The organism is Paraburkholderia sp. SSBN10T (assembly GCF_056619545.1).
Window position 1 is genome coordinate 1 of sequence record NZ_JBWQQI010000002.1, and the last position, 56,711, is coordinate 56,711.

Sequence of the window (56,711 nt, forward strand, 5' to 3'; positions counted from 1 at the left end):
TCCCAGGCTGGATGCGCCTGCCGCAGTTCGACGACCTGCTGCTCGACTGGCGGTGTCGTGCGCGCCGGACTCTGCCGGGGGCGACGCGAGTGATCCGTCAGCGCCGTCGTTCCGCCCTGCGCGTGGCGCGCGAGCCACTTGTAGCCGGTCTTCGGGCTGATGCCGAAGCGCCGGCACAGTTCACGACGGTTGGCGCCTTCCTGCGAGGCCAGGTGAACGAATTCCAGACGAAGGCTCATGGTGTCTCTCGGGTTCCAGGGCATAACCGGCTCCAGGCGATTCACTCGCCCGAAGTGTTACCCATGTCCCCGCACACCTGTTACCCATGTCTCCGGTCCATACACCGCCGCAAAGAAAAGTAGGTGCCGCCCCGCACAGGGGCAACACTAATAGACCACTAAGAAAGCAAGGAAAGGCCAACACCATAAGCAAACCAACAAACAGCAAGCCGCCGGAGGCAAAACCCCAAGCAGTCAAACCAAAAACCACCAAAACAAGCGCCGCAGGCAAAAAACCACCCCTAAGACCCAGATTTCTTCCCTATACCCCTCATGACTTTGCCGCCGCCATCTCCGCCCATTTCCCCCGATCTGAGAAGAACAGCCAAAACCATCCCCGAACAGCGCCGATCTACAAACGCAACAACAAAAAACACCCAAAACGAGGGTAGTGCATCAACGAAAAGAAAGCGCTAATCTCAACCCCTCCGCCGCAAGGCAACCACCCCCCAAGGCCCCGCGCAGCGCAAAAAAACGCCATGCGCAGCATAAAAAAAAGGCCCAGCGCCCAGCATCACACCGCGTAGCGAAACAGAAAGCCGGAGTAGTTTTGGACACACGATCGACCAACGACTGGGTCACCCGCAGCCTCAATGCCGTCTGGCATCCCTGCACCCAGATGAAACACCACGAGCGCCTGCCGCTCATCCCCATCGCGCGCGGCGCCGGCCCCTGGCTCTATGATCGCGATGGGCATCGCTATCTCGACGCCATCAGCTCCTGGTGGGTCAACCTGTTCGGGCACGCCAATCCGCGCATCAACGCCGCCCTCAAGGATCAGCTCGATACGCTGGAGCACGCCATGCTCGCCGGCTGCACCCACGAGCCCGTCGTCGAACTCGCCGAACGTCTCGCCGCGCTCACCCAGCACACTCTCGGTCACGCGTTCTTCGCCTCCGATGGCGCATCCGCCGTCGAAATCGCCCTGAAAATGAGCTTCCACTGCTGGCGCAATCGCGGTTTCGTCGACAAGCAGGAATTCGTCTGCATTGCCAACAGTTATCACGGCGAGACCATCGGCGCCCTCGCCGTCACCGACGTCGCCCTGTTCAAGGACGCCTACGATCCGCTGATCCGCCACGCCCATGTCGTCGCTTCGCCCGATGCGCGTGGCGCGCAACCCGGCGAAAGCGCTGCCGACGTGGCGCGCCGCGCGCTCGAAGACGTGCGCGCGCTCTTCGAGGCGCGCAGCACGAAGATCGCCGCGCTGATCGTCGAGCCGCTCGTGCAATGCGCCGCCGGCATGGCCATGCACGACCCGTCGTACGTCGCCGGTCTGCGGGCACTGTGCGATCAATATGGCGTGCATCTGATCGCCGACGAAATCGCCGTCGGCTGCGGTCGCACCGGCACCTTTTTCGCCTGCGAACAGGCCGGCATCTGGCCGGACTTCATTTGTCTGTCGAAAGGCATCAGCGGTGGCTATCTGCCGCTGTCCATCGTGCTCTCGCGCGATGAAATCTTCGCCGCGTTCTACGACGACGACACCGCCCGCGGCTTCCTGCATTCGCATTCGTACACCGGCAACCCGCTCGCCTGCCGGGCGGCGCTCGCCACGCTCGATCTGTTCGCCAGCGACAACGTGCTCGCCACCAACGCGAAAAAATCCGCCACGCTGCGTGCGGCGCTCGCGCCGCTTGCCGAACATCCGCGAGTGCGCAATCTGCGTCAGTGCGGCACGATCTTCGCGTTCGATGCCGCGCTCGACGATGTTCAGCAAGCCAAAACGTTCTCGCGCCGCTTCTTCGAAAACGCCTTGAAGCGCGAGCTGCTGCTGCGCCCGATTTCGACTACCGTGTATCTGATGCCGCCGTACATCCTCGATGACGACGAGCTCGCTCTGCTCGCCGCGCGTACCCATGAAACCTTCGAAGCCACACTCGCGGAGGCCGCATGATGCCGTTGCTCGAAACGCTCGCACAGGGTCTCGCCGAGCTCGACGCGCACGGCCTGCGACGGCGCCGGCGCATCGCGGATACGCCGTGTGCCGCGCACATGACGGTCGACGGCCGCGAGACGATCGGCTTCGCCAGCAACGACTATCTCGGCCTCGCCGCACACCCGCTGCTGGTCGCGGCGATCGCCGAAGGAGCGAGGCGTTATGGAGCAGGCAGCGGCGGCTCGCATCTGCTGGGCGGTCACTCGCGCGCCCATGCACAGCTCGAAGACGATCTGGCGGAATTCGTCGGAGGCTTCGTCGATGCACCGCGTGCGCTGTACTTCAGCACCGGCTACATGGCGAACCTTGCGACGCTCACCGCACTCGCCGGTCGCGGCGCGACGCTCTTTTCCGATGCGCTCAATCACGCCTCGTTGATCGACGGCGCACGGCTTTCGCGCGCCGACGTGAAGGTTTATCCGCACGCCGATGCCGAAGCCTTGAGCGCGATGCTCGAAGCGTCGGACTCCGCCGTCAAGCTGATCGTCACCGACACCGTGTTCAGCATGGACGGCGACATCGCGCCGCTGCCGCGTCTGCTCGAACTGGCGGAGCGGCATGGCGCGTGGCTGGTGGTCGACGACGCCCATGGCTTCGGCGTGCTCGGCCCGCAAGGCCGTGGCGCGATCGCCCACGAGGCGCTGCGCTCGCCGCATCTGATTTCGATCGGCACGCTCGGCAAGGCAGCCGGTGTATCGGGCGCTTTCGTGGTGGCCCATGAAACCGTGATCGAATGGCTCGTGCAGCGCGCCCGTCCGTATATCTTCACCACGGCTTCGGTGCCGGCGGCGGCGCATGCGGTCTCGGCCAGCCTGCGCATCATCGGCGGCGAGGAAGGCAATGCGCGGCGCGCGCATCTGCGGGAACTGATCGAACGCACCCGCGCCATGCTCAAGGCCACGCCGTGGCTGCCGGTCGATTCGCACACCGCGGTCCAGCCGCTCATCATCGGCGCAAACGACGCCACGCTCGAGATCGCCGCCACGCTCGAGCGCGCCGGCCTGTGGGTGCCTGCGATCCGTCCGCCCACCGTGCCGGTCGGTACGTCGCGGCTGCGCATCTCGCTCTCGGCTGCGCATTCGCACGCGGATCTCGACCGCCTCGAAGCGGGCTTGCAGCAACTCGGCGGAGCGGCCGCATGAGTACGCCGCTCTCCCTCTTCGTCACCGGCACCGATACGGAAATCGGCAAGACGCTGGTCTCGGCAGCGCTGCTGCGCGGCTTCACGCGCGCAGGGTTGCGTGCCGGTGCGATGAAGCCGATCGCCGCCGGCGCCTTCGAAGTGGATGGCGTGTGGCACAACGAGGACGCGGACCAACTGGATGCCGCAGCCAGCGTGCTGCTGCCGCCTGCGCTGCGCACGCCATATCTGCTGAAAGCACCGGCCGCGCCGCATATCGTCGCTGCACAAGAGAACGTCGTGCTCGATATCGCCCGCATCGTCGATTGCCACGCGCAGGCGCTGCAGCTTGCGGACATGGTGGTCGTCGAAGGCGTAGGCGGCTTTCGCGTGCCGCTCACCGCTACCCAGGACACCGCCGATCTTGCAGTCGCGCTGAACCTGCCGGTCGTGCTCGTGGTCGGCATGCGGCTCGGCTGCATCAGCCATGCGTTGCTCACCGCCGAAGCCATCGCGACACGCGGCCTGCATCTGGCGGGCTGGGTCGCGAACCGTGTCGATCCCGACATGGGCTTCGCCGACGAAAACATCGCGGCGATCCGCGAGCGGCTCGAGCGCCAGTATCACGCACCGCTCGTCGGTATCGTTCCGCATCTGAACCCGCTCTCCGCCGACGCAGCGGCCGACTATCTCGACACTCAATTGCTATTGCAGACGCTGCGTACTGCGCGGCGCTGAACCCTTTTCATCTCCATCCATGAGGATTGACGATATGACCCAACTGAACCTCGACCGCCCGCAAACCGATTCGACCGTTGCCAACGCCAACGCAGCCACGGCAGCGGCTCCGACCGCACGCTTTCGCGTCGCCGACATCGTTGCGCTCTACGAACTGCCGTTCAACGATCTGATGTTCCGCGCGCAGCAAGTGCACCGCGAGCATTTCGACGCGAACACCGTGCAACTGTCGACGCTGCTGTCCATCAAGACCGGCGGCTGCGAGGAAGACTGTGCGTACTGTCCGCAGTCGGTGCACCACGATACGGGCCTCCAGGCCGACAAGCTGATGCCGGTCGACGAGGTGCTCGCCGCCGCACGCGTGGCCAAGGACAACGGCGCGACGCGCTTCTGCATGGGCGCGGCATGGCGCAATCCGAAGGACCGCCATCTCGAACCGATCAAGGACATGATCCGCGGCGTGAAGGCGATGGGCCTCGAAACCTGCGTGACGCTCGGCATGCTGGAGACGCACCAGGCGCAAGGGCTGCGCGAGGCGGGCCTCGACTACTACAACCACAACCTCGATACCTCGCCGGAGTTCTACGGCCAGATCATCTCGACGCGCACCTACCAGGATCGCCTCGACACGCTCGAACGCGTGCGCGACGCCGGCATCAACGTGTGCTGCGGCGGCATTGTCGGTCTGGGCGAATCGCGCCGCGAACGCGCCGGCCTGATCGCGCAGCTCGCCAACATGGATCCGTATCCGGAGTCGGTGCCGATCAACAATCTGGTGCAGGTCGAAGGCACGCCGCTCACCGGCACCGAAGCGCTCGATCCGTTCGAATTCGTGCGCACGATCGCCATTGCCCGTATCACGATGCCGCGTGCGATGGTGCGGCTGTCCGCCGGCCGCGAGCAGATGGACGAAGCGCTGCAGGCGATGTGCTTCCTCGCCGGCGCGAATTCGATCTTCTACGGCGACCAGTTGCTGACCACCAGCAACCCGCAGGCCGAAGCGGACCGCAAGCTGCTCGAACGGCTCGGCATCCGCGCGGAAGCGGCGCAACAGATGCCGCTCGACAAGAGCGGTTGCGAGCATGGCTGCGATGGGCATGCCGCGGCGAACTAAGCGGATGTGATACGCGAGTGTCGTCCACAACGTGTGTGTAGCTTCCGGCTTATAACCACACGTAAGCGCTGAAAACATAAAAGGGCTGCCTCATCGAGGCAGCCCTTTTGCATGCTGTGTACCTAAAAACTAAAAACGCGCACCAGGAGAACAGCGATCGAATGCCACGCCTCACACCCAGGCGTGACCGATCTCCTCCACCACCTCTTCCTCACGAAAGCGCAGCGGCGCCGCGCAATGCACCAGCGTATCGACGAAGTACTTCGCGCGCGGCCACGGCCCGAACCCTGCCGCCGTGTTGATATGCCCTGCGTCGCCGAGATTCACGAACGCGCTGCCGAAGCGCTGCGCCAGCTCGCGCGCCCCGGCGAGCGGCATCCACGGGTCGGTCTCACTGCCGATCAGGATGGATGGCACGCCAAGACGGCGCGCCTCGAAGGGGCCGGCGAAGGCGAATTTCGCGGGACTGGCCGGCGCCACGAACAGCACGCCCACCACGTCGCCGACATACGAGGCCTGCTGCAGCGCATAGGCCGTCGCCAGACAGCCGAAGCTGTGCGCCGCCAGCACGAACGGACCGCGCTCGCGCGCAAGCAACTCACGCACCTTGCGCGCCCAGCCCGCCACGTCCGGTGCATCCCAGTCAGCCTGTTCGACGCGCAACGAGCGGGCGAACTGCCGTTCGAGCCAAGTCTGCCAATGCGCCCCTTCGCTGCCGTGCAGGCCCGGTACCGTCACGAGCCGCGGCGGCCATGTCGATTTGCTGCATGAAAGCATGATTCTCCTCGCTGCCGGAATCCGAGAGCCTATTGTGGAGCGCCCGCCCGCCGCGGCGAACCAACTTTTAGTGATTTGCTTATTGGAGGCCTGCGTACGGGATCGGGCGCGATGGCCGTCGAAAAAGTAGAATGAATCCTGTCCATAAAACGGAAGAGGCTCTCATGTCGCAAGTGTCGTCTGCCACGGCTCGCGCAACCCGCGCATCCTGCGAAGCGAGGCCGGTACCGCGCGCATGAAAGTCATTCTCTACACGCCGCAGAACGAGGCCGCCGCCTGGCTGGACGATTTCTCCCGCGCGTTGCCCGAGGCCGAGCTGCGCGCATGGCAACCGGACGATACCGCCCCCGCCGACTTCGCCATCGTCTGGCGGCCGCCGCGCGAGATGCTGGCCGGCCGCAGGGGTTTGCGCGCGATCTTCAATCTCGGCGCCGGCGTCGATGCGATTCTTGCGCTCGAGCGCGCCCATCCCGGCACGCTGCCGCGCGAAGCCCAGCTCATCCGGCTCGAAGACACCGGTATGGCGCGGCAGATGGCCGAATATGTGACGCACGCGGTGCTGCGCTATCTGCGCCGCTTCGACGAATACGAAACCTTGCAGGCGCAGCGGCGCTGGCAGGTACTCGAGCCGCATCCGCACAGTACGTTCACGGTCGGCGTGCTGGGACTCGGTGTGCTCGGCACGCACGTCGCGCGCACGCTGGCCGGGTTCGGCCTGCCGGTGCGCGGCTATAGCCGCAGCCCGCGGCAAATCGAAGGCGTGACCACCTATGCGGGCGAGGCGCACTTCGAGGCATTTCTCAGCGGCGTGAAGGTACTGGTGAACCTGCTGCCGCACACGCCGGACACGCACGACGTACTGAACCGGCGGACCTTCTCGAAGCTCGCGCAGGGTGCGTATCTGATCAACGTCGCGCGCGGCGCCCATCTGGTGGAGCAGGATCTGCTGGACGCGCTCGCGCAAGGTCAGATCGCCGCCGCGACGCTCGATGTGTTCCACAAGGAACCGCTGCCGGCCGATCATCCGTTCTGGCAGGAGCCTCGCATCACGATCACCCCGCACAGTTCGGCTCAGACCTTACGCGAGGAGAGCGTGCCGCAGGTCGCGCGCAAGATCATGGCGCTGATGCGCGGCGAGCCGGTGAGCGGCGTGGTCGATCTCGAACGTGGATATTGAATTGATACAGCGCCGCCTGGTGCGAGCGCAACTAGGAGACACATCATGGCCTTGCCCCAAGCCGTCAAGATCGTCGAAGTCGGTCCACGCGACGGACTGCAGAACGAAAAAGACTTCGTCCCGACCGCCGTCAAGATCGAACTGATCAACCGCCTGTCGGCAGCGGGATTTCGCAACGTCGAATCCGCCTCGTTCGTCTCGCCGAAGTGGGTGCCGCAGATGGCCGACGGCGCCGAAGTCATGGCCGGCATCGAACGCCGCGCCGGAACGATCTATTCCGTGCTGACGCCGAATCTGCGCGGCTTCGAAGGCGCGCTCGCGGCGCACGCCGACGAAATCGTGATCTTCGGCGCGGCCAGCGAAGCGTTTTCGCAGCGCAACATCAACTGCAGCATCGCGGAGAGCATTGCGCGCTTCGAACCCGTGGCGCAGGCTGCCAAGGAACATGGCGTGCGGATTCGCGGCAGCGTCTCGTGCGCGCTTGGCTGTCCATATCAAGGCGAGGTGCCGGTAGCGTCGGTGGTGGATGTGGTCGAGCGCTTCGCCGCGCTCGGCTGCGACGAGATCGATATCGCCGACACCATCGGCGTCGGTACGCCCAAACGCACGCGTGAAGTGTTCGCTGCCGTCACTCAGGTGTACCCGCGCGAGCAACTGTCGGGGCACTTCCACGACACCTACGGCCAGGCGCTCGCCAACATCTATGCCGCGCTGCTCGAAGGCATCGAGATTTTTCACGCATCGGTGGCGGGCCTCGGCGGCTGCCCGTATGCGAAGGGCGCCACCGGCAATGTCGCCACCGAAGACGTGTTGTACCTGATGAACGGCCTCGGTATCGAGACCGGCGTCGATCTCGCCCAGGTCGTGGCGATCGGCGATTTCATCTCGAGCTCGATCGGCAAGCCGAACGCCTCGCGCGCAGGCAAGGCCTTGCTCGCGAAAGCACGCAGCGAACAAGGCTCGTGCGTCTAACCTCTCATTCAATGGAAAGCGCTTTATGACGGACAACGCTCCTCCCCACGCCGACGATCTCAGCGCGCTGCCGGATTCGGCACGGCGCGTCGCCTTGCTGCTGCGCGAGCGTGGCCACGCCGGGCAGATCGTGATGCTGCCGGAAACCGGCAAGACCTCGGCCGAAGCCGCCGCCGGCCTCGGCTGCGAAGTCGCGCAGATTGCCAAATCGATCCTGTTTCGCCGCCGCGAAGACGACGCGCCGGTGCTGGTGGTGGCAAGCGGCGCGAACCGCGTCGATGAACAGAAGGTCGCCGCCCAGGTCGGGGAGATTGCCCGCGCCGACGCCAAATTCGTGCGCGAGAAGACCGGCTATGCGATCGGCGGCGTCTGCCCGATCGGTCACGCCGCGCCGCCCGTCACGCTGATCGATGCGGATCTGCTCGCGCTCGACAGCCTGTGGGCCGCCGCCGGTCATCCGCATGCGGTCTTCAATCTGTCGCCGCAGGAGCTGGTCGCGCTGACCGGTGCGCCGGTGGCCGACGTCGCGCTGCGAGAAACCGCATGACGGCCGAGACCGTGGAACAGAACGAGGTCGTCGCGCCGGTGCCGTCGCCGTGCATCAACGTGTGCCGGATGGACAAGGCGAGCGGCTGGTGCGAAGGGTGTTTGCGTACGATCGACGAGATTCGCGGCTGGTCGTCTTACGACGACGCGACCAAACGCGCGGTCTGGGACACGCTCGATGCTCGCCACGCGCAGTGGCTGGCGCAAAACCGCCAGGCACCGCAATGAAGACGGCGCCGCGCGTCGTGACGATCGGGGAGAGCTTCAGCAGTACGCTCACGCTGTCCCCGGAAGCGGTCAAATCGTTCGCGACGCTCGTCAACGATCTGAACCCGCTGCATCACGACGACGCTTATGCCGGGCAAAGCCGCTTCGGCGGCCTGATCGCTTCCGGCACGCAGCCGACTGCGCATTTCATGGCGCTGCTGGCGACGCACTTTTCGCAGTACGCACAGCCGCTCGGCCTCGAGTTCGATATCAAGCTGAAGAAGGCGGTTCGCGCGCGGGATACGCTGACGATGCGCTGGCGCGTGAGCGATGCGTGGTGGAAGCCGAGCCTGGATGGCGATCTCACGCAACTCGACGGCGCCGTGCTGAACCAGCATGGCGAGACGGTGCTGCTGGGCGCCGCGACGATCCTTGTGATGGCGAAGCCGGCTCGTGAGTCGGTCCATCAGTTGGCTCATGAACCGGCTCATCGGTCACCTCAAGAATCCGCGCCTGTCTCCGCGCCTATGTCCGACCGATCCGCTCAGGAGTCCGGCGAATCATGAGCCTGCCCGAGTCGATCCAGGTGTTTGAGCGCGGCTGGCTGTCATCCAACAACGTGCTGCTGGTCGACGACGCCTGCGCCGCGCTTGTCGATACCGGCTACGCGACCCACGCGCCGCAAACCCTGGCGCTGTTGCAGGCGGCACTCGGCGAACGGCCGCTCGATCTGATCGTCAACACCCACCTGCACTCCGACCACTGCGGCGGCAACGCGCTGCTGCAGACGGCCTGGCCGTGCCGCACCGCCATTCCCGCCTCGGAAGCCGAAGCCGTGCGTCGCTGGGACGAAGCGCGCCTGACCTTTCGCGCCACCGGGCAGACCTGCGAACGGTTCACCTTCACCGAAACGATCGCACCGGGTGCGCACCTCACGCTCGGCGCACTGGACTGGGAGGTGCTCGGCGCACCGGGTCACGACCCACATTCACTGATGCTCTATTGCGCGCAAGAGCGCGTGCTGATCAGTGCGGATGCGCTGTGGGAAAACGGCTTCGGCGTGATCTTTCCGGAACTGGAAGGCGAAAGCGGTTTCGCTGAAGAACAGGCGGTGCTGGAAGCGATCGCGAAGCTCGACGTGCGCATGGTGATCCCCGGTCACGGCGCGCCGTTTACGAACGTTGCGCAGGCCCTGGAGCGGGCGTTTTCACGTGTCGCGTGGTTGCGTGCCGATCCGGCGCGCAACGCGAAGAATGCGCTGAAAGTGCTGATCGTGTTCAAGCTGCTGGACGTGCGGGCCATGACCTTTGACGCGCTGGTGCAGATGCTCGATAGCGCAACGGCGATGCACGCGGCGGCCGCGATGCTCAAGCCGCGCGACGCATGGCCGGCGCTCTTGCAAGGATTGATCGAAGAGCTGGCGGCGAACGGCGGCCCGTTGACGGTGGAAGGCACGCGGATCGTGGCGCGCGGTGCGTGAGCGCCGAGGCTTCAAAGACGTCAGCACATCCGCCGAAAGCAGCCGCGCAAAAAAGAAAGCCGCTCGCCATGAATGGCGAGCGGCGGAATTCGGTCGACGTGATCATCGTCTGTTGAAATCATACCCGTGCAGGATTTCTGACCGCATCGGTGATTTCCCTACAAAAGCTTGACACATTGATGTCAGCGCAGCGACTCAGATCGACGCTCAGGTCGACGAATAACGGCGTTGCGGCACGAGGCGCCAGCCGAGATTGGCGCCCGCGGCAGCCAGCAGAATCAGCACGGCGCCGAATATCTGCACCCAGGCCAGCTTCTGGCCGAACGCGACACGGTCGACCACGATCGCGACAACCGGATAGATGAACGACAACGCGCCGGTCATCGCCGTCGGCAGTTTCTGGATCGCGCCGTACAGCAGCACATACATGATGCCGGTGTTCACGACGCCGAGCGTCACGAGTTCCAGCCAATGTGCGCCGGTGGTGGGCAACGCATCGAAGCGCACGAACGGCGCGAGCATCAGCACGCCGAGACCAACCTGAATCAACGCGATCAGATGCGGCGGCGTGCCTTTCAGATGCTTGGTGATAATTGACGACACGGCATACATGGCGGCAGCACCAACCGCATAGGCAATCCCTTCGAGGTATTGCCCCGGCACCGCAAGCACGGCAGGCTCGACCCGCACGACAAACACGAGGCCCACGAACGCCACCAGCAACCACACTACCGTCGAAGCGGTGACGCGTTCGCGGAACACCAGTGCACCGAGCGCGACCAGCATGAACGGCTGCGTGTTGTAGACGGCGGTGGCCATCGAAATCGACGCACGCGAATACGCTGCAAACAGCAGCACCCAGTTGACGACGATCGCCACGCCGCCGAACGCCGCGAGTCCCAGCATGCGCCAGGAGAACAGATTGCGGCGCAACAGCCCCAATGCGGCGCAGACCAGCGTCAAGGTCGCGCCGCCGAACACACAGCGGAAAAACACCACATTGAACGCGCTCTGCTGCGACGATACGACCAGCCAGCCGATTGTCCCCGACATCAGCATTGCGACGGTCATCTCGGCGGCGCCGCGGCCGGTAGCGTCCTCGCGCATTGCATGGGTTCCCATCTTCAGTCTCCCGGATCGATCACTGTATGGAGGCAGTCTATTCAATCCGGATGACCGAATATATGGCTAAAATTAGGCAATCCAATTTCGCAACCTAATAATCGAAGGTGGGTATGGCAAAGCGCCTTACACCGGCTAGCCCTCCTGCGGCGCTCGACAACACGGACCGTGCCCTGCTGGCAGCGCTTGCCGACGATGCACGCCAGCCGGTCAGCGAACTGGCGCGTCTGGTGGGTTTGTCCGCGCCCAGCACCGCCGAGCGTCTGCGCCGGCTCGAGACACAAGGCGTGATCGAGCGCTTTACGGTGCAGATCGATCAGCGCGCACTCGGCTACACGCTGCAGGCGATCGTGCGCGTGAAACCGCTGCCCGGACAGTTGCACCTCGTGGAAGAGGTGATCAGACGCATCCCGGAGTTCGTCGAATGCGACAAGGTGACGGGCGACGATTGCTTTATCTGTCGTCTATACCTGCATTCGATCGAGCAGCTCGACGAAATCCTGTCGAAGGTGACGGAGCGCGCGGAAACCAGCACCGCCATCGTCAAGTCGACGCCGGTTGCGCGCAGGCTGCCGCCGCTAGGCTGAGCGCGTCCCGGGTCCGGCCGGCTGCATCTACTGCTCCACGGCTTCGAAGAAGGACAGCATCTCCGCAACCAGTTCCGCGGGCAATTCTTCCGGTATGTAGTGTCCGCACGGCAATGCCCGTCCGCTGACATCGCGCGCCACGCGGCGCCATTCGGCGAGCGGTTCGAAGCACTTCCCGATCACGCCCTCCTCGCCCCACAGCACACGCAGCGGACAGCCGATCTTGTGGCCGCGCTCGATATCGGCGCGATCGTGTTCCAGATCGATCGTCGCCGATGCGCGATAGTCCTCGCACATCGCGTGCACGGCGCCCGGTTGCCGCAACGCGCTGCGATAAGCGTCGAGCGCCTCCGGTGCGAACGGCGCCAGCCCGGCGTGACGGCTGCCCATCACGCGCTCGACATAGACGTCCGGGTTCGCGCCGATCAGCGTCTCCGGCAACGGCTCCGGCTGGATCAGGAAGAACCAGTGGAAATACAGCGTGGCGAAGGTGCGGTCGGTGGCTTCGTACATCGCAAGCGTCGGCGCAATGTCGAGCAGCATCAGACGCTCGACGGCATCCGGATGATCGAGCGCCATGCGGTGCGCCACCCGCGCGCCGCGGTCGTGAGCGCAGACCAGAAAACGTTCGTAGCCGAAGTGACGCATCAGCGCCACCTGATCGGCCGCCATCGCGCGTTTCGAATAGGCCGCGTGAGTGGCGTCGCTCGCCGGTTTGGCGGAAGCGCCGTAGCCGCGCAGATCGGTAGCGATGACGGTGAAATGCTCGGCAAGCTGCGCCGCGCATCGAAGCCAGATCAGATGCGTCTGCGGATGGCCGTGCAGCAGCAACAGGGGCGGCCCTGCCCCGCCCTTGACCCCGTATATGTCGACCTCGCCCGCGGCGATCCTGAACGGCGTGAAATCCTCGAAGGACATGGCGCGTCTCTTGTCGTTGTTCGTCAACGCATTGTAGGAGCGCTGTGTGTCCACACGGAGTGGGATAGGCCACGTAAGCGTAGAAGCTGAACACTCCTTCCAACCGTGCCTGTCCCACACGCGCTGCACGCGAACGGTCGTTCGCCTATAATCGAACGACCGTTCTTAAATTTGACCGCACTGGCGGACAAAGCAGGCGCAGCGGAGGCCCCGGTGACGGCTGGCTACCGGGGGCATCACGCTGCGGCTTGTCCCGCTACACTTCACATACGCCGGGCGTGCCACGCGCACCGGTCCGCTTTACAGGAGACTTGCACCATGGCATTGCCCGCCGTCCTGCAGCACCTTGCGCTGCCCGTTGTCGCCTCGCCGATGTTCATCGTCAGCTACCCCGAGCTGGTGCTGGCCCAATGCAAGGCCGGTATCGTCGGCTCGTTCCCCGCGCTCAATGCACGGCCGGCCGAGCTGCTCGACGAATGGCTCACGCAGATCCAGGCGTCGCTCGCCGAGCACAAGGCCGCCCATCCTGACGCGGTGATCGGTCCCATCGCCGTCAACCAGATCGTTCACCAGTCGAATGCGCGGCTCGAACACGACGTGCGGGTCTGCGTCGAACACAAGGTGCCGATTTTCATCACCAGCCTGCGCGCGCCGGCCAAGGAGATCGTCGACGCGGTGCATAGTTACGGCGGCATCGTGCTGCACGACGTGATCAACATCCGTCATGCGCAAAAGGCCCTGGAAGCGGGCGTCGACGGCCTGATCCTGGTGGCCGCGGGCGCCGGCGGCCATGCCGGCACGACCTCGCCGTTCGCGCTGGTCGGCGAAGTGCGGCGGATTTTCGACGGCCCGATCATCCTCTCCGGCGCCATCGCCAACGGCGGCTCGATTCTCGCTGCGCAAGCGATGGGCGCGGACCTCGCCTACATGGGCACGCGTTTTATCGCGACCCAGGAAGCGCATGCGGTGGAAAGCTACAAGCACGCGATCATCAACTCGAGCGCGTCGGACATCATCTACACGAACCTGTTCACCGGCGTGCACGGCAACTACATTCGCGAGAGCATCGTCAACGCCGGACTCGATCCGGACGCGCTGCCGGAATCGGACAAGACCGCGATGAATTTCGCCAGCGACAAGGCGAAGGCGTGGAAAGACATCTGGGGCGCGGGCCAGGGCGTGGGCTTGATGGACGACGTGCCGAGCGTCGCCGAGCTGGTCGAGCGCCTGAAGCAGGAATACAACGACGCCAAGGCGCGGCTCGCGATCGCCCGCTGATTCGCTGCTTGTCGCGGTTTATCGCTGTTCTCCGGCGCTCACATGTTGCGCCGGTACTGCCCGCCCACCTCGAATAGCGCGTGCGTGATCTGCCCGAGCGAGCAGACCCGCACCGCGTCCATCAACACCGCGAACACGTTCTCGTCGTCGATCACGGCGTGCTGCAGCCGCGCGAGCGCGGCCGGCGCGGCCTCGCGATGGCGCGCCTGGAAATCGCGCAGTCGTTTGAGCTGGCTCTGCTTTTCGTCCTCGGTCGAACGGGCAAGCACGAGCGGTTGCGGCGCCTCATGCGGATGCGGGCTCAGAAACGTATTCACGCCGACAATCGGATACGAGCCGTCGTGCTTGCGATGCTCATAGAGCATCGACTCGTCCTGAATCCGCCCGCGCTGATAACCCGTTTCCATCGCCCCGAGCACGCCGCCGCGCTCGGTGAGCCGTTCGAACTCCGCCAGCACAGCGGCCTCCACGAGGTCCGTCAGCTCCTCGACGATAAAACTGCCCTGATTCGGATTCTGATTTTTCGCGAGGCCCCACTCGCGATTGATGATGAGCTGAATCGCCACCGCGCGGCGCACCGAGTCTTCGGTGGGCGTGGTAATCGCTTCGTCGAACGCGTTGGTATGCAGCGAGTTGCAGTTGTCGTAGATCGCAATCAGCGCCTGCAGCGTCGTGCGGATATCGTTGAAGTCGATTTCCTGCGCGTGCAGGCTGCGCCCCGACGTCTGCACGTGATACTTGAGCTTCTGGCTGCGCCCGTTGGCGCCATAACGCTCGCGCATGGCGACGGCCCAGATGCGCCGCGCGACCCGGCCGAGCACCGTGTACTCGGGGTCCATCCCGTTCGAAAAGAAGAACGACAGGTTCGGCGCAAAATCGTCAATCGACATGCCGCGCGCCAGATACGCTTCGACATAGGTGAAGCCGTTCGCGAGCGTGTAGGCGAGCTGGGAAATCGGATTCGCGCCCGCTTCGGCAATGTGATAGCCGGAGATCGACACCGAATAGAAATTGCGCACGTCGTGTTCGACGAAGTACGCCTGAATGTCGCCCATCACCTTGAGGCTGAATTCGGTCGAGAAGATGCAGGTGTTCTGCCCCTGGTCCTCCTTGAGAATGTCCGCCTGGACCGTGCCGCGCACGTTTTCCAGCGCGTAACGGCGGGCTTCGTCGAGATCGGCTTCGCTCGGTATGCGGCTCTCCTGGCTCAGGCGTTCGGTGAGCTGCGCGATCTGCTGATCGATCGCGACGTTGAAAAACATCGCGAGGATGGTCGGCGCCGGACCGTTGATCGTCATCGAGACCGAGGTTTGCGGCGCGCACAGATCGAAGCCGTCATAAAGCGCTTTCATGTCGTCGAGCGTCGCCACGGAGACGCCGGAATTGCCGACCTTGCCGTAGATATCCGGGCGCTCGTGCGGCTCTTCGCCGTATAGCGTGACCGAGTCGAAGGCAGTGGACAGGCGCTTGGCGGGCATGCCTTCGGAGAGCAGCTTGAAGCGCCGGTTGGTGCGAAACGGGTCGCCTTCGCCGGCAAACATCCGCGTCGGGTCTTCGTTCTCGCGGCGGAATGGAAACACGCCCGCGGTAAACGGAAAATAGCCAGGCAGGTTCTCGAGCATCAGCCAGCGAAGAATTTCGCCGTGGTCGACGAACTTCGGCAAAGCGACCTTGCGAACCGCCGAGCCGGACAGGGTCGTGACCGTGAGCGAGGTGCGCAGTTCACGCTCGCGGATCCGTACGACGTGCTCGTCGCCGGAGTACGCCGCGACGGTCTGCGGCCATTGTTCGAGCAGGGCTTGCTCGCGCTCGCCGAGTTGCGCGGTGCGCGCGGCGATCAAGGGATCGAGTTCGGCTGCGTGCGGCACTGCCGCTTCGCTCAGCATGCGGCGCGCTTCGCTCAATTGCCAGCGCTCGCGCGCCACGCGTGCCTGCTCTGCGGCACGCTTGCGGTACGCGAGGACGGTTTGCGCGACGTCCGCCAGATAGCGCACGCGCGCCGGTGGCACGATCGCATTGCGGCCCGTCGAATGACGGATGCCGTCGAGCCGCGGCAAAGCCCCGCCGCCGTCGGCGTCGGGCAAGCCATGCTCGCGCAGCGCCTCGGCGAGCCGTTGATACAGCGCCGTGACGCCGTCGTCGTTAAAGCGCGAAGCGATCGTGCCGAACACCGGCATCGCCTCGGGTGCGGCATTGAAGCTAGCGCGATTGCGCTGCACCTGCTTCGCGACATCGCGCAAGGCATCGGCGGCGCCTTTGCGGTCGAACTGGTTGATGGCGACGAAATCGGCAAAGTCGAGCATGTCGATCTTTTCGAGTTGGCTCGCCGCGCCGAACTCGGGCGTCATCACGTAGAGCGAGGCGTCGGCGTACGGCACGATCGCCGCATCGCCCTGGCCGATGCCCGAAGTCTCGACCACGATCAGATCGAAGCCCGCCGCCTTGCAGGCGGCGAGGGCGGCGGGCAGCGCGTCGGAAATCTCGTGCCCAGCGCTGCGCGTGGCCATCGAACGCATGAACACGCGCGGTCCATTGCCCCAGTCGCCGATCGCATTCATGCGGATCCGGTCGCCCAGCAAGGCGCCGCCCGATTTACGGCGCGACGGATCGATGGCGAGCACGGCGATGGTCAATGCATCGCCGTAGTCGAGCCGCACGCGGCGGATCAGTTCGTCGGTCAGCGACGACTTGCCGGCGCCGCCCGTTCCGGTGACGCCGAGCACGGGAACCTGCGCGGTCTGCGCCCGCTCGGTGAGTCTGTCCTGCACGATCGGATCCGCGCGTCCCGTCTCAAGTGCGGTGATCAGTTGCGCGAGTTGGCGGAACGTCTGGCTGGTGAGTTCGGCGTTGCGCGCGCGGCGCCGCGCGCCCGGAGCCTCGGCGCCGGAGGCTTGAAGCGCGTCCAGCAGAGCGTCGAGGCGCGCCGGCTCGAACTCCGTGTGCGCCTCCGCTCGCGCCGCTTCGGCACAGCGCGCCATCATGTCGTCGATCATGCCTTGCAAGCCGAGCCGCTGGCCGTCCTGCGGCGAATAGATGCGGGTCACGCCGTATTGTTCGAGTTCGGCGATTTCCGCCGGCACAATCACGCCGCCCCCGCCGCCGAACACCTTGATGCGCTCGCCGCCGCGCTTGCGCAGCAGATCGATCAGATAGCGGAAGTACTCGACATGGCCGCCCTGGTAACTCGACACAGCGACGCCGTCCGCATCTTCCTGCAAGGCAGCCGTGGCGACCTCTTCGACGGAGCGGTTGTGGCCGAGGTGGATTACCTCTACGCCGCTGGCCTGCAGGATGCGGCGCATGATGTTGATCGAGGCGTCGTGGCCGTCGAACAGCGCGGCGGCCGTCACGAAGCGCAGACGCCGCAATGGCTGCGGCTCGTGCCGAGAATGATGCCCGGCAACGCGTTGCGGCGCGGAAAGATCCGTCATGTCTCCCCCAGATCGTGACTCGTATCGGGTGTTCTCTCCAGAATATAACGAAATGATGGGAAGGGCCTGCGGGACGAAGATTGGACAACCGGGCCCGCACCCGGTCGCAGCTCACGCGCCCGGGCGGGCGCTCACGCGTCGACAGCGGCAAACGCGGGCGCGTCAGTTCACGGCCAACGCCTTGATCTGCTCCAGCGACGGCCACAGCGTCTCGTCGGCAAAACGGGCCGCAAGAAAATCGACGAACGAGCGCACCTTCGCCGATAGATGGCGCCGGCTTGCGTACACGAGGTGAATCGGCAACTCGCGCGGCGGCGACTGCGTGACCAGCAGCGGCAGCAAACGGCCGGTGGCAAGGTCGTCGCCGATCACTTCGGTGCCGAGCATGGCGATCCCGGCGCCTTGCAGCACGAGAACCCGCTGCGCTTCAAGCTGATTGACGATCAGATTGCCGGAGAGCCGCACGCGCGCCCCACCGTCGCCGCCCGCGGAAGCAAACTCCGGCGTCGATACGCCCGCGTACTGCAGATAGTTGTGGCGCGCCAGGTCGGCGAGCCGCTTCGGCGCGCCATGCCGGCGCAAATAGTCGGGTGAGGCGCACAGCACGAGGTGCGCGGTGGCGATCTGGCGCGCGATCAGCGAGGACGACCGCAAGCCGTGCGGCGAGGCGCGGATTGCGACGTCGAAACCCTCGTCGATCAGTTCGACAACACGGTCCGACAAGGTCATGTCCACCGTGACCTGCGGATACTGCGCGGCATAGTCGGCCACCGCGCTCATGACATGACTGAGGCCGAATGCCGAGAGCGACGAGACCCGCAGCCGCCCCTGCGGCACGACGCTGGCCGCGCCCACCGCCTGTTCAGCCTCGTCGAGCTCGGCCAGCACCTGGCTCAGCCGCTCGTAATACTCGCGTCCGGCTTCGGTGGGCGCGACGCGCCGCGTAGTCCGGTTCAGCAGACGCGCACCGAGTTGCTGCTCCAGATGCATCACGTGCTTGCTGGCCATCGCCGCGGACATCTCCATGCGCTCGGCCGCGCCGACGAAGCTCCCCACTTCGACGACGTGACGAAACACTTTCATGCTGACGAGGGTATCCATGGCAATCGCTCGCGGGAGGAATCAATCGGCGTCATTTTGCCGTCTTTATCAAAGCAGCGTCAGCAAAGTAGCCGCGATGAGGCGGGCCGAAGCCTCCAAAAGCGACAAACCCCGCCTTCTTTCGAAGGCGGGGTTTGCACAGCGCCACGCTTGGTTGCCGGAGCCGCTCTCAAGGAAACACCGGGCCGCCCCAAGTTTCCCGCCCCGAAGGGAGTCCCCTTGGGGGATTGGGGGATTGCCCCTCGGGGGGCCTGACGCGCAAGCGGCAGGTCTGGGGGCGCTCAGAACTTCGTGCGGATACCCACGCCGTAGGTGTCGCCCGAGGTCTGGCTGGTGAAGTGGTCGTACATATAGGCCGCGTAGACATCGGTGCGCTTGGACAGCGGATAGTCGTAGCCGATCGCCGCCGTCTGGCGCGTCTGGTCCAGACCGCTGCCGTCGCGCGAGTAAGCAAACGAGGCCATGATCGAGCCCGGGCCGGCCGGAACCGTGACGCCACCCTGTGCGGTGTTCACATGCCAACTGCCGGTGTCCTGCGCGTTGTACGTGTACATGTACTGGCCGAAGAACTTGACGTATTTCAGGTCGTAGGACACGCCCAGTTGCGCGACGCTCTGGCTCTTCATGTTCGTCAGCCCGACGCTCTGCGCGAGGCTCGTCAGGTCGCCCGGGGTGTCGTTGAAGTTGACATACTGATAGACGCCGGTTGCCGCGAACGCGCCGTGGAAGTACAGGAACTGGGCGCTCCACTTCTTCGCGCCGTTCTGACCCGCCGTGTTGCCGAGGGCGTACATCACGTTGCCGCTCAGGCCGTTGAAGCTCGGCGTCGAATACTGCACCGCGTTGTTCCAGCCCGAATCGCCGGCCACGCCCTGATCGGTGTTGTAGGTCGGGAACGTGCCGAGGCCGAGGTACGTATGCCAGACCATCGGCGAGAACTGGTACGAGTCGATAAACGGGTTGAACAGAATCGTCGACACGAATAGCGGCGTCGTCAGGCGTCCGGCCGTGACCGTGCCGTACGGCGATTCGATACCGACATAAGCGTTACGCGAGAACATCGTGTCGCCGGTGAAACGGCCGTACTGGCCGTTCTGCGCCAGGAAGAAGCCTTCGAGCGCGAAGATCGCCTTGTAGCCGCCGCCCAGATCCTCCGCCCCCTTCAAACCCCAGTAGGAGGTGGACATACCGCCGCCCGACACTTCCGCTGCGCTCTTGCCGTCCGGGAATTTCTGCGCGCCGACCCATTCGTCGACCTGGCCATAGAGCTGCACGCTCGATTGTGCGAAGGCCGAAGATGCGCCAGCCAGCAGACCGGCGACCACGCTGGCCTTGAGAGTCGTGCCAAGTGCACGGCGGAAGTTTGAATTCATGGGTTCTCCTGTCTTTGTCAAAAAGGGGTATGGCTGTGTGGCGGGGGCCGGCGCCAACGGTTTCTTGTTCGTCCGTTAGATCACCGAGCTAATCTGGGCGGGACCATCTTTGCGGACCATTTTTATGGACAAAAATATGGGTTGTTATTGCCGGTATAGCTGTCTGATTAGTTTTGCCGGTTATCGGACTGATAATGCCCACTGGACGCTAACGGTCGCCGCCGCGCGGCAACCGGGGCAACGCCCCGGAAGGCCCGCCAGGATTACAGCGCAAAGACGGATAACGGTTCAGGCGCGGCGCGGATGACGCGCGGGGTCGGGAATCGAGCCATTGGACGGAGCGGAGCCGGACCAGGCGTCGTGTTGTGACAAAAGTGTGGCGTGCATACGTCACTTATTGAGGCGAGGCACGACGATGCCGTGCCAGGCGAGCGTCGGCTGACCGGTTCAAACCCGTCGAAGCTGGGAAAGCGTGTGGAAGGCAGGGGAAGACTGAAGGGATCGGCTCGGGGGACGGAGAGCCTGCCGTTGCAACAGCCGCAGTTCGCAGTTAGTTGCGGTAAGGCGAAGGGCCCTGCGGCCGGCCCATGTACTCGGGCGGGCGCGGCACTTGCCGAGAGGGGGCGGCCCGCTCCTCGTTGTAGCGGGCGACGTCCGCACGGATCGAGCCGGCGCGGACCACCGTCTCATCCTCCGGAGGACGCGGCACCGAGTGCGTCTCGGCGCTGACGGGCGTGATCGCCCCGGCGTACTGGAAGCCGCCGCGCGTGTCGCCCCGGTTCTCCGCCCGGTAACCTCCGGCGCCGGCTATCCGCTGCTGCGCGTTAAAACCGCCGCGCGGGCCTCCCGTGCCGTTCGCCATACGCAGATTGCGTTGTGCAGGTGCCCCTCGTTCAGCGCGCGCACCGTAGGCATGCGCATTGCGCCCCTCGTGCTGGAAGCCGGAGTGTGCGAAGCCGCCGCCGGAGCCGCCGCCATGCGGGGCCTCCGCCGCCTTCGCATAGACGAGCGAGCAGAGCGCAGCGAAAGCTGCGCCCATGACCCACCGCCTCGTTTTCACCCACCCTGCGTCCACCATGACTCACCTGCCCGAAGACCCGCCTGAAGCCCGCCGTTCGAGCTGCGGCGAAGCTTGTTCCGGGATTCGCTCTGCCGCCGCGGTCGATCCGCAACGGGCGTATCCCATTGGCCTTTGAGACGTAATTTATGGGGCACTCCGAGGGGTGTCGAGGCAAAAAGTGTTAGGCCCCGCACTGCGATGTAACACCATGTTACTGCGACGTTTTTTCGCGACAAACGGCTTGCGCGCGGGCGCCGTTAGGGCTTGTTGATCGATGCGTTGAAGGCGTGCAGAGGCCCGTCGGAAGCCTATTCCACCGAATCGTTTTCAGGATGCGAAAACGGCCCAAAGGAAGTGCGCCTTCGCCGCGAGAAAAGCTTCTCGAAGCGAGCGAACAAAGATCGAACCGTGGACTTCGCTCGACAATACTGGTGTCTATGCCGAATGGTTCATCAAGGGGGCGCCACGGTTCACTCAGGGCACTCGCAGAACTAGAAATGCGCGGAATTCATCAATCAATTTGGCAAATGAATTTGATTTTTCAATCGCTTTCCTTTACTAATGGATCCTTCCCCTACAGCAAACGCCCCGTGCCGGCGCGCACGCGTCTCTGTATTTCCGCATCACCCGTATTGAGATTTCCGAAATGGCTCGCCCGAAACTGCTTCCCGATAACTTCACGTTGTGCCTCGTCAGCACGGTGGTTCTTGCCAGCCTGCTGCCCGTGCACGGGCAGGCCGCGGTCGGCTTCAACTGGCTGACCAACTTCGCGGTGGGCCTGCTGTTTTTCCTGCACGGCGCCAAACTATCCCGCGAAGCGATCGTGGCGGGCGCGACGCACTGGCGTTTGCATGCGCTCGTCCTGCTGAGTACGTTTGCGCTGTTTCCACTGCTCGGGCTCGCGCTCAAACCGCTGCTTTCGCCCCTTGTTACGCCTGCGCTCTATGCCGGCATCCTCTTCCTCTGTACGCTGCCATCGACGGTCCAGTCGTCCATCGCGTTCACTTCGATTGCCAAAGGCAATGTGCCTGCTGCGGTGTGCAGCGCATCGGCTTCGAGCCTGCTCGGCATCTTCATCACGCCGGCCCTCGTCAGCCTCGTGGTCACCAACCAGACGGCCGGCAGCGGCTCCGCCTGGCATACGGTGTGGAATATCGTGCTGCAACTGCTGGTGCCGTTCGTGGCCGGACAGTTGCTGCGGCCGCTGATCGGCAGATGGCTCGAGCGCAACCGCGGCGTGCTGAAGTTCGTCGATCAGGGCTCGATCCTGCTGGTGGTGTACGGCGCCTTCAGCGAAGCCGTCAACGAAGGCCTTTGGCGCCACACCTCGCTGGGTGCCCTGGGCGGCCTGGTGCTCATCAACGTCGTGTTGCTCGCGCTCGCGCTGAGCGTCACGATGTTCGCGAGCAAGCGTCTCGGCTTTAATCGTGCGGACCAGATCACCATCATCTTCTGCGGTTCGAAGAAGAGTCTCGCCGCCGGCGTGCCGATGGCGAAGGTCATCTTTGCGTCCCACGCGGTGGGCGCCGTGGTGCTGCCGCTGATGCTGTTCCACCAGATCCAGTTGATGGTGTGCGCCGCGCTTGCGCAGCGCTGGGGCGCGCGCGATACCAGTGGTGAAAGCCATGCAGCCACCACTGACAGCACGGCCGCTGCGGTGGCGCGCCGCTAAAGCGCGGTGCGAGTCGAACAAGAGATTCATAAAGCGCCCTCCCTGAGCCTGTCTGAACAAAGCCGCCCTCGCGCGGCTTTTTCGTTATTTCACGCCGAAACGCGCGTGCCGTCGCCCTGTCCTGATGGCATAGGCCAAATTACACGTGCGTCGGCTCACCACTGCAGCGCTATTCCGGCGCATCTCACGGCACCTCGCAGACGCACCATCCAGGTGCATTACGTCACTAAAGATTCACTTAATTTATCGGCCACGCCGCCGATAAGCATGCGGTCCACCGCTTTGGCCTACTGCCATGCCATTCCTCTCGCGCCCTCGATCCGCTGCATCCAGCATCGAGGATCTGATCGCCCGGCGTGATCTGTCCGCTGTATTCCAGCCCATCGTGGAATTCGACGACGGCGCGATTCTTGGCTACGAGGGGCTGATTCGCGGACCGGCCGGCTCGGCGCTCGAAAGCCCGTTCGCCCTGTTCGCGCAGGCCAGCGCCGAGGGCCGCGTGCTCGAGCTGGAGCGGGCTGCCGCGCTCACCTGTATCGAAGCGTTCGCGCGGCTGGCATGCGAGGGCAAGCTGTTCCTGAATTTCAGCGCGGGCGCGCTGCGCCAGCTCGCCGAAGCCCGCGACGACACGCTCGCGCTGCTGCGCCAGGCCGGCGTCGACCCGGAGCGCATCGTCATCGAGCTGACGGAGCAAAGCGCCATTCCCGATCTCGGCAGCTTCCTGCCCGCGCTCACGACCTTGCGCACCGCCGGCGCGCAATTCGCGCTCGACGACTACGGCACCGCCAACGCCAGCATGAACCTGTGGGTGCGCCTGCAACCGGACGTGGTGAAGATCGACCGCTTCTTCATTCACGACATTGCCAGCGATCCGCTCAAGTTCGAAGCCGTGCGCGCGATGCAGCATTTCGCCAACGCGAGCGGCGCGAGGCTGGTGGCGGAGGGCATCGAGAACGAAGCGGACCTGATCGTGGTGCGCGACATGGGCATCGGCTGCGGGCAAGGCTATTTCTTTGGCCGTCCGAACGCGAAGCCGGCCCGCATGGTGACGGACGACGCCCGCCAGGCGATCCGCGCGGGCCACATCGCCGTGTTTCCGGAGACGACCCGCTCGATGAGCGCATCGCCCTCGGGCGGCATGGCGTCGGCGAAGATGATGGTGCGCGCGCCGGCTCTCGAGCGTCTCGCCACCAACAACGACGTGCTCGAACTGTTCAACCGCTTGCCCGATCTGCATGCGGTGGCGGTGGTCGAAAACGACGAGCCGGTGGCACTGATCAACCGGCGCGCCTTCATGGAACGCTACGCCTTGCCGTATCACCGCGAACTGTTCGGCAAGCGGCCTTGCCTGCTGTTTGCGAACGCCTCGCCCGTCATCATCGAAAAATCGATGACGGTCGAACAGATGGCCAAGCTGCTCGCGAGCGACGACCAGCGCTATCTGGCGGACGGCTTCGTGATTACCGACAACGGCAAATACGTGGGCCTCGGCACCGGTGAGAACCTCGTGCGCGCGGTCACCGAAGTGCGCATCGAAGCGGCGCGCTACGCGAACCCGCTGACCTTCCTGCCCGGCAACATCCCGATCAGCTCGCATATCGCCCGGCTGCTCGGCAACGACGCGGCGTTTTACGCCTGCTACGTCGACCTGAACCACTTCAAGCCCTTCAACGACCAGTATGGCTACTGGCAAGGCGACGAAGTGCTCAAGTTCGCGGCGGCCGTGCTGGCCGACGTGTGCGATCCGACCCGCGACTTCCTCGGCCACGTGGGCGGCGACGACTTCATGATCCTGTTCCAGAGCGACGACTGGCGCGAACGGGTGATGCGCGCGATCCAGTTGTTCAACGAAGGGGCGCAACGCTTTTATGCGCCCGCCGACCGCCTCGCCGGCGGCATCCACGGTGAGGACAGGCGCGGCAATCCGACCTTCTTCGGCTTCGTGACGATGGCGATCGGCTGCGTGCACGTCGAATCCGACGGCGGCCCGACGCTCTATAGCAGCGAGGAAATTGCCTCGGTGGCGGCGATTGCGAAACGGCGCGCGAAGCAGGAGGCCAGTGGCTTCGTGCTGATCGAGGCGGACGAAAGCGCCACGCTGTTGCGCGGACACGTCGAAGCGCAGCACGGTCCGCTCGACTGACGCAATCCCCTTGGCGGGCCACTCCGGCGGATCGCAGAACCGCCAAACCGCCGCTCGCAAGCGCGCACGGCTTGCATCGCGCAGCTACCCAATCCCCTGCCGGTTCGTTGCTTCGGCACCCCGAGCAATGCTTCGCATTCCTACTATTCACCCCTGAAAAATCACCTTTCCGGCCAATCCAGCCACCTTGTTTAGTCGTTTTTACTAAACACAATAAAACTACCTTTCCCCCGTATATACGGGTATTTACGCGTATCGATTCACGCTAAACGAAGCATCTTTTCAGAGGTTTTACTATACAATCCCCCGAAATCAACTTGCCCTGCGGCGCGCACGACGCTCGCCGCCCACCCCGATGGCCACAACCATCCGCGATGTCGCTCGCGCCGCCAGCGTGTCGATCGGCACCGTCTCCCGTGCGCTGAAAAATCAGCCAGGCCTGTCCGACGCCACCCGTCTGCGGGTCGTCGAGGCTGCGCGCCAGCTCGGCTACGACCCCGCCCAGTTGCGCCCGCGCATCCGCCGGCTCACCTTTCTGCTGCACCGCCAGCACAATAATTTCGCCGCCAGCCCGTTCTTCTCGCACGTCCTGCACGGCGTCGAAGATGCCTGCCGCGAGCGCGGCATCGTGCCGTCGGTGCTGACCGCCGGGCCCACGGAAGACGTGATCCAGCAGATGCGCCTGCACGCCCCCGACGCGGTCGCGATCGCCGGCTTCGTCGAGCCCGAAACGCTGACCACGCTGGTCGCCATGCAGCGTCCGCTGGTGCTGATCGACCTGTGGGCGCCGGGCCTGCGTTCGGTGAATCTCGACAACGCCGCCGGCGCGGCGCTGGCGATGCAGCATCTGTTCCAGCAAGGCTACAAGCGCATCGCTTTTATCGGCGGTTCGCTCGCGCATTTCAGCATCGCCCAGCGCGCGCTCGGCTACCGGCGCGCATTCTTCGAAGCGGGCCTGCTGTTCGATCCGTCGCTTGAAGTCACGCTTGACGCCGGGCTCGATCCCGACACCGGCGCCGCGCTCGCCATGCAACGCCTGCTCGATACGCCCGGCCCGCGCCCCGACGCCGTCTTTGCCTACAACGACGCCGCCGCGCTTGCCGCCCTGCGCGTTTGCCTCGCGCGCGGCCTGCGCGTTCCGCAGGACATCGCGGTCATCGGTTTCGACGATATCCCCGCCGCCGCCCACGCCACGCCGCCGCTCTCGACGATCGCCGTCGACAAGGAGGCGCTCGGCCGACGCGGCGTCGAACTGCTGCTTGAAGAGTCGCCTGCCGAACTCGAAGTCCATCTGCCCGTTCATCTCATTGCCCGTGCCAGTACCTCGGTGAAAACGCCATGACGCAATCCGATACGCTTCAATCCGACCATCGCGACCACGCCGCTGCGGCATTGCCCAGCGTGCCCGCTGTCGCCAGCTTCCGCGAGGCCGGCTTTCTCCGCTCGCATATCCAGGACACCCTGCGCTTCTACGCGCCGAACGTGTTCGACCCCAGCGGCGGCTTCTATCACTTCTTCCGCGACGACGGCTCCGTCTACAACCGCACCACGCGCCATCTCGTCAGCAGTTGCCGCTACGTCTTCAACTACGCGATGGCGTATCGCGAGTTCAGCGACCCCCAGCACCTCGAATACGCGCGCCACGGCCTGAATTTCCTGCGCGACGCGCATTGGGACGCTGAACTCAAAGGCTACGACTGGGAGCTCGAATGGCGCGACGGCCACAAGCACACGCTCGACGCCACCCGTCATTGCTACGGCCTCGCCTTCGTGCTGCTCGCCTATGCGCATGCGGCGATGGCCGGCATCGAAGAGGCCCGGCCGCTGATCGGCGCCACCTTCGAACTGATGGAGCACCGCTTCTGGGACGCTGCCGCGGGCCTCTACGCCGATGAGGCGACGCCGGACTGGCGCGTGAGTTCGTATCGCGGCCAGAACGCCAACATGCACACCACCGAAGCGCTGCTCGCCGCCTACGAGGCAACCGGTCATCTGGTGTATCTGGACCGGGCGGAACGGGTGGCGTCGAACATCACGCTGCGCCAGGCGAAGCTCTCGCAAGGCCTGGTGTGGGAGCACTTTCATGCAGACTGGTCGGTGGACTGGCATTACAACGAAGAGGACAGCTCGAACATCTTCCGTCCGTGGGGCTTCCAGCCCGGTCACCAGACCGAGTGGGCCAAGCTGCTGCTGATCCTCGAACGGCACCGTCCACTGCCGTGGCTGCTGCCGCGTGCCATCGAACTGTTCGACGCGGCCATGACGCACGCCTGGGACGACGACCACGGCGGCCTCTACTACGGCTTCGGCCCGGACGGCACGGTCTGCGATCACGACAAGTACTTCTGGGTCCAGGCCGAAACCTTCGCGACCGCCGCGCTGCTCGGCAAGCGCACCGGCAACGAACGCTTCTGGGACTGGTACGACGAGATCTGGCGCTATAGCTGGGCGCATTTCGTCGATCACAAATTCGGCGCGTGGTATCGCATCCTGACCTGCGACAACCGCAAGTACAGCGATGAAAAGAGCCCGGCCGGCAAGACCGACTACCACACGATGGGCGCGTGCTACGAAGTGCTGATGCATGCACTGTCCCATGCGCTGTCCACGACTGAATCCGCACGGTGAGCACCATGAGCGCGAGCACTGAATTTCCTCTCTTCGTTTCCGCCGGCGACATCCTGACCGACCTGGTGCGCACCGGCGCGTCGCAATGGCTGTCGCGCCCCGGCGGCGCCGGCTGGAACGTCGCCCGCGCGGTCGCGCGGCTCGGCCTGCCGACCGCCTGCGCCGGCTCGCTCGGCACCGACAACTTCTCCGACGAGCTGTGGGACGCCAGCGTCGCCGCGGGTCTCGACATGCGCTTCATGCAGCGCGTGGAACGGCCGCCGCTGCTGGCGATCGTGCATCAGACGCATCCGCCCGCGTACTTCTTCATGGGCGAGAACGGTGCCGACCTGGCCTTCGATCCGTCGCGCCTGCCGCAAGGCTGGATGAACGAGGTGAAGTGGGCGCACTTCGGCTGCATCAGCCTCGTGCGCCAGCCGCTTGGCGATACGCTCGCCGCCCTGGCTGCGCAGTTGCGCGAACGCGGTGTGAAGATCAGCTTCGACCCGAATTACCGCAACCTGATGGCGCACGGCTACGAGCCGACGCTGCGCAAGATGGCCGCGCTCGCCGATCTCATCAAGGTCTCCGATGAAGACCTGAGCCTGCTGTTCAAGACCAGCGAAGCCGAGGCGCTCGCCGAGCTGCGGGCGATGAATCCGAAGGCGACCGTGCTCGTCACGCGCGGCTCGGAAAAGGCCACGCTGATCGATGGCGACGCGATCGTCGAGGCGCAACCGCCGCGCGTCGAAGTGGCCGATACGGTGGGCGCGGGCGACGCGTCGATCGGCGGTCTGCTGTTCAGTCTGATGACGGCGCCGCAACGCACGTGGCACGAACATCTCGCGTTCGCGCTGGCAGCGGGCGCTGCGGCCTGCCGCCATGCCGGCGCGCACTCGCCGTCGCTCGATGAAGTGGTCGCGCTGCTGGAGGGCTGAGCCGCGCGCAGCCGGCGTTCGAGCGGAACCTGCGCGGAACGCCGGCCTGTCACGCAGATGACCGGAAAGTCATAAAACGGCGTGCTACGATGGAATCTCCCCCTTTGCTGGAGAAGCATCATGGAGGACGTCACCTATACCAAGGGACTCTACACGGCCACCGCCACGGTGCGCCCGGCAGACGCAGGGGAGTACCGCGGCGTGGTCACGCTCGCGCGTGACGAGGGCGGCGAGCTGGAGAACACGGTCTACGAGGTCGAGGCCACCTCGGCCACCGAGGAAGAAGCCCTCGAAGAAGCCAAAGCGCTGGCTCACCGCATCCTCGGCGAAATCGAATTCTAGGCAGGCCCGGCACTGCGCACGCCGGTGCGTTCGCCATTGGGTGGTTACCGCGCGGTGTCTTTCTGGAAACAAACGGCTGGAGGCGAAGATGGTTGAACCGCTCTTCCTCTATGGCGTGTACTCGATCCACGTACGTCCGCTCGAACTGCAAGGCGTGCGCTGGGACGCGGAATACGAAATCCGCCATCGTGACCAGGCGGTCCAGGTGTGGACCACGGTCGGCGGCGACGCCGGTTACGCGAGCGAAACCGAAGCGATCGAGGCGGCCCGCCAGCAGGCCATTGCCGATATCGAACACGGCGCAGGGATTCCGAAACCGCGCACGTTTCCTTGATGGCGTGAATTCGCGCGAGGCGAATTCGGCCGGCTTCGCAGCACATTGCCGAGCGGCGGAGAATCTGCAAAAGCGGCGCGTGCGGCATGCTACGCTTTGCGCGTTTTCATGCTGAACGACACGCAATGGCCACAGATACGTCAAACCGCACAACGGGGTCCACGGCGGGCGCCACGACCCAGACAGGCGGCGGCGCTGCCGCGGCGGACTCCACCGCCGCCGGGCGCAAAAGCCTGCCGCGCGGCAGCCGCGAATTGCGCCTCAACTCCCGGGTGATCGTTGCACACGGCATGCCGGTACGCTTCTGGCAGGACATTTACCACAGCGCCTTGACGGTCACGTGGCCGGTATTCTTCGTCTCGCTGGCGCTGATGTTCCTGCTGCTCAACGCGACGTTCGCTTCACTCTACATGCTGGGCAAAGCGCCGATTGCGAATCAGTTTCCCGCGGGTTTTGCCGGTGCGTTTTTCTTTAGCGTCGAAACGCTTGCGACAGTCGGTTACGGCGACATGCATCCGCAGACGATCTACGCGCACTGGGTCGCCACCTTCGAAATTTTTGTCGGCATGTCCGGGATCGCCTTGGCGACCGGCCTGATCTTCGCGCGCTTCTCGCGGCCGCGCGCCAGGATCATGTTCTCCCGTTATGTAGTGATCCGGCCGATCGACGGGCACATGACGTTGATGGCGCGCGCGGCCAACGGCCGCCAGAATGTGATCGCCGAAGCACGCGGCAAACTGCGCATGATGCGTCTCGAGACTTCGGTCGAAGGCTACACGCTGCGTAAGCTCTACGACCTGACGCTGGTTCGCGAACAGCATCCCGCGTTTCTGTTTAGCTGGACCCTGATGCATATCATCGACGAGACGAGCCCGCTATTCGGCGAAACCGCCGAATCGATGAAAGCGCGCGACGCGTCCTTGCTGATCACCATCGAAGGCGCGGACGAACAGACCTCGCAGACCATGCAGGCGCGTCACACCTGGGAAGCAGACGATATCCGCTGGCAGCACAAATACGTCGACCTGCTGCGCGAGGAAAACGGCGTGAGCCATATCGACTACGCCCATTTCCACGAAATCGAACCGCTGGAACCGATGTCGCCGCCCGTCCCCGCCGCGGCGATCGACCCGCAAGCGGTGCCGGGCGCCTGAGGCGTCTGGGGCACCCGGGCGGCACACGGCGCCTGAGCCGCCCGAGCCGCACGCGGCGCCTTGGGCCTCCCGGGGCACCCGAGCCCCGCGTGCGGCACCCCGCTCGAACCGCAGTCGCTACTTCAGCGCCGCCAGCTCGCGCTGTTCGACCGCCGCCGCGCGCACGTGGGCATCGCGCGACACCGCACGCTCGACGTAGTCACCGATCGCGCCTTTCGGCTCCAGCAGCTTCGCCATGAAGACGATCTGCAGCGTGCTGGCCAGCAACAGATCCGCTGCGGTAAAACGCTCGCCGAGCAGCCACTCCCCTTCCTCCAGCGCCGCTTCGACCGCGTGCTTCACACGCTCGAAATCGCCCCAGCCGAAGCTGAAGGTATTGCCTGGCGAGCCGACGATCTTTTCGGCCATCGCCGGTTCGAGACAGCCCGGCGTGAAGAAAAGCCACTGCAGAAAGCGGCCGCGCAACGGATCGTCGAGCGCCGCACCGAGCTGCGCGGCAGGAAACTTGTCCGCCAGATAAAGCAGCACCGCACCCGATTCGGCCACCTGCACGCCGTCGTCGTCGAGCACCGGCAGTTTCGTCATCGGATTGATGCTGCGAAAGCCCTGCTCGCTCTGCTCGCCCGCGCGAATATTGACCCGCACCAGTTCGTACGGCACGCCGATTTCTTCCAGCATCCAGAGCGCACGGAACGCTCTCGTCTTCGGCCAGTAATAAAGTTTCATGTGGCGCTCGCTGAGCAACGGAGAAGCGCATAGCGTAATACGGCGAGACCCGGCGCGGCGCATCCCGCTGCGCCTCCGCGTCCGGCACAAGGGTATTCCCGAACCCCGGCAACGGCCGGCAGATCTATCTCAAAAGCCTGCGAATTCGCCAAACACTTCGCGCCTGAGGACGAGGAAACCCGGAAACTAGCAAAACTTTTCTCCAATTGGCGCTAAAAAATAGAGTCTCTTTCGACGCGAAGCCTTTGTGGTCCCCATCCACTTCGCGCGAGTGCATAAAAACGGAGACTCACCATGACCGCTCGCTTGCCCATCGACGGCACGCCCGCTCTCGCCGATTACAAGCTGTCCGATAACCTCACCGCCACCCGCGGCCGCATTTTCCTGACCGGCACGCAGGCGCTGGTGCGTCTCGTCCTGATGCAACGCGCGCTGGACAAAGCGCGCGAGCTGAACACCGCCGGTTTCGTCAGCGGCTATCGCGGCTCGCCGCTCGGCATGGTCGACCAGCAGTTGTGGAAGGCGAAGAAACTGCTCGAGGCAAGCGATATCCGCTTCCTGCCCGCCATCAACGAGGAACTCGGCGGCACCGCCGTGCTCGGTACGCAGCGCGTCGAAGCGGACCCGGAGCGCACAGTCGAGGGCGTGTTTGCGATGTGGTACGGCAAGGGCCCGGGCGTCGATCGCGCCGGCGACGCGCTCAAGCACGGCAACGCCTACGGCTCGTCGCCGCACGGCGGCGTGCTGGTGGTGGCGGGCGACGATCACGGCTGCGTGTCGTCGTCGATGCCGCATCAGAGCGACTTCGCGCTGATGGCCTGGCACATGCCGGTGGTGAATCCGTCGAACGTCGCCGACATGCTCGAGTTCGGCCTGTACGGCTGGGCGCTGTCGCGCTTCTCGGGCGCATGGGTCGGCTACAAGGCCATTTCGGAGACGGTCGAATCCGGCTCGACCGTCGATCTCGATGCGCTGCAAACGCAGTGGACCGTTCCGCAAGATTTCGTCGAACCCGCCGGCGGCCTGCATAACCGCTGGCCCGATCTGCCGAGCCTCAGCATCGAAGCGCGGCTCGCCGCCAAGCTCGACGCCGTGCGCCATTTCGCGCGCAGCAACAGCATCGACAAATGGATCGCGCCGAGTCCGCATGCGAACGTCGGCATCGTCACCTGCGGCAAGGCGCATCTGGACCTGATGGAGGCGCTGCGCCGCCTCGACCTCACCGTCGCCGATCTCGAAGCAGCGGGCGTGCGGATCTACAAGGTCGGGCTGTCGTTTCCGCTGGAGATGACGCGTATCGATACCTTCGTCGAAGGTCTCTCCGAAGTGCTGGTGATCGAGGAAAAAGGCCCGGTCATCGAACAGCAGATCAAGGACTACCTGTACAACCGGCAAGCCGGCGAGCGCCCAGTCGTGATCGGCAAGCACGCGCAGGACGGCACGCTGCTGCTGTCCTCGCTCGGCGAGCTGCGCCCGTCGCGCATCCTGCCGGTGTTCGCGAACTGGCTCGCGCGGCACAAACCCGCGCTCGATCGCCGCGAACGCGTGGTCGATCTGGTCGCGCCGCAAATCCTCTCGAACGCTGCCGACGCGGTCAAGCGCACGCCGTACTTCTGCTCCGGCTGTCCGCACAACACTTCGACCAAGGTGCCGGAAGGCTCGATCGCGCAAGCGGGGATTGGCTGCCACTTCATGGCCTCGTGGATGGAGCGCGATACGACCGGCCTGATCCAGATGGGCGGCGAAGGTGTCGACTGGGCCTCGCACTCGATGTTCACGAAGACGCGCCACGTATTCCAGAACCTCGGCGACGGCACCTATTTCCACTCGGGCATTCTGGCGATCCGCCAGGCGGTTGCCGCGAAAGCCACCATCACCTACAAGATTCTCTATAACGATGCGGTCGCTATGACGGGCGGCCAGCCGGTCGACGGCAGCATCTCGGTGCCGCAAATCGCGCGTCAGGTGGAAGCGGAAGGCGTCTCGCGCTTCGTCGTGGTGAGCGACGAGCCGCAGAAGTACGACGGCCATCACGACCTGTTTCCGAAGGGCACCACGTTTCACCACCGCAGCGAACTCGACGCGGTGCAGCGGCAACTGCGCGATACCGACGGCGTCACCGTGCTGATCTACGACCAGACCTGCGCAGCCGAAAAACGCCGGCGCCGCAAAAAAGGCGAATTCCCCGATCCGGACAAACGCCTGTTCATCAACGAAGAGGTCTGCGAAGGATGCGGCGACTGCGGCGTGCAATCGAACTGCCTGTCGGTCGAGCCGGTTGAAACTGCTCTCGGCCGCAAGCGCCGCATCGACCAGTCGTCGTGCAACAAGGACTTTTCCTGCGTGAACGGCTTCTGCCCGAGCTTCGTGACGATCGAAGGCGGCAAGCTCAAGAAGGCCGCGGGCGCAGCATTCGATGCCGCGGCGCTGGCGGCCCGTGTCGAGGCGCTGCCGCTGCCGGCGACCCAGCTCGATGCCGCGCCGTACGACATTCTGGTGACGGGTGTGGGCGGGACGGGCGTCGTGACCGTGGGCGCGCTGATCAGCATGGCTGCGCATCTGGAGGGCAAGAGCGCCTCGGTGCTCGATTTCATGGGCTTTGCGCAGAAGGGCGGTTCGGTGCTGTCGTTCGTGCGTTTCGCCGCTCGCGACGAATGGCTCAACCAGGTGCGCATCGATACGCAGCAGGCCGACGTGCTGCTCGCGTGCGACATGGTGGTGGGCGCGAGTTCCGACGCGCTGCAGACGGTACGGCATGGCCGCACGCGCATCGTCGTGAATACGCATGCGATTCCGAACGCGACGTTCGTGCAGAACCCGGATGCGAACCTGCACGCCGACGCATTGATCGACAAGATGCGCCATGCCGCAGGCGAAGAGCGCATGTCGTCTTGCGATGCGCAAGCGCTGGCGACACGTTTTCTCGGCGATACGATCGGCGCCAATATCCTGATGCTGGGTTTTGCATGGCAGCTCGGCCTCGTGCCGGTGTCGTTCGGCGCGATGATGCGCGCGATCGAGTTGAACAACGTCGCAGTGCAGATGAATCAACTGGCGTTTTCGGTGGGCCGTCTGGCTGCTGCCGATCCGGCGGCGCTCGAAGCGCTGTGGCAGGCGAAGCATGCTGCACAACAGCCGGTGCGCATCGATACGGTGGACGAACTGATCGCGCATCGTGAAGGCCGCCTCGCGGTGTATGGCGGTGAAGCTTACGTGAAGCGTTATCGCGCGCTGGTGGATGCGGTGCGGCGTGCCGAAGCGGGTCTCGGCGGTGCGTCATCAGGTGAGCCGGTGACGCGTGCGGTGGCCACGACGTTCTATCGCTTGCTGGCCGTGAAGGACGAATACGAAGTGGCGCGCCTGCATACGGACAGCGCGTTCCGTGCCTCGCTCGAAGCGCAATTCGAAGGCGTGGCGGGCAAGGACTTCGGCGTGAAATTCAATCTCGCGCCGCCGACGCTGTCACGTCCGAAGCATGGCGCGACGCCGCTCAAGAAGACCTTCGGTCAGTGGCTGTGGCCGGTGCTCGGTACGCTGGCGAAATTCCGCGGGCTGCGCGGCACGCTGCTCGATCCGTTTGGCCGTACGCTCGAACGGCGGATGGAACGCGAACTGGCCGGCGACTATGAAGTGACGATGCAAAAGGCGCTTGCGAAACTCGATGCGGCTAACGCTGAAGAGATTGCCAGGCTGGCGGATCTGCATGCTCGCGTGCGCGGTTATGGGCATGTGAAGCTGGCGAATCTCGCGGGTGTGAAGCGTAGCGAGCGTGAACTGGCTGCGCGTCTGAACATCGAGGCGGCCACCGGCGCAGCGGTCAAGCAAGCGCTCGAGGAAGTGAAGGGCGCAGGGACGCTGCGAGGGATTCCGGTGGTGGTGGCGAAGTAAGTGTGTGACAGGCGTGCCGCTTCGAGCGAGGTTCGGAGCGGCGTGCTCGGGATTAGTCCGCCGCACGTCCGGATTCACCGAAACGCGGTGACTAGCAATCGGCGTCAGTTTTCCCGGGTTGCGCCAACGCATCGGCGAGACTCGGTCCAAGCGACGCCCTCGCCCGAGCAACCTTCTGCGGATCCACCGGCGCCAATCCGTTCCCGCCAACCCGCACGCCTGAGCCGAAGTGCACCGCGCTGACCCGAGTGGCCTGAACAAACCCGGCCACCGCATCCACGGTCAATCCCGCACCGGCCAACACCGTGCAATGCGAACCGGCCGCCTGATGCACCAGCGCGCGAATCGTCTCCTCGGCCTGCAACACGGATGGCTTGCCGCCAGAGGTCAGCACATTCGTGACCGCGTCAAAACCCAGCAGGACGTCCAGCGCCTTGGACAAATCGCGCGTCTCGTCGAACGCGCGATGGAAGGTGATCGCCAAGCCATCCGCGGCGTCGACCGCGCGCGCTAAACCCTCGCGGTCGATTTCGCCCTCAGGCGTCAGCATGCCGATCACCACACCATGCGCACCGGCCGCAGCGACCGTGCGGACGTCACGTAGCATCACGGCATAGTCGTCGGCGTCGTAGACAAACGACCGGCTATGCGGACGCACGATCACATTCACCGGGATATCCACGGCCGCCACCACCGCTTCGATCAAGCCGAGACTCGGCGTCAGGCCGCCCTCGCCCATTGCGGTGATCAACTCGAGCCGGTCAGCCCCCGCCTGCGCGGCGAGCCGCGCGTCGGCAACCGTGGTGGCGATGATTTCCAGCAAAACGGGAGCTTGAGACATGGCTGTGGATCGGTGTCGTTGAAACCGACATGATCGCTCAAGAAAGCGGGGCGTTCTCAAGGAAACGCCTAGCCGCCCCAAGTTTGCTTGCCCCCTCGGGAGGCCTGACGCGTAAGCGGCAGGTCAGGGGGCGTTCAGAACCGCTCTTCATCCACCCAGTCGATATCGCCGCACAGCACGCAGGTCTGCTCGCCGACATGAGTCGCCACCGACAAGGTCACGCAGGGCAGCGCCTCGTTGATCGACAGATACGGCCGCGTCACATGCACGCGTTCCGGCGCGTTGATCGCCGCCCGGAAATACGGCCGGCGCAACCAGTTCGCGCCCTGCGCATCGGCGAGCGGCAGAAAGCGCGTCTCGTGCGCGGCGCGGTCGGCGCGCAGCACCACATTGCGGCCCGCCTGACGGCCCTTTGCATCGAGCAGGAAGCAGCGCGCCGCATGATCGAGCGCGAGGAAATTCCAGCACACCTCGTCGAGCGGTTCGCCGGCCGCGAGCCGTTCCGCCGCCCGCTCGAACGCACGGATATACGGCGCGAGGCGGCTCGCATTGCGCCGCTCGCGCTCTTCGGTCTGGTTGCGGTAGCGCTCCGTGACCTCGCCGATGCAGGTCACCGCCTGTGCGCTATCCGCCGCGCCCGGGTTCGGCCGGCCAAAGAAAAAGCCCTGCACGAAATCGGCGTCGCAGGCGAGCGCCATCTGCGCCTCATGTTCGGTTTCCACGCCTTCGATCAGGACCAGCTTGCCCGCTTCGTGCAGCAGCGCGACGAGCCCCGGCAGGATCGTCGCCATATCGGCGCGATGCGCGGCATGCGAGAGCATGATGCGGTCGAGCTTGACGATGTCGGGGTTCAGTTGCCAGATCCGTTCGATGTTCGAATGCCCCGCGCCGAAATCGTCGAGCGCGATCAGGAAGCCGAGTTCGCGGAACTTGCGCACGGCGTCCGCGAGACGCTCGAGATCTTCCGCGCGTTGTTCCAGCACTTCGAGCACGATGCGCCGCGGCGGCAGATCGAGCCGTCGCAGGTTCGCGAGCAACGCGGCGGCGTGGTAGGGGTCGGTCAAGGCGCCCGGGTGAACGTTCAGAAACAGCCACTCCTTCTCGGCGCCAAGCACCTTGAAGTTCTCCAGGTGCAGCGCCTGGGCAAGCCGGTCCAGTTGCAGCACGTCACCGAGCCGCGCCGCCTGGCCGAATACGTCGAGCGGCGACACCGGCCGGTCGAGCGCATCGTGGGCGCGCAGCAATCCCTCGTAGCCGACCGCCCGCATGTGCGACAAACTGAAGATCGGCTGAAACACGCTCGTCAGCTCCAGATCCCCATGCCGCACCGAATACCGTTCCAGCCCCGAAGTTACGCTCACCTCGAAGCCGTGCGGTGCGGCGCTCGTTCTTTCCTGTTGCGCAATCGTCATGCATTCCTCTCACGCGAGAGCCGGGCCGGTCCGAACGCGGGAGCGAACAACCTCGGCGCCGATTCTCAAAATGTGCGTCATCGACACTCCTTAAGCAAGCTCCGTGCGCACGCTGCCACACCTTCCAGCGAAGTTTGTATGCGCAACCGCGCCGCTTGACGCTGCGGCCGGTGCGTCCGCGCGCATGACGCACCAGATCAGTGCAAATGCCGCAGCCGGCAAGCGCTAATCGGGGGCATGCGGGGTACTCACGCTGCACGAGCATGCCTTGCTGCGGGCGGCGCGGCGCCCGATTGCCGCCTCGGGCTAAACTCCTACCTTACGTTTGTTAATGTCCGAGCATGAGCTGCCCGCTGTGCGTCCCGCCGCCTGTCCGCGCTTCGCGAACCGGCCTCACGGCGCACGGGGCCTGCCGCCTCTCTTTAGACGAGCCAGATGGAAATTGTCTTTACTGTCCTGATCCTCCTGCTTGCGGTCGCCGTCTCCGGTGTCGGGGTCCGCGTGCTGTCGTTCAAACTGCCGCTGCCGCTCGTGCAGATCGCCCTCGGCGCCCTGCTCGCCTGGCCGAAGCTAGGTCTGCACGTCACGTTCGATCCGGAAATCTTCATGATGCTCTTCATTCCGCCGCTGTTGTTCGCGGATGGATGGCGCATTCCGAAGCGCGAGTTTTTCATGGCGCGGCGCGCGATCCTGCTGCTCGCGCTCGGGCTCGTGTTCATGACCGTGCTGGCGGTCGGCTATTTCGTGCACGCGCTGGTACCGGCGATCTCCTTGCCGGTCGCCTTTGCGCTCGCCGCCGTGCTGTCGCCCACCGACGCCGTTGCGCTGACCGGCATCGCCGGCAAGAACCGCATCCCGGCGCAACTGATGCATATCCTCGAAGGCGAGGCGTTGATGAACGACGCCTCGGGTCTGGTCGCGCTGAAGTTCGCGATTGCCGCCGCGTTGACCGGCGTGTTCTCGCTGCGCGATGCCTCGATCAGTTTCGTGATTATTGCGCTGGGTGGGCTGGCGACCGGCGCCGCCGTGAGCTGGTTGTTCAGCGTCGCGTCGACGCGCCTTCTGAATCTGACCGAGGAAGACGATCCGGCACCCGGTGTGGTGATGACCCTGCTGATTCCGTTCGCGGCCTACCTGTTCGCCGAGCATTTCGGCTGGTCGGGCATCCTCGCGGCGGTCGCCGCCGGGATGATGATGAACTACACCGACATCGCAAATGCGGGGCCGGTCGCCGCGCGCATGCGCGGCCATAGCACGTGGACGATGATCGAATTCGTCTTCAACGGCATGGTGTTCATCCTGCTCGGCTTGCAGTTTCCGTATATCCTCGGCCGCGCGCTGATCGACGCGCACGAGACCAGCAACAAGCAGATGCTGGTGCTGATCGGCTATATCGCTGCGGTGGCGCTCGCGCTGTACGCGCTGCGCTTCGTCTGGGTCTGGCTGCTGCGCTGGTACGCGAGCCGCGGCGCGGCGAAACAGGGCATGGCGAGCGCGGTGCCGGGGTTGCGCATCGTGACGGTGACGACCGTAGCCGGAGTGCGCGGCGCGGTGACGATGGCGGGCGTGCTGTCGTTGCCCGATACCTTACCGAACGGGCTGGCGCTGCCGGGGCGCGACCTGGCGATCTTTATTGCGTCGGGTGTGATTCTGGTCTCGCTGCTGGTGGCGGTGCTCGGGCTGCCGCTGCTGCTGCGCGGCTGGCGGCGCGGGCGCGATCCGCACGCCGCCGAGGAGCAGCACGCCCGCAAGCTCGCGGCGCAAGCGGCGATCCGCGCCATCGACCAGTTGCACGAAACCGCCAGCGCCGATCTCGACGAATCGTCCGCCGCCTACGCAGCGGATGTGACGGCGCGCGTGATGGATATCTACCGGCGCCGGCTGGCCACGTTCGGCGACGAGAGCACCCCGCCGAGCGAGCAGGCGCGTCGCGCGGAGGCGCTGGAGTTTCAGATGAAGCTGGCCGCGATACGGGCCGAACGCGCGGTGCTGCTGTCGTTGCGCAACGTGCAGAAGATCAATGACGAGACGCTCAACAAGCTGATGCGCGAGGTGGATCTGTCGGAGACGGCACTGATCACGCGAAGCGCAGCGCGGGCCTGACTGCAGGCGCGCGCTTGCCCGTGGCCCGGCCGCAGGTTGCCGCGCCGGCGCCTCGCCTAGAGCGCCGGCTGCTGCGCGGGCTTGCGGCGCAGCAACGCGTAGAGAATGATCGCGCCGAAGGTCGCGGTGCCGATACCGCCTAGCCCGAAGCCGCCCACCTTCAGCGAGAAATCCCCGGCGCCCAGCACAAGAGTCACCGCCGCGACGATCAGGTTGCGGTTATCGGAGAAGTCCACCTTGTTGACGACCCAGATGCGCGCGCCCGTCACCGCGATCAGGCCGAACACGACGATCGATACGCCGCCCAGCACCGGCCCCGGAATGGTCTGGATCACCGCGCCGAACTTCGGCGAGAAGCCGAGCACCAGCGCGATCGCCGCGGCAATCACGAACACCAGCGTCGAGTAGATTTTCGTCACCGCCATCACGCCGATGTTTTCCGCGTAGGTCGTGACGCCCGTGCCGCCGGAGAAACCGGAGACGATGGTGGCCAAACCGTCGCCAAGGAACGCGCGGCCCACATAGCCGTCGAGATTCTGGCCGGTCATCGCGCTCACGGCCTTGATATGGCCGAGGTTCTCCGCAACGAGGATCACCGCGATCGGCGCGAGCAGCGTCATGGCCTGGGCGTTGAACACCGGCGCGGTGAAATGCGGCATGCCGAACCAGGCGGCGTTCGCGACAATCGAGAAGTCGACCGGCTTGCCCATGCCAAGGCCGTTCGTGACGATTGCATAGATCACGTAAGCGGCCAGCAGGCCGACCAGGATCAGCAGGCGCTGCAGCATGCCGCGCGCAAAGACGGCGACCGCGGCAACGCACAGCACGGTGACGAGCGCCATCCACGAATCGAAGTTGCTGCCGCTCACGCCCCTGACGGCGATCGGCGCGAGGTTCAACCCGATCACGCAGACAATCGCGCCCGTTACGACCGGCGGCATCAACGTCTCGATCCATCTGGTGCCGACGGCCGAGACGATCAGCCCGATGATCGCGTACACCACCCCGCACGCGACGATCCCGCCGAGCGCGACGGGCACGTTGAGGTTCGGACCGTGTCCGCCATAGCCGGTCACAGCGATCACGAGGCCGATGAAGGAGAAGCTCGAACCGAGATAGCTCGGCACGCGCCCGCCCACCACCACGAAAAACAGCAGCGTGCCGATCCCCGACATGAAAATGCACAGGTTCGGATCGAAGCCCATCAGCAGCGGCGCGAGCACGGTCGAGCCGAACATGGCGACGACGTGCTGGATGCCCATCGCGAACATCTGCGGCCAGGCAAGCCGCTCATCGGTATTGACGACGCGGCCCTCGGCGGCACTCGGTTGCGTGCGCCAGCGGGGGAAATAGGAATCGGCCATGGCGGGGGTTCTCCTCTATCAGCTTCGGCGTGTTGTTCGAATTACGCGCGAGTGTACGGAGAGCGCCTGGCCCTGGCAAGCGAAGTCGTGGAGGCGCTGCAGCGCACTCAAACCCGGCGCGCTTCGAGCGCGAACACCGCGACCGCCGTCTTCAGTTCGCGTGCCTGGTCCGCCATCGAAGCCGCAGCGGCGGCGGCCTGCTCGACCAGCGCGGCATTCTGCTGGGTGACCTGATCCATCTGCGCGACCGCGCGGTTCACCTGCTCGATGCCGGTGCTCTGTTCGTGCGATGCAGCAGAGATTTCCCCCATGATGTCCGTCACACGCCGCACCGCGTGCGTGACTTCGGCCATGGTCCGGCCGGCTCGCTCAGCGAGCGTCGCACCGCTGCCGACGCGGGCGGTGGAATTTTCGATCAGCTCCTTGATCTCTTTGGCGGACAGCGCGCTGCGCTGCGCGAGCGAGCGCACCTCGCCCGCCACCACCGCAAAGCCACGGCCCTGCTCGCCCGCCCGGGCTGCTTCGACGGCCGCGTTGAGCGCCAGAATATTCGTCTGGAACGCAATGCCCTCGATCACCGCGATGATGTCGGTCATGCGCTTCGAGCCGGCGGCCAGCTCACGCATGGTCTCCACCACGTCGTCCACCAGCGCGCTGCCGCGCGCCGCGACCTCCGAGGCGCCGTGCGCGACGCCGCTCGCCTGCTGGGCATTGTCGGCGTTCTGCCGCACCGTGGCGGTCAACTGCTCCATGCTCGAGGCGGTTTCTTCAAGTGATGCGGCCTGCTCTTCGGTGCGCTGCGACAGGTCGGTGTTGCCCTGGGCGATTTCGCCGGAGGCGAGCAGGATCGACGCGCTCGATTCGCTGATGCCGGAGACGATCCCGGCCAGCCGGTCGCGCATATTACGCAGTGCGAAGAGCAGGCTGTGGGCGTCGCCGGTGCGGGTGTCGACCCGTACGCTCAGGTCGCCGTCGGCGATCCGGTTGGCAATCTGCGCGGCGTAGCCCGGCTCGCCGCCAAGTTGCCGCGCAAGGCGTCGTGCGATCAGCCAGGCGAGCAGCATGCCGGCCACCAACGCGCCCAGCACCAGCGACGACAACACGATGCGCATCCGCCGGTAGCTGGCGGCCGCCTCGGCTTGCGCCTCGCTCGCTTGCCGGCGGCGATAGTCGATCACCTGCACGATGCGCTCGCGCAAGGCTTCGCTCGACGCGATTGCGCGGCGCACCAGTTCCTTGTTGTCGACTCCGGCCGGTATCGGCTCCTGGCCGATCTGCTGGTGCACGATCTCTTCCCACACGGCCGACTTGTGCAGCACTTCGTCGAACAGCGCCTCGCCCTTGGGGGTGGACAGCGTCGCCCGAAAGCGGTCGTAGGCGTCGTGCATGTTCTTGAGCGAAGCGACGATATTGGCGTCGAGGCGCTGACGTCCCGCGTCGTCTTCGGCGTAGCCGAGATTCGCCGCCGCGAGATCCGCGTCGATCTTGTTGCGGTTCGCCTCTTCCATCCAGTAGAGGCCGTCCATATGCCGATTGCTGATTGTGTCGGTCAGGTCATGCATCGAGGACAATGTCCTCAGGCCGGTGCCCCCGACGACCGCGCAAAAGCCAATCACGATCGCGAAGGCCAACAGCAGGCTTTGCAACACCGTCATGCGCTCGAACCACCTCATGTCCCCATCCTTTGCATAGAAAGCGCCGTTGCTGCGGCGGCGATGCGCGCTTAAGCGCGGCCAGTTCTATTACGGCGAGGTGGTTCCTGACTTAACCTGCTGATGGTGGGAATAAGCGGGACAGGATGTTGAAAGGCGCAAAGCCACATCGACATTGGGATCTGTTTGATTTGTCTGGAACGTCCCGCTAGCCAAGTCAGCTTTGCCGCACATCAGCCTTGGTGGCCCTCACCGAACGCCCCTACAGCCAGCCGCCCCGCATACTCCCGCACATCGACAGGCCACCGCGCGATTGCAGCGTGAAAGCGCGCCCGGTCCGCGGCAAACAGCGCCCGGGTTGCGTCTTCATAGTCGGGAAGATTGCCGGCAAGCGCGGTCATGAAGCGATAGGTTGCTTCCTGCGCGCGACGCACGCGCTCCTTGTCGTCGCCGGCGAGACGCGCCGCCTCGACCAGCTTGCGCAACGCCACCGATGCCCCGCCGGGCTGACTGTTCAACCAGTCCCAATGACGCGGCAGCAGCGTCACCTCGCGCGCCACGACGCCCAGCCTGGGGCGGCCCCGGCCGCGCGGCGTCTCGTCACCGGCAGGCTCGCCGGCTTCGGCCGTCTCGGCATGGCCGCCGGGTTCGTCCGCCAGTCGCGCCAGCACTTCGGCATCCGAACCACGCAGATCGAATTCGACGGGCTGACTGGTGAGGTCGTCGAAAACCAGCACAGGCGCTTGTTCACCACGCTCGATCACCCGCCTGACCGCCAGCGCGACCTCGGCGCGGGCGCCGGACGCGATGCGTCTCAAGCCTTCGAAAGCGGTGCAGGTAGCGGGTTGGGGCGTCATTGCGAAAATCCTCAAGGTCGATTTTCGCAAATTATATCCGGGTAAAATTTGAATGCAAATATCACCCGGGTGAAAATTACTCAAATGCAGTGACCAAGGATTGCGTTCGCACGCGAGAGCGGCGGCCGAGCGCCGCCTAATGCCCCGGTTGCGTCGCCATCCCCGGCTGGTCGGCGCGCTCCGCGACGGGGTAGCAGAGAATGCGATTGCGGCCGGCATCCTTGGCGTCGTACAGCGCCGAGTCGGCGGCATTGACGAAGCTGCGATAAGTCGCGAACGGATGGTTCGCGGTGCTCGCAATGCCGATGCTGATCGTCAGCACATGATGCGCACTCGCCACGTGGCGCACCTGCAGCGCCTGCACGGCGGCGCGGATCTGCTCGGCAATCTGCGCAGCGCCGATACCGTCGGTGTCCGGCAACAGCGCGGCGAACTCCTCGCCGCCGTAGCGCGCCGCCACGTCGCCGGGACGCCGGACATTGCCGTCGATGCAGCGGGCCACCGCGATCAGCGCATCGTCGCCGGCGGAGTGGCCGTACAGATCGTTGAAGCCTTTGAAGTTGTCGACGTCGATCAGCAGCATCGACAGCGGCCGCCCGCTGCGCAGCATCGCCAGCCAGGCCTGCTCGGCGCGCTCTTCGAAGGTGCGGCGGTTGTTCAGCCCGGTCAGCCCGTCGGTGCGCGCCAGTTCCCGCAAGGCTTCTTCCATTTGCTGACGGCGCCGTAGTTGCTGCGAGAGCAGCACGGCAAGCGCGATGATCGCGATATCGAGCGCCGCCATCATCGAGCCGATAATCCATGCGCGGTGCCGCCATCCGGCATAAATATCGCGCGTCGAGATCGCGACATCGAGCAGCAGCGGGAAGTGGCCGATATGGCGGAACGCATACCAGCGCTCCACGCCGTCGATCGCCGCCGTGCCGAAGAATTCGCCGCTGTCCTGCTGGGTGAAGCGCGTGTAGTTCGCGGTGCCGGTCAGATTGATGCCGATGATCTTCGGGTCGTAGGGACGGCGCATCAGCATCGTGCCGTCCGTGAGCATCAGCGCCATCGAGCCGCTGTTGCCGAGATTCATGCCCGCGAACAGGCGCTGGAAGTAAGTGAGCCGCAGCGTGCCGACCACCACGCCGGCGAAGCTGCCGTCCGGGTGCGAGAGGCGCCGGCTAAGCGCGATGGTCGCGCCGGCGTCGCTCAACCTCGGCATGAAGGGCCGGCTGACGTACAGCCCGACGTTGGGCGAATCGCGATGCACGAGGAAGTATTCGCGATCGGCGACGTCGATATGGCGCGGCGGCACGGACGCCGAATCGAAGATGACTTTGCCGGTTTCGTCCAGCACCAGCATCGAGCCCAGGTCCTGCGCGCTCGCGGAGCCGTCGAACAGCATCCTTTGGCGCAACGCCGGGGGCAGGGCCATGACGCCCGGCTGGTCGAGTCCGGCGATCACGGCACGCAAGGAGAGGTCGTAGAGTTCGAGGTTGCGCGCCACGTCGCGCTCGACCAGCAAGGAGACGTTCTCGGCCGAGTCCTGGGCGCGCCGCAACGCGTCCGCACGCATCTGCGCCAGCACCCAGATGGCGATCGCAAGGATCGCCGCAGCTAGCACGATGCTAATGACAATCACGGCGTTCGGTCGGCGCGTCATCATTTCCTGGCTTGTTTTAAACCTGCACGTAATCTCGGAGAGTGCAACGTCTTACGAATCCCGGCATGGCGTCAAACCAGACACGCGGGTCAGCCATACAAGCGGCTGCCGGGCCACTAGCGTATCAGACACTGAGGCGCGATGAACCATCAATCTGCCGGTCATGTCTTTAGCCACCCTCCTGACTGGATATCGACCTCGCGCGGCTCAAGGTTGAATGCACAAGGCATGGCGCGGCACGACCGCTTTGTATTTTGCGTACTCGGGCGCGACGCTGCCTATACTGGTCATAAAGCTGAAGAATAGGCGAAGCGCCGCCGTCTGACGCTCGCGCAGCATAGCGAGCGCCGTTGCGTTCAGTCCTGCCCGCGTGAGGAGGAACCCATATGTCCGCAAGCGTCGAGGTTGATGAGCCGTCCGCAACCGTGCAGTGGGTCACCCGTGCCTATCTGGGGCTGTTGATCGGCGGCTTTGCGCTGATCCCGGCTTACCTGATCGCTTACCTCTATGTTTTCCAGAACCCCGCGCTGACGTTCGAGAACCACGCCTTTCACGAAATCGCGATTACGGCCGCGACGCTCGAAGGGCTGTTCGTCGCCTACGTTTCCTGGCGCTGCTATCTGTCCTCGGGCGAACCGATGCTGCGTTGGCTCACGCTCGGCTTTCTGGCCTTCGTGCTGATCTACGCCCTGCACGGTGCCTTCACCGGCATGGCGCACCACAACATCTGGCTGTTCCTGCTATACGGGCCGGCCTCGCGGCTCGCCATGGCGGCGCTGCTGCTGGTCGCGCTGCTGGCGTGGCATCGGACGGCCGACCCCGCCACGCTGCGACGCGCCCCGAGCCGCTGGTTCGGCTGGATCGGCTTGTTCCTGTTAACCGACATTGCAGTAGCCGTCATCGCCTATTCGCCGGTGGCCGGCAACCTCGCGGTGCGCGTCACGATGGAGGGCGGCGCGCTGCTGGTCTCGAGCGTCAACGTAGCGGTCATGCTGGCCCGGCGCATCCGTTCGCCGTTGATGAAGGTTTTCGGCATCTCGGTGACGTCGTTCGCGTTGTCGTCGCTCGCCTTCATTCTGGCGCGGCCCTGGAATCACATGTGGTGGCTCGCCCACGCGATCTTCGCGGCCGGTTTTTTCCTGCTGAGCTACGGCGTCGTGCAGGCGTTCCGCACCACCCGTTCGTTCTCGACGATCTATAGCCAGGAGGAACTGATGGCGCGCCTCGCCGAAGCCATGGCGGATACCGAGCGCGCCCTGCAGGAACTGAAACGCACCAACCTGAAACTCGAACATCTCGCCGCGACCGATCCGCTGACGGGCGCGGCCAACCGGCGGCAGTTCATCGAAATGGTCGATGCCGAGATCACGCGCGCGCGGCGCGGCGGCGCGCCGTTCTCGCTGCTGGCGCTGGATCTGGACCACTTCAAGGCGATCAACGATTCCTACGGCCATCTGGTCGGCGACGAGATCCTGCGTGGCTTCGTGAAGAAGTGCCTCGACGCGATCCGGCCGTACGACGGCGTCGCGCGGGTCGGCGGCGAGGAGTTCATGGTGCTGTTGCCGCAGGTGGCGCTGGGGGTGGCGCAGTCGATCGGCGAGCGGATTCGCGAGGCGATTGCCAATGGCGTGTTCGGCGGCCAGTCGGGCAAGTCGGTTGCGCTGACGGTGAGTATCGGCGTGTCCCAGTTCGGGCGCGACGGCGACACGATCGACGCGATCCTGCGTACTGCCGACGAACGGCTTTATCGGGCCAAGCATCTGGGCCGCAACCGGGTGATCGCCGGTTAGACGACGCCCCGGCTGCTAGTCATCATCCTGCGCGTGGCGTGAGCGGCGGCGTCCCCGCCGCACCGGCCGGACCGCGGCTCAGTGCGCCGATCTCAGCCTGCTCCAGCACCGCCCGCTCGGTCACGCCGCGGCGCGCCAGCGCCAGCATCGCGCGGCCCACCTCCTCGGTGGTCACGATATGGGCGGGTGCGAAGGCGTGCAGCAACGCCATCACCGGCCGCAAAGCCGGGTAAAGCAACCGGTACAGACGGGTCTTCGACTGAATCCCATGCATCGGCTCGATGACGCCCGGGCGGAACAGATAAACCGCGCGGAACGGCAACTGCTTGAGCGCGTTCTCCGTACGCCCCTTCACGCGAGCCCACATGCTGCGGCCCTGCTCGCTGCTGTCGGTGCCGCGGCCCGAGACGTAGACGAAAGTCATCTGCGGGTTGAGGCGGGCCAGCGTGCGTGCGGCCGCGAGCGTCAGATCGTAGGTCAGGCGGCTATAGTCCGCTTCGCTCATCCCGAACGACGACACGCCAAGACAAAAGAAACACGCATCGAAGCCCTGCAGCGACGACTCGATGGCGCGATAGTCGAACATGTCCGGATGAACGATTTCGTGCAGGCGCGGGTCCAGTTGGCCAGTGGACGAGCGGCCCACCGTCTGCACGAATTCGACGTCGCCGGCTCGCAGGCATTCGCGCAGCACGCCCTGCCCTACCATGCCGGTCGCACCAAACAACAACACTCTCATGACACACGCTCCGCTTGGGTGCTGGGCCAACGAACGTTGGTCAGCGTTTCAGAGATGCCCCACAGGCGCGCGGCAACCGCGAGGTCTTGCGCTCGTGACGCAATCGCGGCGGCCCCGGGTGGGCCCTTCAGTTCCAGCATGCCGGTCGGCCCGTAATAGCCGCCCGGTTTGGCGTCGGGCGCGGTGGCGGCATACAGCGTGGGCAGCGCGCCGGCGGCAGCCGAGTGGCTCATCAGCGGCTCGATGGTCACGCTGCTCAAGCGCTGCATCAACGAGTCGCTACCGGGTCCGTTGGCAATCAGATCCGTGCGCGCATAACCGGGATGGGATGCATTGCTGAGGAGTCCCCAGCCATTCGCATCGCTGCGGCGCTGTAGCTCCAGCGTGAACATCAGCATGGCCAGCTTCGATTGCGAATAGGCGAGCCACGGGTCGTAGCGGCGCGTCCATTGCAGATCGTCGAAATGAATCGCGGCCCGCAGCTTGTGGGCGACGCTGCTCAGGTTGACGATGCGCGGCTGACTGGTGTTGCGCAGCACCGGCAGCAGACGCGCCGTCAGCGCGAAATGCCCCAGGTAGTTGGTGCCGAACTGCAGTTCGAAGCCATCCGCGGTGGTTTGGCGCGTGGGCAGCATCATCACGCCCGCGTTGTTGATCAGCAGATCGAGCGTCTCGTGCTGCTGCACAAAGCGCTCGGCGAACTCGCGCACCGACGCGAGACTCGCCAGATCGAGATGCTCGTAACGGATCGACGCAGCCGGATGTTGCGCGCGAATCGCCGCCAGCGCCGCGCTGCCCTTCGCCGCGTTGCGTCCGGTCAGAACGACACGCGCGCCCGCTGCGGCCAGCGCGAGCGCGGTCTCGAAACCGAGTCCGCCGGTCGCGCCGGTGATCACCGCGAGACGCCCGCTCTGGTGGGGGATATCGCCGGTGGTCCAGTTAGCCATGTTGCTCGCCCTCAGGGTTTGGGGAAGTCAGGCAGCGCCGCCGGGGCGGCAAAGTCCGTCGCCAGACTGACCTCGCGCCATGCTTCTCCACTTGCCGCACGCGCCTTATCGGCTTCGCCGGCGTAGTGCAGCGCGTCGCTGCCGAGCAGCAGATGCACCGGCGGTTGCTCGTGATATGCGAGTTTCAGCACGACCTCAGCCACTTTCGCCGGATCGCCCGTCTCATGGCCGACGTACTGGCCGAGCATCTGCACAACCGCGCCTACAGAAGGAGCATAGTCCTCCAGGAGCTCGGGTTGCGCGCTGCGTGCTTCGACAGCCCACTCGGTTTTCATGCCACCCGGCTCGAGCGCGGTGACCTTGATGCCGAGCGGCGCCACTTCCTGGCTCAGCACCTCGGTAAAGCCGCCAACGGCCCATTTGGCCGACTGATACGCGCTGAACCCCGGAATGCCGATCCGGCCGCCCACCGACGAAATCTGGATGATGTGGCCGCTGCGCTGCTGCCGCAGGATCGGCAACGCCGCGCGCGTGACGTTGACCACGCCGTAGAAGTTGGTGTCGATCTGGGCGCGGAAATCCTCCTCGCTGGCTTGCTCGAACGCCGCCAGGTGGCCGAAGCCCGCGTTGTTGACGACCACGTCGAGCCGCCCGAACGCCTCGAGTCCCGCTTGCACGGCGGCGCGCGCGGCGGCGGAATCGGTCACGTCCAGTGCGACCGCGCGAATCTGCTCGCCGAAGCGCTCGACCAGATCCGCGAGGTGGCGCGGATCGCGCGCCGTCGCGACCACGCGCTCGCCCGCTGCCAAAGCCGCTTCGACAATCTTGCGCCCGAGTCCGCGAGCGCTACCGGTAACCAGCCAGACTTTTGCCATGATGCCTATTCCTCCATTTAGATGAGCGCGTAATCACTCATTAACTACACAAAAAAACTTCACAGCATGGCGACAGCGTGCCAGAACGCCTCGAAGCCAGCGGCGCGATAGCGCTCCGCCTGAGCGGGATCGCGTTCGATAAATTCCATGGTGGTCTCCGCCAGCGAACCCATGATTGCCGCCACGAAAGCCGGCGGCTGATCGCGCATCACGCCACTGGCAATACTCATCTTCATCATCTCGTTGACGTCGGCGAATGCCTGCAGGCCGATCGCCCGGGTCTGCTCGCTCAGGCGGTCGGAAACCGCCAGTTGAGCGACGGCCCGGCGCTTGTCCGGAAAGGCGACGCCCCAGTCCACGTATTGCTGCCACACATACCGTGCGCGCTTCTCGATGCTCTCGGATTTCGGGTAGGCCGTCATCATGATTTCGCGCATTGCGGACTTGATGTCGAGGTACAGCTCGTTGAGCAGCACGTCCTTACTTTCGAAGTAGGTAAAGAGCGTGCCTTCCGCCACGCCGGCGACCTTGGCAATCCGCGCGGTAGGTGCACCTAGGCCCTGCTCGGCGATCACCTGGGCGGCGGCGGCAAGGATGGCGTTGCGTTTGTCTTCGCTCTTCGGACGGGCCATGCTGGATTCTGACTCGATGAAATAAATGAGTGATTGCTCAATCATAATCGCACGAACCCACTTGTTCAAGACAAATTTGCGACGGCTGGGCAGCAATGCTGCCTGCCGATCGGTTCACCTGCTTTAGCGTGCGCCTGGCATGGGATGAAAGATATTTGAAATGTCCTGACGATTCGGCAGTTTCACTGCTCAGCCAATATTTAGGTATGCATTATAAAAAGTGGCGCAACAATTTCTCCTCGAAACACGCTCTCGTGCGGACGATTCGAATAGCGTTTGACCCTCGTTTCACAGGCATGGTGCATCTTTTCGCGCTGAAACCGAGAGATTGTTCATACGTTACAGGTCGTTACGTCTTTTATGCAGACCTAATAAATTTCGTTCGGTAGGATTCAGCGGGCAAAAAACTAACCACCTCCAACATCGGTAAGTTCGCGCGGGCGACGCACCAGGCGTCCGTACCTCGCGCCTCGAACCACCGATATCTGCGGGCAGCGATCGCCTGAAGCTGCGCTCCAGCATCGCCTGTCTGAAGTCAAACCCGATATGGGTCCGCGCAGCGACGCATCTGATGCAAAACGCCGCCAGACCGGTATTCATACTTTGCTCCGTACAGATGAAATACCCTTCGTTACTGCTTTCTTCCTTGTTACTCGTGCTGGCCGGCTGCGGCGGTGGTGGCGGCTCCGGCAGCGGCAACAGCGCCACGGCGAACAACGGCACGAGCTCGACGGCGAGCGGCAGCACGACCTCAGGCTCGACGAACGGCACGACAAGCGCCACCTTGACCGCCAACACTCAGGCGGGCGAAACGATGTCCTGCCAGGCACCCAGCAGCGCCAGCGCGGCCGCAGGCAGCGCACTGATTTCCGCCGATACGCCCAGCGCCGACGCCACCCGCATGTTCGCCTCGGGCAGCACCTTCCAGCTCGTATTCACCACCCACGCGCCCTCCGCCGACAAGGTGAACTGGGCGGTCAGCGACCAGCTCGGCAATGTCGCGGCGAACGGCAGCTTCCCGGTAGCGAGCGGCCCCGTCGCCAGCACGCTCAGTTGCACCTCGACGCTCGCTGGCTATTTCGCGGCGTCCGCCACGCTGGCGGCCAACGGCGGCCAACTGCCTTCGGCCGGCACCCGCCCCACAGGTATCGCCACGTTCGGCGTGCTGCCGAACCTGTCCGGCGTCGTGCCTGCTGTGACCTATGCCCATCAGGACGAACACCGCTTCGGCATGCAGGGCGAGAACGACAACGGTCCGCTGCTCGCCGACCTCGGCATCTCTTCGACGATCGACAACCGTCAGCTCTCCGTGATGGAGCCGAACGCAGCGAACACCTTCAACCCGGCCGCCAACAACCTCGATCCGTTCTATACGTCGGGCAAGGTGATGCGACTGATCCGTCTGGACGGCATTCCCGCCTGGGCGAGCCCGACCGGCGCGTTCGAAGACGACACCAATCCGCCGACGAGCCTTTCGTACTACCAGAGTTACATGAGCCGGGTGGGTACGGAATCCAATACGATTCGCACTACCTATTTCCCGAACCAGTTGAACAACTACTACCAGGTGACGTGGGAACCGAACCAGTTCTGGAACGATACGGACGCCAACTTTGTCGCGCTGTATCAATCGGTCTATCAGGGCATCCATTCGACCGACCCGCACGCGGTGGTAATGGGCCCGACCGACGCGTTCCCGTCACTCACGACCACGCGCCTGAAGCGTATTGCATCGCTTGGCTTCGGCAGCTACATCGACGGCATCTCGACGCACGGCTACTACGACGCGGGCACCTCGCCCTCGCATCCGCCTGAGCGCCTCGCCACCGACCCGAACCCGGCGAACGCCGCCAACGCGCTGATGAACGAGATCCGCGCCCTGCGCACGGAAATGGTGACGGACTACAAGTCCGGGATGAAGCTGTTCCAGACCGAGGTGGGCATTAGCTACGACCTCGGCAGCTCGTATGGTCCGAACTATCCGACTGCCAACATCCTGTTCGCGCAAGCGGCTGTGGTGGCGCGTACGCACATCATCATGCTGGGTGAAGGGGTCGATCAGACCTACGTGTTCTACGGCGCGGACTATCCGGGCGAAGTGGGCTACGGCACGTTCTTCGACCTCGCCGATGCGCAAGGCGCGTTCGGTGCGACCAACATCAGCCCGAAGCCGGCCGCGATGGCCGTGAGCGCGTTGACGCACGTGCTGGACGGCACCAACACGCTGGGGCCGGTCAACGGCACGCCGTCCGGCGTCTACGCTTACGCGTTCCAGCAGCTCGGCAACGGTTCGGTGATTACTGCGCTGTGGACCCACAACAATAACGTGTGGAACGCGAGCACGGGCTTCAGCTCGACGTATAGCGTGCCGTACAGCCTCACCGTCGATGCGCCGGGCACCAGCGGCACCGTGAAGGTCATCGACATGATGGGCAACCCTCTGCCGGTGAGCTACAGCAACGGCACGCTGACGCTCAACCTGACGGAAGCGCCGGTGTATGTGGTGTCGAACAACGCAGCGGTTGCCAAAGCGAATGTGACGACGCCGACGGGGTACGTGGCGAACTAAGCGCGCTGCAATGCGCCGCTTTAGCCTTGCGTGGACGACGGCTGACGCGGTGCGTGCGCGGGTTTGGCCGGGTTCGGCAGGTCGCCTGCGATGATGCCGAACTCGACCGGGTAGCGCACATAGAACACATGGACCCCTTCGGTGCGGACGATCTCCAGCAGCCGTTCGGCTTCCTCCGCGGTCACCGCGAGGATGATTTGCAGCGGTTGATCGGTGAGTTTGAGCACATGAGCGGCGTGACGCGCACCCGCATGACCGATACCCTCGGCGCAATTGATCACGGTCGCGCCGCAGATGCCGAGTTCACGAATTTTCTGCAGCAACCATTCGCAGACGGTCTGATGACCGTGCCTGCGGTTCTTCTCCGTATAGAACGTCAGTTGATAGCCGTTCATGGCTGCATCTTCCCGCGCTTCAACGATCTGCTGCGCCTCTTTCATTCTAGTGCATGGGTACCGCTGCGCTCGATGGTGCGGCGCGGGACATGGCGCGCGTATTCGATGGCCTCGGCGAGCACGCCGGTGATTTCAGCGATGCGGTCGCGCGTGATGCGAATTTCGATCCACTCGCGCATCGGCGCCTTGCCGTAGGGCTGGAAAGCGAAGGCGCGGCCCGCGTCGACCAGCGCGGCGGCGCGCACAGCCGGGAGCTTGATGCCGATACCGCTGCCGTACACGCAAAACGCCAGGCGCGCGCCGACAAAGGCTGCGGGGCAGCCGAACATCGCGCCTTCACGCACCGACGCGTCGATATGCCGGACCTGGGCGAACGCGACGTCGAACAAACCCCGGTCATGCAATAGTCTAGGGATACCGTTCATGGTTACTCTCCTGTGTCGACCCAAGTTAGAGCTTTAGCGCTTACTTGAGTCCGATGCAAAGCTGTCGACTGGAGTTAGCGCTTTAGCGCGTTACTCTGGTCCCCTGCAACGCTTGCCGGTTTCTGCATGCCAAGCACTTCGTATTCGACGGGACAGCGCGTGTAGAACAGCCGCACGCCGCCGTGGCGCAGGTCATCGAGCAGCGCATCGATACGCGCATCGTCGGCCGCTACCGTCACCACGACCGGTTGGTCCACCAGTTCGAAAAAACGCGCCGCGTGGTACTTGCCGTGCACGTCGATGCTCTCGCTGACCTCCATCACGGTCGCGCCCTCGATGCCCGCTTTTGTGACCTGGGTGAGAATCCACTCGACGAGCGTCATGTGAGCCTTGCGATGGCTCTGATTGTCCGCAAACACGGTCAACTGACTGCCTTTCATGAGGACCTCCATCAGGTCCCTGGGGGTGCGCGACGGCACGGGTGAGAGTGGCGGTGCTGCTGCCGCGAGCGACGGTTCTCGCGGTTCGCCACGGCTTACCGACTCATGGTGCTGAAGATAAGGATAGGAAATGGATCGACGGTGCGCACGAAACGAATGCGCCGTCATGGTTCGCGTTGGTGACGGTGTGGAATTTAAGCTACCCGTAACCTATGAAAAATGCTTTATCTGTTCATTTTTTCTAGCTTTCATCTCACATTAAAAATCTCTGTGTACCATAAACGATCGAGACTTTAGGACTATGGGGTGAGACAACCTTGAGTGACTGCGTGTCGATTCCGCGGTCGCTCATGCGTCGTGTAGGATCGGAGGACTGCCCTCCGCTTCTGGAGTCAATCATGCCTGGACAAACCATCCACCTTCACCGCGTCGTTCGCTCCGCGCCCGAGCGTATCTATCGTGCATTCCTCGACGCCGACGCCCTGGCCAAGTGGCTTCCACCGAATGGGTTTACCGGCAAGGTTCATCAATTGGACGCGCAGGTGGGCGGGGTCTATCGGATGTCGTTCACGAATTTCACCACGGGCGATAGCCACTCGTTCGGCGGGGAGTATCTCGAACTGGTGCCGCACGAGCGCATTCAGTACACGGGTAGATTCGATGATCCTAACTTGCCGGGTGGGATGCAGACCACGGTGTCGCTGCGAGCGGTGTTTTGTGGGACCGAACTGAGCGTCGTTCAGCAGGGGATTCCTGAGGGGATTCCTGAGGGGATTCCTGAGGCGATTCCGGCCGAGGCTTGCTATCTTGGGTGGCAGGAGTCGCTTGGGTTGCTGGCGGCGTTGGTGGAGGCTGAGATTCGGCAGTGAGGGGGAATGCGCGTCGTGTGGATCGAGGTGGAAGGTGAAGCCAATGCTGATGCCAAAAACACAAAAGGGTTACAGGCAAATCACCTGTAACCCTTTGGAATTCTGGTTGGTGGAGAGGAGGAGGATCGAACTCCCGACCTTCGCATTGCGAACGCGACGCTCTCCCAGCTGAGCTACCCCCCCAACGACCAAATGATTCTAGCACAAGGTTTTTCGCTTTTGCCAAGCGGCCCAGTACATGAAAAAGTCACTTCGAAGGCGAGCCGGCCAGCACCCAATCCACCACCGTACGAATATCCGCATCGCTCATCGCCGGGTGGGCCGGCATCGGAATCGCGCCCCACACACCCGAGCCGCCATTCTTCACCTTCAGCGCCAGCTTGACCGGCGCCTTGGCGTCACCCTTGTACTTAACACCGATCTGCTGGAACGACGGGCCAACCAGCTTGCGATCCACCGCATGACAACCCATGCACGCATTGGAGCGCGCGATCGTCAAACCGCGCGGAGCGTCATCGGCACGCGCCGTTGCAGCCAGACCGGACAGCGCCAGCGCCGCCCCCACGCCCAGCAATCCACCCCGGACGACGCGGCGCGAAAAGAGTCCACCCCGCTTCATTGGCTCACCGCCGGATTGCCCGGATGCACCTGGGTCGAATTCGTCACGGGCGCCGGCGCCTGCTGATCGAGCGGCCGCGAACTCACCGAAGCATCCGGCACCGCGCCGACCGTCGCATCGGTCGTCGGCGGAGGCGGCGCAGCCGGCGCGCTGGATGCCGCGGCGGTCGCTGCGTTGGCGTCTTCCGGCAGGATGTACTGGAACACCTTCACCACCTGCGTCACGCCAGGCACGCGGCTCGCCACGTCAGCGCCGCGCGCGCCTTCATCACGCGTGACGAGGCCCATCAGATACACCGAGCCGTTCTCACTCACCACCTTGAAGTTGTTCGCCGAAATGTTCTTCTCGGCGATCAGCGCAGTCTTGACCCGTGTTTCAAGGTACGAATCGTTGGTCCGCGAGGACAGCTCGGCCGCCGGCCCGATCGTCAACTCGTTGACGATCGCATTGACGTTGTTGAGCGAGCGCACGATCTGCTCGGCCTTCTGCTTCGATGCGTCATCCGGCACTTCGCCGGTCAGCAGCACGCGCCGGTTGAACACCGTCACGTTGACGTGCGCCGCCTGCGGCAAATTCTGATTGATCTGCGCGAGCGATTTCACCTGGATCTCCCGATCTTCGGTTTGCGCACCGAGCGTGCGCCGGTCGGTCGCCATCAATGCGCCGCCACCCGCCGCGCCGGCCACCAGCAGAAAACACCCCTGCAACGTCGCGGACAGCCCGGCCGCCAGCCCCACCACCAGTGTCGTTCTCACCAGTGTCGTCTTGATGCGAAATACGCTCATCAACTAGCTCTCCTTCAGAATCAGTCTTCGCCCAGCAACATGGCATCAATGCCGTCGCACAGACAATGGATGGTCAGCAAATGCACTTCCTGAATGCGCGCGGTGCGATCGGAGGGCACGCAAATCTGGATGTCGGTATCGGCCAGCACCTCGTGTACCCTGCCGCCGCCCTTGCCGGTCAGCGCCACGACGATCATCTCGCGCTCGTGCGCCGCCTCGATTGCGGCCAGCACGTTCGCCGAATTGCCCGAGGTCGTGATGGCAAGCAACACATCGCCTGGCTGGCCAAGCGCCCATACCTGCTTCGAGAAGATCTGCTCGAACGCGTAGTCGTTGGCGATCGCGGTGATCACTGAGGTGTCGGTAGTCAGCGCAATCGCCGGCAAGCCGGGCCGTTCACGTTCGAAGCGGCCGATCAGCCCGGCAGCGAAATGTTGTGCGTCGGCAGCGGAACCGCCGTTGCCGCACGCAAGAATGCGGTTGCCATTGGCAAGCGCCATAAACATCGTGTCGATCGCAGCGGCAATCGGCATCGACAAGGTTTCGAGGGCTTCGAGTTTGACCGCCGCGCTGTCGCGGAAGTGCTGTTGAATGCGTTCGACTGACATCGAGTCTCTATCTTTTACCGCGTATGAACCGCTCTCAAGCGGCCCTGTTGTGAAGACATGTTGTTGTAGCTGAAGGTGCAGGCAGCGCCCATGCATGACCGGGCATCGCAAATGATGCAACA

Annotated in this window: 50 protein-coding genes and 1 tRNA gene; 25 read left to right on the plus strand and 26 right to left on the minus strand. The window is 64.6% G+C overall.

From position 1 onward, the window contains the following. Window positions 1-263: helix-turn-helix domain-containing protein (locus tag AC1ECK_RS02605; RefSeq protein ID WP_480315584.1), on the minus strand; the 263-nt coding region annotated here is incomplete at its 3' end. Window positions 264-828: 565 nt separating this feature from the next. On the opposite strand from AC1ECK_RS02605, the gene bioA reads away from it, so the two are divergent. From bioA to bioB, 4 genes are read left to right on the plus strand one after another with little or no spacing between them, the layout of a single operon-like run. Continuing rightward, entirely contained in the window at window positions 829-2,175 is a 1,347-nt protein-coding gene (bioA, locus tag AC1ECK_RS02610) for an adenosylmethionine--8-amino-7-oxononanoate transaminase (protein ID WP_480315586.1), read from the plus strand. After that, a complete protein-coding gene (bioF, locus tag AC1ECK_RS02615) occupies window positions 2,175-3,359 on the plus strand; it encodes an 8-amino-7-oxononanoate synthase (RefSeq protein WP_480316441.1) in 1,185 nt (394 codons plus the stop codon). Before bioA ends, bioF begins: the two co-directional genes overlap by 1 nt. Further along, complete coding sequence (bioD, locus tag AC1ECK_RS02620) at window positions 3,356-4,075, plus strand: dethiobiotin synthase (RefSeq protein ID WP_480315588.1); 720 nt, start codon at window positions 3,356-3,358, stop codon at window positions 4,073-4,075. Before bioF ends, bioD begins: the two co-directional genes overlap by 4 nt. A 34-nt stretch (window positions 4,076-4,109) precedes the next feature. Then, window positions 4,110-5,189, plus strand: a complete 1,080-nt coding sequence (bioB, locus tag AC1ECK_RS02625) for a biotin synthase BioB (RefSeq protein ID WP_480315590.1) — start codon at window positions 4,110-4,112, stop codon at window positions 5,187-5,189. Window positions 5,190-5,360: 171 nt separating this feature from the next. Here bioB and AC1ECK_RS02630 read toward each other — a convergent pair whose 3' ends face one another. Further along, window positions 5,361-5,966 carry an RBBP9/YdeN family alpha/beta hydrolase gene (locus AC1ECK_RS02630; protein ID WP_480315592.1) on the minus strand — a complete coding sequence of 202 codons (606 nt, stop codon included), beginning with the start codon at window positions 5,964-5,966 and terminating at the stop codon, window positions 5,361-5,363. Between the two features lie 235 nt (window positions 5,967-6,201). Here AC1ECK_RS02630 and AC1ECK_RS02635 point away from each other — a divergent pair, with 235 nt between their 5' ends. The 6 genes from AC1ECK_RS02635 to AC1ECK_RS02660 are packed head-to-tail and all read left to right on the plus strand — an operon-like array spanning window position 6,202 to window position 10,348. Then, window positions 6,202-7,143: a 2-hydroxyacid dehydrogenase gene (locus AC1ECK_RS02635; protein ID WP_480315594.1), complete on the plus strand. Its 942-nt coding sequence runs from the start codon at window positions 6,202-6,204 to the stop codon at window positions 7,141-7,143. 45 nt (window positions 7,144-7,188) lie between these two features. Continuing rightward, the gene (locus AC1ECK_RS02640; RefSeq protein WP_480315596.1) at window positions 7,189-8,115 is read left to right on the plus strand and encodes a hydroxymethylglutaryl-CoA lyase; all 927 of its coding nucleotides are present in this window, start codon (window positions 7,189-7,191) and stop codon (window positions 8,113-8,115) included. A 25-nt stretch (window positions 8,116-8,140) separates the two neighbouring features. Then, window positions 8,141-8,662 carry a YbaK/EbsC family protein gene (locus tag AC1ECK_RS02645; protein ID WP_480315598.1) on the plus strand — a complete coding sequence of 174 codons (522 nt, stop codon included), beginning with the start codon at window positions 8,141-8,143 and terminating at the stop codon, window positions 8,660-8,662. After that, on the plus strand, window positions 8,659-8,889 hold the full coding sequence (locus AC1ECK_RS02650) for a DUF1289 domain-containing protein (protein ID WP_480315600.1): 231 nt from the start codon (window positions 8,659-8,661) through the stop codon (window positions 8,887-8,889). Before AC1ECK_RS02645 ends, AC1ECK_RS02650 begins: the two co-directional genes overlap by 4 nt. Beyond that, window positions 8,886-9,434: a MaoC family dehydratase gene (locus AC1ECK_RS02655; RefSeq protein WP_480315602.1), complete on the plus strand. Its 549-nt coding sequence runs from the start codon at window positions 8,886-8,888 to the stop codon at window positions 9,432-9,434. Before AC1ECK_RS02650 ends, AC1ECK_RS02655 begins: the two co-directional genes overlap by 4 nt. Then, on the plus strand, window positions 9,428-10,348 hold the full coding sequence (locus AC1ECK_RS02660) for an MBL fold metallo-hydrolase (RefSeq protein WP_480316443.1): 921 nt from the start codon (window positions 9,428-9,430) through the stop codon (window positions 10,346-10,348). The genes AC1ECK_RS02655 and AC1ECK_RS02660 overlap by 7 nt, the downstream gene beginning before the upstream one ends. A 207-nt stretch (window positions 10,349-10,555) precedes the next feature. Here AC1ECK_RS02660 and AC1ECK_RS02665 read toward each other — a convergent pair whose 3' ends face one another. After that, window positions 10,556-11,470 carry a DMT family transporter gene (locus AC1ECK_RS02665; protein WP_480315604.1) on the minus strand — a complete coding sequence of 305 codons (915 nt, stop codon included), beginning with the start codon at window positions 11,468-11,470 and terminating at the stop codon, window positions 10,556-10,558. 113 nt (window positions 11,471-11,583) lie between these two features. Here AC1ECK_RS02665 and AC1ECK_RS02670 point away from each other — a divergent pair, with 113 nt between their 5' ends. Then, window positions 11,584-12,057 (plus strand): Lrp/AsnC family transcriptional regulator, encoded by a 474-nt coding sequence (locus AC1ECK_RS02670; protein ID WP_480315606.1) that lies wholly within the window; start codon window positions 11,584-11,586, stop codon window positions 12,055-12,057. Window positions 12,058-12,084: 27 nt separating this feature from the next. Here AC1ECK_RS02670 and AC1ECK_RS02675 read toward each other — a convergent pair whose 3' ends face one another. Then, entirely contained in the window at window positions 12,085-12,975 is an 891-nt protein-coding gene (locus AC1ECK_RS02675; RefSeq protein ID WP_480315608.1) for an alpha/beta fold hydrolase, read from the minus strand. A gap of 318 nt (window positions 12,976-13,293) precedes the next feature. Between AC1ECK_RS02675 and AC1ECK_RS02680 the strand changes: the two genes are divergently transcribed. Further along, window positions 13,294-14,253 (plus strand): NAD(P)H-dependent flavin oxidoreductase, encoded by a 960-nt coding sequence (locus tag AC1ECK_RS02680; protein WP_480315610.1) that lies wholly within the window; start codon window positions 13,294-13,296, stop codon window positions 14,251-14,253. Between the two features lie 38 nt (window positions 14,254-14,291). On the opposite strand, the gene icmF is transcribed toward AC1ECK_RS02680, so the two are convergent. From icmF to AC1ECK_RS02700, 4 genes are all read right to left on the minus strand, one after another. Then, window positions 14,292-17,684, minus strand: a complete 3,393-nt coding sequence (gene icmF / locus AC1ECK_RS02685; protein ID WP_480315612.1) for a fused isobutyryl-CoA mutase/GTPase IcmF — start codon at window positions 17,682-17,684, stop codon at window positions 14,292-14,294. 162 nt (window positions 17,685-17,846) lie between these two features. Continuing rightward, entirely contained in the window at window positions 17,847-18,785 is a 939-nt protein-coding gene (locus AC1ECK_RS02690) for a LysR family transcriptional regulator (RefSeq protein ID WP_480315614.1), read from the minus strand. Window positions 18,786-19,066: 281 nt separating this feature from the next. Then, entirely contained in the window at window positions 19,067-20,158 is a 1,092-nt protein-coding gene (locus AC1ECK_RS02695) for a porin (protein ID WP_480315616.1), read from the minus strand. 550 nt (window positions 20,159-20,708) lie between these two features. Beyond that, the gene (locus AC1ECK_RS02700; protein WP_480315618.1) at window positions 20,709-21,197 is read right to left on the minus strand and encodes a hypothetical protein; all 489 of its coding nucleotides are present in this window, start codon (window positions 21,195-21,197) and stop codon (window positions 20,709-20,711) included. A gap of 667 nt (window positions 21,198-21,864) precedes the next feature. On the opposite strand from AC1ECK_RS02700, the gene AC1ECK_RS02705 reads away from it, so the two are divergent. The 8 genes from AC1ECK_RS02705 (at window position 21,865) to AC1ECK_RS02740 (ending at window position 30,408) form a co-directional block, all read left to right on the plus strand. After that, window positions 21,865-22,890, plus strand: coding sequence for a bile acid:sodium symporter family protein (locus AC1ECK_RS02705; RefSeq protein WP_480315620.1), 1,026 nt, complete (start codon window positions 21,865-21,867; stop codon window positions 22,888-22,890). Between the two features lie 295 nt (window positions 22,891-23,185). Further along, window positions 23,186-25,033 (plus strand): EAL domain-containing protein, encoded by a 1,848-nt coding sequence (locus AC1ECK_RS02710; RefSeq protein WP_480315622.1) that lies wholly within the window; start codon window positions 23,186-23,188, stop codon window positions 25,031-25,033. A gap of 355 nt (window positions 25,034-25,388) precedes the next feature. Then, window positions 25,389-26,375, plus strand: a complete 987-nt coding sequence (locus AC1ECK_RS02715; protein WP_480315624.1) for a LacI family DNA-binding transcriptional regulator — start codon at window positions 25,389-25,391, stop codon at window positions 26,373-26,375. After that, window positions 26,372-27,661: an AGE family epimerase/isomerase gene (locus tag AC1ECK_RS02720; protein WP_480315626.1), complete on the plus strand. Its 1,290-nt coding sequence runs from the start codon at window positions 26,372-26,374 to the stop codon at window positions 27,659-27,661. Before AC1ECK_RS02715 ends, AC1ECK_RS02720 begins: the two co-directional genes overlap by 4 nt. A gap of 5 nt (window positions 27,662-27,666) precedes the next feature. Further along, window positions 27,667-28,578 (plus strand): carbohydrate kinase family protein, encoded by a 912-nt coding sequence (locus tag AC1ECK_RS02725; protein ID WP_480315628.1) that lies wholly within the window; start codon window positions 27,667-27,669, stop codon window positions 28,576-28,578. A 120-nt stretch (window positions 28,579-28,698) separates the two neighbouring features. Next, window positions 28,699-28,920: a hypothetical protein gene (locus AC1ECK_RS02730; protein ID WP_480315630.1), complete on the plus strand. Its 222-nt coding sequence runs from the start codon at window positions 28,699-28,701 to the stop codon at window positions 28,918-28,920. 88 nt (window positions 28,921-29,008) lie between these two features. After that, complete coding sequence (locus AC1ECK_RS02735) at window positions 29,009-29,254, plus strand: hypothetical protein (RefSeq protein WP_480315632.1); 246 nt, start codon at window positions 29,009-29,011, stop codon at window positions 29,252-29,254. 125 nt (window positions 29,255-29,379) lie between these two features. Further along, on the plus strand, window positions 29,380-30,408 hold the full coding sequence (locus AC1ECK_RS02740) for an ion channel (protein ID WP_480315634.1): 1,029 nt from the start codon (window positions 29,380-29,382) through the stop codon (window positions 30,406-30,408). A 117-nt stretch (window positions 30,409-30,525) separates the two neighbouring features. On the opposite strand, the gene AC1ECK_RS02745 is transcribed toward AC1ECK_RS02740, so the two are convergent. Continuing rightward, window positions 30,526-31,134, minus strand: a complete 609-nt coding sequence (locus AC1ECK_RS02745) for a glutathione S-transferase family protein (RefSeq protein WP_480315636.1) — start codon at window positions 31,132-31,134, stop codon at window positions 30,526-30,528. 294 nt (window positions 31,135-31,428) lie between these two features. On the opposite strand from AC1ECK_RS02745, the gene AC1ECK_RS02750 reads away from it, so the two are divergent. Then, window positions 31,429-35,022 carry an indolepyruvate ferredoxin oxidoreductase family protein gene (locus AC1ECK_RS02750; RefSeq protein ID WP_480315638.1) on the plus strand — a complete coding sequence of 1,198 codons (3,594 nt, stop codon included), beginning with the start codon at window positions 31,429-31,431 and terminating at the stop codon, window positions 35,020-35,022. 91 nt (window positions 35,023-35,113) lie between these two features. On the opposite strand, the gene AC1ECK_RS02755 is transcribed toward AC1ECK_RS02750, so the two are convergent. After that, the gene (locus AC1ECK_RS02755; RefSeq protein ID WP_480315640.1) at window positions 35,114-35,863 is read right to left on the minus strand and encodes a copper homeostasis protein CutC; all 750 of its coding nucleotides are present in this window, start codon (window positions 35,861-35,863) and stop codon (window positions 35,114-35,116) included. A gap of 134 nt (window positions 35,864-35,997) precedes the next feature. Beyond that, on the minus strand, window positions 35,998-37,275 hold the full coding sequence (locus AC1ECK_RS02760; protein WP_480315642.1) for a sensor domain-containing phosphodiesterase: 1,278 nt from the start codon (window positions 37,273-37,275) through the stop codon (window positions 35,998-36,000). Window positions 37,276-37,710: 435 nt separating this feature from the next. Here AC1ECK_RS02760 and AC1ECK_RS02765 point away from each other — a divergent pair, with 435 nt between their 5' ends. After that, the gene (locus tag AC1ECK_RS02765; protein ID WP_480315644.1) at window positions 37,711-39,378 is read left to right on the plus strand and encodes a Na+/H+ antiporter; all 1,668 of its coding nucleotides are present in this window, start codon (window positions 37,711-37,713) and stop codon (window positions 39,376-39,378) included. 56 nt (window positions 39,379-39,434) lie between these two features. On the opposite strand, the gene AC1ECK_RS02770 is transcribed toward AC1ECK_RS02765, so the two are convergent. The 4 genes from AC1ECK_RS02770 to AC1ECK_RS02785 form a co-directional block, all read right to left on the minus strand. After that, a complete protein-coding gene (locus AC1ECK_RS02770; RefSeq protein ID WP_480315646.1) occupies window positions 39,435-40,742 on the minus strand; it encodes a solute carrier family 23 protein in 1,308 nt (435 codons plus the stop codon). Window positions 40,743-40,849: 107 nt separating this feature from the next. Continuing rightward, window positions 40,850-42,415, minus strand: a complete 1,566-nt coding sequence (locus AC1ECK_RS02775) for a methyl-accepting chemotaxis protein (protein ID WP_480315648.1) — start codon at window positions 42,413-42,415, stop codon at window positions 40,850-40,852. A gap of 212 nt (window positions 42,416-42,627) precedes the next feature. Beyond that, window positions 42,628-43,251, minus strand: a complete 624-nt coding sequence (locus tag AC1ECK_RS02780; protein WP_480315650.1) for a DUF2239 family protein — start codon at window positions 43,249-43,251, stop codon at window positions 42,628-42,630. A gap of 136 nt (window positions 43,252-43,387) precedes the next feature. Then, window positions 43,388-44,899 (minus strand): sensor domain-containing diguanylate cyclase, encoded by a 1,512-nt coding sequence (locus AC1ECK_RS02785; RefSeq protein WP_480315652.1) that lies wholly within the window; start codon window positions 44,897-44,899, stop codon window positions 43,388-43,390. Window positions 44,900-45,282: 383 nt separating this feature from the next. Here AC1ECK_RS02785 and AC1ECK_RS02790 point away from each other — a divergent pair, with 383 nt between their 5' ends. Further along, on the plus strand, window positions 45,283-46,686 hold the full coding sequence (locus AC1ECK_RS02790; protein ID WP_480315654.1) for a GGDEF domain-containing protein: 1,404 nt from the start codon (window positions 45,283-45,285) through the stop codon (window positions 46,684-46,686). A gap of 22 nt (window positions 46,687-46,708) precedes the next feature. Here the strand turns inward: AC1ECK_RS02790 and AC1ECK_RS02795 are convergent, their stop codons facing one another. The 4 genes from AC1ECK_RS02795 to AC1ECK_RS02810 are packed head-to-tail and all read right to left on the minus strand — an operon-like array spanning window position 46,709 to window position 49,879. After that, window positions 46,709-47,425, minus strand: a complete 717-nt coding sequence (locus tag AC1ECK_RS02795; RefSeq protein WP_480315656.1) for an NAD-dependent epimerase/dehydratase family protein — start codon at window positions 47,423-47,425, stop codon at window positions 46,709-46,711. Then, the gene (locus tag AC1ECK_RS02800) at window positions 47,422-48,372 is read right to left on the minus strand and encodes an oxidoreductase (protein WP_480315658.1); all 951 of its coding nucleotides are present in this window, start codon (window positions 48,370-48,372) and stop codon (window positions 47,422-47,424) included. The genes AC1ECK_RS02795 and AC1ECK_RS02800 overlap by 4 nt, the downstream gene beginning before the upstream one ends. An 11-nt stretch (window positions 48,373-48,383) precedes the next feature. Beyond that, window positions 48,384-49,247, minus strand: coding sequence for an oxidoreductase (locus AC1ECK_RS02805; RefSeq protein ID WP_480315660.1), 864 nt, complete (start codon window positions 49,245-49,247; stop codon window positions 48,384-48,386). A 59-nt stretch (window positions 49,248-49,306) separates the two neighbouring features. Continuing rightward, on the minus strand, window positions 49,307-49,879 hold the full coding sequence (locus AC1ECK_RS02810; RefSeq protein ID WP_480316446.1) for a TetR/AcrR family transcriptional regulator: 573 nt from the start codon (window positions 49,877-49,879) through the stop codon (window positions 49,307-49,309). Between the two features lie 616 nt (window positions 49,880-50,495). On the opposite strand from AC1ECK_RS02810, the gene AC1ECK_RS02815 reads away from it, so the two are divergent. Next, a complete protein-coding gene (locus tag AC1ECK_RS02815) occupies window positions 50,496-52,448 on the plus strand; it encodes a hypothetical protein (protein ID WP_480315662.1) in 1,953 nt (650 codons plus the stop codon). A gap of 20 nt (window positions 52,449-52,468) precedes the next feature. Here the strand turns inward: AC1ECK_RS02815 and AC1ECK_RS02820 are convergent, their stop codons facing one another. The 3 genes from AC1ECK_RS02820 to AC1ECK_RS02830 all read right to left on the minus strand — a co-directional run bounded on the left by AC1ECK_RS02820 (window position 52,469) and on the right by AC1ECK_RS02830 (window position 53,708). Next, window positions 52,469-52,843, minus strand: coding sequence for a DUF190 domain-containing protein (locus AC1ECK_RS02820; protein WP_480315664.1), 375 nt, complete (start codon window positions 52,841-52,843; stop codon window positions 52,469-52,471). Window positions 52,844-52,884: 41 nt separating this feature from the next. Beyond that, window positions 52,885-53,268 carry a hypothetical protein gene (locus AC1ECK_RS02825; RefSeq protein ID WP_480315666.1) on the minus strand — a complete coding sequence of 128 codons (384 nt, stop codon included), beginning with the start codon at window positions 53,266-53,268 and terminating at the stop codon, window positions 52,885-52,887. A 74-nt stretch (window positions 53,269-53,342) separates the two neighbouring features. Beyond that, window positions 53,343-53,708, minus strand: a complete 366-nt coding sequence (locus AC1ECK_RS02830) for a DUF190 domain-containing protein (protein ID WP_480315668.1) — start codon at window positions 53,706-53,708, stop codon at window positions 53,343-53,345. Window positions 53,709-54,106: 398 nt separating this feature from the next. Between AC1ECK_RS02830 and AC1ECK_RS02835 the strand changes: the two genes are divergently transcribed. Further along, window positions 54,107-54,577 (plus strand): SRPBCC family protein, encoded by a 471-nt coding sequence (locus AC1ECK_RS02835; RefSeq protein ID WP_480315670.1) that lies wholly within the window; start codon window positions 54,107-54,109, stop codon window positions 54,575-54,577. A gap of 107 nt (window positions 54,578-54,684) precedes the next feature. Here the strand turns inward: AC1ECK_RS02835 and AC1ECK_RS02840 are convergent. The 4 genes from AC1ECK_RS02840 to AC1ECK_RS02855 form a co-directional block, all read right to left on the minus strand. Continuing rightward, window positions 54,685-54,760: transfer RNA gene (locus AC1ECK_RS02840), tRNA-Ala, on the minus strand. Between the two features lie 64 nt (window positions 54,761-54,824). Then, window positions 54,825-55,196 carry a c-type cytochrome gene (locus AC1ECK_RS02845; RefSeq protein WP_480315672.1) on the minus strand — a complete coding sequence of 124 codons (372 nt, stop codon included), beginning with the start codon at window positions 55,194-55,196 and terminating at the stop codon, window positions 54,825-54,827. Then, window positions 55,193-55,981, minus strand: coding sequence for a BON domain-containing protein (locus AC1ECK_RS02850; protein WP_480315675.1), 789 nt, complete (start codon window positions 55,979-55,981; stop codon window positions 55,193-55,195). The genes AC1ECK_RS02845 and AC1ECK_RS02850 overlap by 4 nt, the downstream gene beginning before the upstream one ends. 20 nt (window positions 55,982-56,001) lie before the next feature. Then, window positions 56,002-56,589: a phosphoheptose isomerase gene (locus AC1ECK_RS02855; RefSeq protein ID WP_480315677.1), complete on the minus strand. Its 588-nt coding sequence runs from the start codon at window positions 56,587-56,589 to the stop codon at window positions 56,002-56,004. Window positions 56,590-56,711: the final 122 nt, after the last annotated feature.

Bases quoted from the DNA above. Each gene is read 5' to 3' on its own strand.
- AC1ECK_RS02695 (WP_480315616.1), bottom strand. From the start codon at position 20,158: ATGAATTCAAACTTCCGCCGTGCACTTGGCACGACTCTCAAGGCCAGC.
- AC1ECK_RS02645 (WP_480315598.1), top strand. From the start codon at position 8,141: ATGACGGACAACGCTCCTCCCCACGCCGACGATCTCAGCGCGCTGCCG.
- AC1ECK_RS02705 (WP_480315620.1), top strand. From the start codon at position 21,865: ATGGCTCGCCCGAAACTGCTTCCCGATAACTTCACGTTGTGCCTCGTC.
- AC1ECK_RS02855 (WP_480315677.1), bottom strand. From the start codon at position 56,589: ATGTCAGTCGAACGCATTCAACAGCACTTCCGCGACAGCGCGGCGGTC.
- AC1ECK_RS02700 (WP_480315618.1), bottom strand. From the start codon at position 21,197: ATGGGCGCAGCTTTCGCTGCGCTCTGCTCGCTCGTCTATGCGAAGGCG.
- AC1ECK_RS02715 (WP_480315624.1), top strand. From the start codon at position 25,389: ATGGCCACAACCATCCGCGATGTCGCTCGCGCCGCCAGCGTGTCGATC.
- AC1ECK_RS02790 (WP_480315654.1), top strand. From the start codon at position 45,283: ATGTCCGCAAGCGTCGAGGTTGATGAGCCGTCCGCAACCGTGCAGTGG.
- AC1ECK_RS02635 (WP_480315594.1), top strand. From the start codon at position 6,202: ATGAAAGTCATTCTCTACACGCCGCAGAACGAGGCCGCCGCCTGGCTG.
- bioD (WP_480315588.1), top strand. From the start codon at position 3,356: ATGAGTACGCCGCTCTCCCTCTTCGTCACCGGCACCGATACGGAAATC.
- icmF (WP_480315612.1), bottom strand. From the start codon at position 17,684: ATGACGGATCTTTCCGCGCCGCAACGCGTTGCCGGGCATCATTCTCGG.
- AC1ECK_RS02810 (WP_480316446.1), bottom strand. From the start codon at position 49,879: ATGGCCCGTCCGAAGAGCGAAGACAAACGCAACGCCATCCTTGCCGCC.
- AC1ECK_RS02845 (WP_480315672.1), bottom strand. From the start codon at position 55,196: ATGAAGCGGGGTGGACTCTTTTCGCGCCGCGTCGTCCGGGGTGGATTG.
- AC1ECK_RS02850 (WP_480315675.1), bottom strand. From the start codon at position 55,981: ATGAGCGTATTTCGCATCAAGACGACACTGGTGAGAACGACACTGGTG.
- AC1ECK_RS02720 (WP_480315626.1), top strand. From the start codon at position 26,372: ATGACGCAATCCGATACGCTTCAATCCGACCATCGCGACCACGCCGCT.
- AC1ECK_RS02775 (WP_480315648.1), bottom strand. From the start codon at position 42,415: ATGAGGTGGTTCGAGCGCATGACGGTGTTGCAAAGCCTGCTGTTGGCC.
- AC1ECK_RS02665 (WP_480315604.1), bottom strand. From the start codon at position 11,470: ATGGGAACCCATGCAATGCGCGAGGACGCTACCGGCCGCGGCGCCGCC.
- AC1ECK_RS02670 (WP_480315606.1), top strand. From the start codon at position 11,584: ATGGCAAAGCGCCTTACACCGGCTAGCCCTCCTGCGGCGCTCGACAAC.
- AC1ECK_RS02760 (WP_480315642.1), bottom strand. From the start codon at position 37,275: ATGACGATTGCGCAACAGGAAAGAACGAGCGCCGCACCGCACGGCTTC.
- AC1ECK_RS02735 (WP_480315632.1), top strand. From the start codon at position 29,009: ATGGTTGAACCGCTCTTCCTCTATGGCGTGTACTCGATCCACGTACGT.
- AC1ECK_RS02820 (WP_480315664.1), bottom strand. From the start codon at position 52,843: ATGAACGGCTATCAACTGACGTTCTATACGGAGAAGAACCGCAGGCAC.
- AC1ECK_RS02835 (WP_480315670.1), top strand. From the start codon at position 54,107: ATGCCTGGACAAACCATCCACCTTCACCGCGTCGTTCGCTCCGCGCCC.
- AC1ECK_RS02750 (WP_480315638.1), top strand. From the start codon at position 31,429: ATGACCGCTCGCTTGCCCATCGACGGCACGCCCGCTCTCGCCGATTAC.
- AC1ECK_RS02640 (WP_480315596.1), top strand. From the start codon at position 7,189: ATGGCCTTGCCCCAAGCCGTCAAGATCGTCGAAGTCGGTCCACGCGAC.
- AC1ECK_RS02675 (WP_480315608.1), bottom strand. From the start codon at position 12,975: ATGTCCTTCGAGGATTTCACGCCGTTCAGGATCGCCGCGGGCGAGGTC.
- AC1ECK_RS02805 (WP_480315660.1), bottom strand. From the start codon at position 49,247: ATGGCAAAAGTCTGGCTGGTTACCGGTAGCGCTCGCGGACTCGGGCGC.
- AC1ECK_RS02770 (WP_480315646.1), bottom strand. From the start codon at position 40,742: ATGGCCGATTCCTATTTCCCCCGCTGGCGCACGCAACCGAGTGCCGCC.
- AC1ECK_RS02785 (WP_480315652.1), bottom strand. From the start codon at position 44,899: ATGATGACGCGCCGACCGAACGCCGTGATTGTCATTAGCATCGTGCTA.
- AC1ECK_RS02780 (WP_480315650.1), bottom strand. From the start codon at position 43,251: ATGACGCCCCAACCCGCTACCTGCACCGCTTTCGAAGGCTTGAGACGC.
- bioB (WP_480315590.1), top strand. From the start codon at position 4,110: ATGACCCAACTGAACCTCGACCGCCCGCAAACCGATTCGACCGTTGCC.
- AC1ECK_RS02650 (WP_480315600.1), top strand. From the start codon at position 8,659: ATGACGGCCGAGACCGTGGAACAGAACGAGGTCGTCGCGCCGGTGCCG.
- AC1ECK_RS02655 (WP_480315602.1), top strand. From the start codon at position 8,886: ATGAAGACGGCGCCGCGCGTCGTGACGATCGGGGAGAGCTTCAGCAGT.
- AC1ECK_RS02815 (WP_480315662.1), top strand. From the start codon at position 50,496: ATGAAATACCCTTCGTTACTGCTTTCTTCCTTGTTACTCGTGCTGGCC.
- bioF (WP_480316441.1), top strand. From the start codon at position 2,175: ATGCCGTTGCTCGAAACGCTCGCACAGGGTCTCGCCGAGCTCGACGCG.
- AC1ECK_RS02730 (WP_480315630.1), top strand. From the start codon at position 28,699: ATGGAGGACGTCACCTATACCAAGGGACTCTACACGGCCACCGCCACG.
- AC1ECK_RS02630 (WP_480315592.1), bottom strand. From the start codon at position 5,966: ATGCTTTCATGCAGCAAATCGACATGGCCGCCGCGGCTCGTGACGGTA.
- AC1ECK_RS02830 (WP_480315668.1), bottom strand. From the start codon at position 53,708: ATGAAAGGCAGTCAGTTGACCGTGTTTGCGGACAATCAGAGCCATCGC.
- AC1ECK_RS02710 (WP_480315622.1), top strand. From the start codon at position 23,186: ATGCCATTCCTCTCGCGCCCTCGATCCGCTGCATCCAGCATCGAGGAT.
- AC1ECK_RS02755 (WP_480315640.1), bottom strand. From the start codon at position 35,863: ATGTCTCAAGCTCCCGTTTTGCTGGAAATCATCGCCACCACGGTTGCC.
- AC1ECK_RS02745 (WP_480315636.1), bottom strand. From the start codon at position 31,134: ATGAAACTTTATTACTGGCCGAAGACGAGAGCGTTCCGTGCGCTCTGG.
- AC1ECK_RS02795 (WP_480315656.1), bottom strand. From the start codon at position 47,425: ATGAGAGTGTTGTTGTTTGGTGCGACCGGCATGGTAGGGCAGGGCGTG.
- AC1ECK_RS02680 (WP_480315610.1), top strand. From the start codon at position 13,294: ATGGCATTGCCCGCCGTCCTGCAGCACCTTGCGCTGCCCGTTGTCGCC.
- AC1ECK_RS02825 (WP_480315666.1), bottom strand. From the start codon at position 53,268: ATGAACGGTATCCCTAGACTATTGCATGACCGGGGTTTGTTCGACGTC.
- AC1ECK_RS02690 (WP_480315614.1), bottom strand. From the start codon at position 18,785: ATGGATACCCTCGTCAGCATGAAAGTGTTTCGTCACGTCGTCGAAGTG.
- AC1ECK_RS02800 (WP_480315658.1), bottom strand. From the start codon at position 48,372: ATGGCTAACTGGACCACCGGCGATATCCCCCACCAGAGCGGGCGTCTC.
- AC1ECK_RS02765 (WP_480315644.1), top strand. From the start codon at position 37,711: ATGGAAATTGTCTTTACTGTCCTGATCCTCCTGCTTGCGGTCGCCGTC.
- AC1ECK_RS02740 (WP_480315634.1), top strand. From the start codon at position 29,380: ATGGCCACAGATACGTCAAACCGCACAACGGGGTCCACGGCGGGCGCC.
- AC1ECK_RS02725 (WP_480315628.1), top strand. From the start codon at position 27,667: ATGAGCGCGAGCACTGAATTTCCTCTCTTCGTTTCCGCCGGCGACATC.